43 protein-coding genes (1 of these 43 running past the window's edge) are annotated in these 57,671 nt (G+C 61.4%); 19 read left to right on the forward strand and 24 right to left on the reverse strand.

Features of this window, described 5'->3' with window-relative positions; genetic code table 11:
- Positions 1–214: DUF2958 domain-containing protein (locus AC07O3_RS25495; RefSeq protein WP_495340632.1), on the reverse strand; the 214-nt coding region annotated here is incomplete at its 3' end.
- A 442-nt stretch (positions 215–656) separates the two neighbouring features.
- Here AC07O3_RS25495 and AC07O3_RS25500 point away from each other — a divergent pair.
- Positions 657–1,154: a MarR family winged helix-turn-helix transcriptional regulator gene (locus AC07O3_RS25500; RefSeq protein ID WP_495340633.1), complete on the forward strand. Its 498-nt coding sequence runs from the start codon at positions 657–659 to the stop codon at positions 1,152–1,154.
- A 23-nt stretch (positions 1,155–1,177) separates the two neighbouring features.
- On the opposite strand, the gene AC07O3_RS25505 is transcribed toward AC07O3_RS25500, so the two are convergent.
- The 11 genes from AC07O3_RS25505 to AC07O3_RS25555 all read right to left on the reverse strand — a co-directional run bounded on the left by AC07O3_RS25505 (position 1,178) and on the right by AC07O3_RS25555 (position 11,072).
- Positions 1,178–2,020, reverse strand: coding sequence for a dienelactone hydrolase family protein (locus AC07O3_RS25505; protein ID WP_093180174.1), 843 nt, complete (start codon positions 2,018–2,020; stop codon positions 1,178–1,180).
- A gap of 107 nt (positions 2,021–2,127) precedes the next feature.
- Positions 2,128–2,898 carry a transposase gene (locus AC07O3_RS25510; RefSeq protein ID WP_495340634.1) on the reverse strand — a complete coding sequence of 257 codons (771 nt, stop codon included), beginning with the start codon at positions 2,896–2,898 and terminating at the stop codon, positions 2,128–2,130.
- On the reverse strand, positions 2,850–3,437 hold the full coding sequence (locus AC07O3_RS25515) for a PAAR domain-containing protein (RefSeq protein ID WP_495340635.1): 588 nt from the start codon (positions 3,435–3,437) through the stop codon (positions 2,850–2,852). Before AC07O3_RS25515 ends, AC07O3_RS25510 begins: the two co-directional genes overlap by 49 nt.
- A 35-nt stretch (positions 3,438–3,472) precedes the next feature.
- Positions 3,473–4,189, reverse strand: a complete 717-nt coding sequence (locus AC07O3_RS25520) for a hypothetical protein (RefSeq protein ID WP_495340636.1) — start codon at positions 4,187–4,189, stop codon at positions 3,473–3,475.
- Position 4,190: 1 nt separating this feature from the next.
- Positions 4,191–4,892: a hypothetical protein gene (locus tag AC07O3_RS25525; RefSeq protein ID WP_495340637.1), complete on the reverse strand. Its 702-nt coding sequence runs from the start codon at positions 4,890–4,892 to the stop codon at positions 4,191–4,193.
- Positions 4,889–5,410 (reverse strand): hypothetical protein, encoded by a 522-nt coding sequence (locus AC07O3_RS25530; RefSeq protein ID WP_093180183.1) that lies wholly within the window; start codon positions 5,408–5,410, stop codon positions 4,889–4,891. Before AC07O3_RS25530 ends, AC07O3_RS25525 begins: the two co-directional genes overlap by 4 nt.
- A 6-nt stretch (positions 5,411–5,416) precedes the next feature.
- The gene (locus AC07O3_RS25535) at positions 5,417–5,923 is read right to left on the reverse strand and encodes a DUF4123 domain-containing protein (protein ID WP_093180185.1); all 507 of its coding nucleotides are present in this window, start codon (positions 5,921–5,923) and stop codon (positions 5,417–5,419) included.
- Positions 5,920–7,989 (reverse strand): type VI secretion system Vgr family protein, encoded by a 2,070-nt coding sequence (locus tag AC07O3_RS25540; RefSeq protein WP_495340638.1) that lies wholly within the window; start codon positions 7,987–7,989, stop codon positions 5,920–5,922. The genes AC07O3_RS25535 and AC07O3_RS25540 overlap by 4 nt, the downstream gene beginning before the upstream one ends.
- A 164-nt stretch (positions 7,990–8,153) precedes the next feature.
- Positions 8,154–8,636: an Hcp family type VI secretion system effector gene (locus AC07O3_RS25545; RefSeq protein WP_093180188.1), complete on the reverse strand. Its 483-nt coding sequence runs from the start codon at positions 8,634–8,636 to the stop codon at positions 8,154–8,156.
- Between the two features lie 395 nt (positions 8,637–9,031).
- Positions 9,032–9,982: an ArdC family protein gene (locus AC07O3_RS25550; protein WP_495340639.1), complete on the reverse strand. Its 951-nt coding sequence runs from the start codon at positions 9,980–9,982 to the stop codon at positions 9,032–9,034.
- Between the two features lie 508 nt (positions 9,983–10,490).
- On the reverse strand, positions 10,491–11,072 hold the full coding sequence (locus tag AC07O3_RS25555; protein ID WP_495340640.1) for a helix-turn-helix domain-containing protein: 582 nt from the start codon (positions 11,070–11,072) through the stop codon (positions 10,491–10,493).
- A 153-nt stretch (positions 11,073–11,225) separates the two neighbouring features.
- On the opposite strand from AC07O3_RS25555, the gene AC07O3_RS25560 reads away from it, so the two are divergent.
- From AC07O3_RS25560 to AC07O3_RS25595, 8 genes are all read left to right on the forward strand, one after another.
- Positions 11,226–11,594 carry a helix-turn-helix transcriptional regulator gene (locus AC07O3_RS25560; RefSeq protein ID WP_495340641.1) on the forward strand — a complete coding sequence of 123 codons (369 nt, stop codon included), beginning with the start codon at positions 11,226–11,228 and terminating at the stop codon, positions 11,592–11,594.
- Positions 11,595–12,268: 674 nt separating this feature from the next.
- Entirely contained in the window at positions 12,269–12,433 is a 165-nt protein-coding gene (locus AC07O3_RS25565; protein ID WP_495340642.1) for a hypothetical protein, read from the forward strand.
- Between the two features lie 298 nt (positions 12,434–12,731).
- The gene (locus tag AC07O3_RS25570; RefSeq protein WP_495340643.1) at positions 12,732–13,583 is read left to right on the forward strand and encodes a DUF4007 family protein; all 852 of its coding nucleotides are present in this window, start codon (positions 12,732–12,734) and stop codon (positions 13,581–13,583) included.
- Complete coding sequence (locus AC07O3_RS25575) at positions 13,576–16,920, forward strand: ATP-binding protein (RefSeq protein WP_495340644.1); 3,345 nt, start codon at positions 13,576–13,578, stop codon at positions 16,918–16,920. Before AC07O3_RS25570 ends, AC07O3_RS25575 begins: the two co-directional genes overlap by 8 nt.
- Complete coding sequence (locus AC07O3_RS25580; protein ID WP_495340645.1) at positions 16,913–17,752, forward strand: phosphoadenosine phosphosulfate reductase domain-containing protein; 840 nt, start codon at positions 16,913–16,915, stop codon at positions 17,750–17,752. The genes AC07O3_RS25575 and AC07O3_RS25580 overlap by 8 nt, the downstream gene beginning before the upstream one ends.
- Before the next feature lie 63 nt (positions 17,753–17,815).
- Complete coding sequence (locus AC07O3_RS25585) at positions 17,816–20,176, forward strand: sensor histidine kinase (protein ID WP_495340646.1); 2,361 nt, start codon at positions 17,816–17,818, stop codon at positions 20,174–20,176.
- Positions 20,176–22,218 (forward strand): hypothetical protein, encoded by a 2,043-nt coding sequence (locus tag AC07O3_RS25590; RefSeq protein WP_495340647.1) that lies wholly within the window; start codon positions 20,176–20,178, stop codon positions 22,216–22,218. Before AC07O3_RS25585 ends, AC07O3_RS25590 begins: the two co-directional genes overlap by 1 nt.
- Positions 22,219–22,301: 83 nt before the next feature.
- Positions 22,302–24,845, forward strand: a complete 2,544-nt coding sequence (locus AC07O3_RS25595) for a type I restriction enzyme HsdR N-terminal domain-containing protein (RefSeq protein WP_495340648.1) — start codon at positions 22,302–22,304, stop codon at positions 24,843–24,845.
- A gap of 64 nt (positions 24,846–24,909) precedes the next feature.
- On the opposite strand, the gene AC07O3_RS25600 is transcribed toward AC07O3_RS25595, so the two are convergent.
- From AC07O3_RS25600 to AC07O3_RS25625, 6 genes are all read right to left on the reverse strand, one after another.
- Entirely contained in the window at positions 24,910–30,351 is a 5,442-nt protein-coding gene (locus AC07O3_RS25600) for an FtsK/SpoIIIE domain-containing protein (protein ID WP_495340649.1), read from the reverse strand.
- Complete coding sequence (locus AC07O3_RS25605; RefSeq protein ID WP_495340650.1) at positions 30,348–31,874, reverse strand: methylation-associated defense system protein MAD7 family protein; 1,527 nt, start codon at positions 31,872–31,874, stop codon at positions 30,348–30,350. The genes AC07O3_RS25600 and AC07O3_RS25605 overlap by 4 nt, the downstream gene beginning before the upstream one ends.
- Positions 31,871–33,769 carry a hypothetical protein gene (locus AC07O3_RS25610; protein WP_495340651.1) on the reverse strand — a complete coding sequence of 633 codons (1,899 nt, stop codon included), beginning with the start codon at positions 33,767–33,769 and terminating at the stop codon, positions 31,871–31,873. The genes AC07O3_RS25605 and AC07O3_RS25610 overlap by 4 nt, the downstream gene beginning before the upstream one ends.
- A gap of 686 nt (positions 33,770–34,455) precedes the next feature.
- Positions 34,456–35,922 carry a phospholipase D-like domain-containing protein gene (locus AC07O3_RS25615; protein ID WP_495340652.1) on the reverse strand — a complete coding sequence of 489 codons (1,467 nt, stop codon included), beginning with the start codon at positions 35,920–35,922 and terminating at the stop codon, positions 34,456–34,458.
- Entirely contained in the window at positions 35,919–39,266 is a 3,348-nt protein-coding gene (locus AC07O3_RS25620; protein ID WP_495340653.1) for an AAA domain-containing protein, read from the reverse strand. The genes AC07O3_RS25615 and AC07O3_RS25620 overlap by 4 nt, the downstream gene beginning before the upstream one ends.
- A gap of 198 nt (positions 39,267–39,464) precedes the next feature.
- Positions 39,465–40,643, reverse strand: a complete 1,179-nt coding sequence (locus AC07O3_RS25625; protein ID WP_495340750.1) for a DUF4236 domain-containing protein — start codon at positions 40,641–40,643, stop codon at positions 39,465–39,467.
- Between AC07O3_RS25625 and AC07O3_RS25630 the strand changes: the two genes are divergently transcribed.
- The 3 genes from AC07O3_RS25630 (at position 40,543) to AC07O3_RS25640 (ending at position 42,653) form a co-directional block, all read left to right on the forward strand.
- A complete protein-coding gene (locus tag AC07O3_RS25630; RefSeq protein ID WP_495340756.1) occupies positions 40,543–41,034 on the forward strand; it encodes a hypothetical protein in 492 nt (163 codons plus the stop codon). The genes AC07O3_RS25625 and AC07O3_RS25630 overlap by 101 nt on opposite strands.
- A 233-nt stretch (positions 41,035–41,267) precedes the next feature.
- Positions 41,268–42,047 carry a DUF8426 domain-containing protein gene (locus AC07O3_RS25635; RefSeq protein ID WP_495340654.1) on the forward strand — a complete coding sequence of 260 codons (780 nt, stop codon included), beginning with the start codon at positions 41,268–41,270 and terminating at the stop codon, positions 42,045–42,047.
- A gap of 213 nt (positions 42,048–42,260) precedes the next feature.
- Positions 42,261–42,653 (forward strand): GNAT family N-acetyltransferase, encoded by a 393-nt coding sequence (locus AC07O3_RS25640; protein WP_495340655.1) that lies wholly within the window; start codon positions 42,261–42,263, stop codon positions 42,651–42,653.
- Positions 42,654–42,882: 229 nt separating this feature from the next.
- On the opposite strand, the gene AC07O3_RS25645 is transcribed toward AC07O3_RS25640, so the two are convergent.
- Positions 42,883–45,054, reverse strand: coding sequence for an FG-GAP repeat domain-containing protein (locus tag AC07O3_RS25645; protein WP_495340656.1), 2,172 nt, complete (start codon positions 45,052–45,054; stop codon positions 42,883–42,885).
- 1,094 nt (positions 45,055–46,148) lie between these two features.
- Here AC07O3_RS25645 and AC07O3_RS25650 point away from each other — a divergent pair.
- Entirely contained in the window at positions 46,149–46,616 is a 468-nt protein-coding gene (locus tag AC07O3_RS25650) for a hypothetical protein (protein ID WP_495340657.1), read from the forward strand.
- A 389-nt stretch (positions 46,617–47,005) separates the two neighbouring features.
- On the opposite strand, the gene AC07O3_RS25655 is transcribed toward AC07O3_RS25650, so the two are convergent.
- On the reverse strand, positions 47,006–47,644 hold the full coding sequence (locus AC07O3_RS25655) for an acyltransferase family protein (protein ID WP_495340658.1): 639 nt from the start codon (positions 47,642–47,644) through the stop codon (positions 47,006–47,008).
- Between the two features lie 70 nt (positions 47,645–47,714).
- On the opposite strand from AC07O3_RS25655, the gene AC07O3_RS25660 reads away from it, so the two are divergent.
- The gene (locus AC07O3_RS25660) at positions 47,715–48,524 is read left to right on the forward strand and encodes a putative bifunctional diguanylate cyclase/phosphodiesterase (protein ID WP_495340659.1); all 810 of its coding nucleotides are present in this window, start codon (positions 47,715–47,717) and stop codon (positions 48,522–48,524) included.
- Between the two features lie 257 nt (positions 48,525–48,781).
- Here the strand turns inward: AC07O3_RS25660 and AC07O3_RS25665 are convergent, their stop codons facing one another.
- Positions 48,782–49,231, reverse strand: coding sequence for a cupin domain-containing protein (locus AC07O3_RS25665; protein WP_495340660.1), 450 nt, complete (start codon positions 49,229–49,231; stop codon positions 48,782–48,784).
- A 316-nt stretch (positions 49,232–49,547) separates the two neighbouring features.
- Between AC07O3_RS25665 and AC07O3_RS25670 the strand changes: the two genes are divergently transcribed.
- The 3 genes from AC07O3_RS25670 (at position 49,548) to AC07O3_RS25680 (ending at position 51,878) form a co-directional block, all read left to right on the forward strand.
- Positions 49,548–49,763, forward strand: a complete 216-nt coding sequence (locus AC07O3_RS25670; RefSeq protein ID WP_495340661.1) for a transposase domain-containing protein — start codon at positions 49,548–49,550, stop codon at positions 49,761–49,763.
- Positions 49,764–50,099: 336 nt separating this feature from the next.
- A complete protein-coding gene (locus tag AC07O3_RS25675) occupies positions 50,100–50,996 on the forward strand; it encodes a LysR family transcriptional regulator (protein WP_495340662.1) in 897 nt (298 codons plus the stop codon).
- A gap of 132 nt (positions 50,997–51,128) precedes the next feature.
- Complete coding sequence (locus tag AC07O3_RS25680; RefSeq protein WP_495340663.1) at positions 51,129–51,878, forward strand: response regulator; 750 nt, start codon at positions 51,129–51,131, stop codon at positions 51,876–51,878.
- 180 nt (positions 51,879–52,058) lie between these two features.
- Here the strand turns inward: AC07O3_RS25680 and AC07O3_RS25685 are convergent, their stop codons facing one another.
- Positions 52,059–52,316 carry an HPF/RaiA family ribosome-associated protein gene (locus tag AC07O3_RS25685; protein WP_495340664.1) on the reverse strand — a complete coding sequence of 86 codons (258 nt, stop codon included), beginning with the start codon at positions 52,314–52,316 and terminating at the stop codon, positions 52,059–52,061.
- Positions 52,317–52,572: 256 nt separating this feature from the next.
- On the opposite strand from AC07O3_RS25685, the gene AC07O3_RS25690 reads away from it, so the two are divergent.
- Positions 52,573–53,106 carry a helix-turn-helix domain-containing protein gene (locus tag AC07O3_RS25690; protein WP_495340751.1) on the forward strand — a complete coding sequence of 178 codons (534 nt, stop codon included), beginning with the start codon at positions 52,573–52,575 and terminating at the stop codon, positions 53,104–53,106.
- Between the two features lie 426 nt (positions 53,107–53,532).
- Here the strand turns inward: AC07O3_RS25690 and AC07O3_RS25695 are convergent, their stop codons facing one another.
- Positions 53,533–53,892, reverse strand: a complete 360-nt coding sequence (locus tag AC07O3_RS25695) for a hypothetical protein (protein ID WP_495340665.1) — start codon at positions 53,890–53,892, stop codon at positions 53,533–53,535.
- A gap of 117 nt (positions 53,893–54,009) precedes the next feature.
- Here AC07O3_RS25695 and AC07O3_RS25700 point away from each other — a divergent pair, with 117 nt between their 5' ends.
- Positions 54,010–57,243, forward strand: coding sequence for an autotransporter outer membrane beta-barrel domain-containing protein (locus AC07O3_RS25700; protein WP_495340666.1), 3,234 nt, complete (start codon positions 54,010–54,012; stop codon positions 57,241–57,243).
- A 263-nt stretch (positions 57,244–57,506) separates the two neighbouring features.
- Here AC07O3_RS25700 and AC07O3_RS25705 read toward each other — a convergent pair whose 3' ends face one another.
- On the reverse strand, positions 57,507–57,671 hold the 3' portion of the coding sequence (locus tag AC07O3_RS25705) for a hypothetical protein (RefSeq protein WP_495340667.1). The gene runs 75 nt beyond the window's last position; only the last 165 of its 240 coding nucleotides appear in the window; its start codon lies off the right edge, out of view; the stop codon is at positions 57,507–57,509.

A 57,671-nucleotide genomic window follows, 5' to 3' on the forward strand; every position in this document is an offset into this window, starting at 1 on the left:
CCGGAAAGCCCATCCCGAGATCGCACAGGCCGAAGGCGGTGTCGTGGTCCTCGGGGTCGATCTCGCTGAGCAGCCAGGTGGCGCCCGCATCGGGCGTGAACAGCTTGACCACAGGCAACGGATCGAAGTCCGCCTGCGCCCGCGAAGACAGGCCGTTGGCCAGCAACTGGTCGGACTGCGCGTCGCTGAGGAAGGTAAAGATGGAAGCAGCCATGGCGTTCTCCTTGAACGGTTGCGGGCGGGATCGCCCGGCACCGTGGCCCGCACGGCGCAGCGCAGCCCTTGACGGCGAGAACGCCGTGCGACGGTGAAGGCAGCAGCAAGACCGCCCTGCCCCAGGTCCTGGAAACTGTCTCCCGAGCAGGCCTGCACGCACAATGCGCATCGCAGGGTCGCCGGGATCGGCAGACGCCCCAAGGGGTGCCGAAGCGCCCCCGCGGCCGCCCTCAGAGGAGGCCGCGCTCGGCCTTGATCGGGGCGTAGCGCTCCGAGGCGTAGAAATCCAACGCCGCCGCCAGGGTGGGGAATTCGAAGAGCCCGCCAGAGGCGGTGGTGCGTCGCCGCCTTCCAGCACCCGAGCGACGGGACCGAAGTGGAGGATACGGCCGCCGGCTTCCTCCAGCGCGGCTTGGAAACGAGGCGCGAGTGCGGCTTGCTTGGCCGAATCGATGACGCGCGGGTTGATATGGAGCAAAAGCGTGTCGCGGTGGAACGTCCGGGCTTTCAAGCCCGCGCCACGGCGCGCGCTCACGCGTTTCTATAACGGTTGTTTCAAGCCGCTCGGGCTGACGGCTGAGCAATTCAGTCTGCTGGTCGGCATCGGCGCTGCGCATGGAGCGAGCGTTGTTGATCTGGCGACGAGCGCTGGTGTTGATGCCGCGACGCTGAGCCGCGGTGTGCAAGCCCTGCAGCGGCGAGGGTTGGTCCAGGGCGAGGGCGGCCGAGGTCGTGCAGGCAAAAGGTTGAGTCTGCCGCTATCGGGGCTTTCGCTGATGACTGACGCCTTGCCGGTGTGGGAGCGCGCCAAGGCGAGCCTGTCGCATCGGTTGAGCGAAGCTACGTTGCTGGCCACGCGGCAGGCCATGAGGGACCTCGCCGACGCGGCGGCCGAGGCCGGTCGTGGCCCGCCACATCCCGGGCACCACGCCCGCTGAGGCTCGTTAGCCGGCTGCTGCGATCAGACCAGTGCCTTGCTGAATGTCGCCAGCAGGCGCGTCCAAGCGCGCTCGGCTTGGGCGGCATCGTAGACCTGTGTATCGGGCGGACACCAGCCGTGGGCCGCCGGGTAAACCTCCACCTCGGCCGACAGCTTCGCGCTGTCGAAAGCGGTGCGCAACGTGACTTTGGCTTCGGGCTCTTTGGTGTCGTCGTTTTCGGCCACTGCGATCAGGTAACGCGCCTGCGTCTGGGCGACTAGGCGATGCGGGCTGTCAGGCGCTGCGGTCACCATGGCAGCGCCGTGGAAGGTACCGACCGCGCCCACCCGGCTGGGCGCCACGGTGGCAGTGCGCACCGCGATCGGGCCGCCCATGCAATAGCCGGTGGTACCCAGCTTGCGCGCCTTGTCCACCTCGCGTTGGGCATCGAGCCAAACCACGAAGGCTTTTCCGTCGCTCAGATGCATGGCCGGCGTCAGGGCCTGCATGAGCGGCATCACTTCGGCGATTGGCGTCTGACCGCCCTGCGCTGCGGTGGGTGCTTTCTTCTGCCTGTAGAACGGGTTCACCACCAGCACGCTGTAGCCCGATTCGGCCAGCCGCCGACCCATTTGCCTGAAGGCTGGGCGAAGACCAAACACGTCGGGCCACACCAGCACGCCGGGTGCCGCGCCCGCTGTGGGTGCGACAAAATACGCGTCGCAGCTGCCATCTGCCGTCGTGATGATCACCTCGCGCTCGGCAACGGCCACGGCGTTGGCCACGCTCGGCAACGCGGTCAGCAGTCCGGCGGATGCGGCCAATGCACCGAAGTCGCGGCGGGTGTACTTCTTGATTTCTTCTTGGTCGTTCAGATCACACACTGTGGTTTACCTCATTAGGATCACGTCAAAACATCAGCTTGTGCCACGAATCGGGACGGCCAGCAAGCAGCACGTGTTTCCGCTGGCGCCCGGCGTCTCAAAGGCATTCAGGATCTCAAACCGCCGGGTCCAAACTGGTACGTCATGGAGTGAACCCCATCGACTGGACCACTGGGGTCGCCAGGACTAAGCCGCCTGCTGAACGAGTTGGGATTCGAATTCGTTGGGCGGACGGTAGCCGAGCGCCGAATGCAGCCGTTTGGCGTTGTAGATCTCTTCGTGAACTGCGGAAGTCGTGTTGCCACGTCAGCGAACGTCTCGTAGCCAGCCAAGTACACCTCCTCGACCTTGAGCGTCTTCATGAAGCTCTCGGCTTGGGCATTGTGATACGGATTGCCTGGCGAACTCATCGATCCTAGGAGCCCAGCCTCTTGCAGTGCGCGTCGGTACGTCTCGCTTGCGTACTGACAACCGCAATCCGTGTGATGGATGCAACCTGACTGCGGCTGTCGACTTCGGACGGCTGAATACAGCGCAGCCAACGCAAGCGGTGTGTCGATGCGCCGCGAGATCGCATAGCCCACGACCTTACGGCTGCAGGCATCAAGGATCGCTGCCAGATAGCAGAACCCGGTCTCGATGCGGATGTACGTGAAGTCCGCCACCCACACGAGATCCGGGCGACTGGGCGATGCGGGTCGGCTGCTCTCTGGGGGGCGGGTCGAGATCGATGCTGCATTCGCGCGGCCCGGCCAGGTGAGCGGGCGAGTTGTGTCAGCAGAAGTCGCGTGGGGGACCAGCCGCGGCAGCCGAGATCGCGCCCAACTTTCTAGGCCACCCCCGCCAGCTTCTGGGATGCGATCAACGCTGCACCGCAACTGGTCACCATGCCGTCTACCGCGACTTCAATCCCGTTGACCTTGGCCCGCACGCCTCGGTTGGAAATCGGGAACACGCCTTTGCATTTGGGGCAGGCAACCATATGGCCCACACCGGAGGGAATTCTTCCATTGATCGAGAACGCGGAAAACCCCTCCAGCACAGTGCCCCCGTGCGTTGTCCTGTCACCCACGCAGACGATGCGATCGTTCATTTCAAGCTCTGAATGAAGGAGAGGATGGCGGTGCTCTTCCCCTCGGGAGATGAATTGCTCGCGATGATCGACATCAGGTAGGACATGTCCTCGGGGGCGAATCGCGAGGGGGTGAGGCGAATAGAGAGCCTGCACGACCTTTTCGAGCCAGTCGATATCGTCGAGCCCGAATTCCTCACAGGCCTTGACGAGCGTTCGAACCTCCGAGAGAAGCAGATGGAACGGATACTCGCGGTTCAGAAAATACTCGCCATAGACAAGCTCGGCCAGGCGAAAAATATGCCGCTCGAAGAAATTGCGGGCTGCAATGTCCTCGGGACTCATGGCGCTTGGTTCGGACGCTGGGGCCACAAAGGACATCAGGGGCGGACGTGGCTGCGATCGGCGACGGCCCGGATGTCGCACACCTCGGCACCAGGCGGCATCCATATCCCATCCTCCGCGATCAGCTTCTGTCCCGCCGCACGCAAAGCATCGAACGGGAAGTCGGCCGTCGAGAAAACGCCTGCCGTACCGACGAGCCGGATGAGGTGCATGCCCGCTCGAACCGCCTTGATCGTCAGAAAGGGGTCGTTGCCGGCAAAGTCGTCGAAATAGTTGAAGTTGTACGTCTCGAAAATCTTCTTGTCCAAGGAGGACATGATCGGCGACTCCTTGATGCGGGAGACATCTCTTGCGTATCCGTCGTCCTGGATCCGCTTGTATGCCCCGAGCATGTCCGCGATCAGGGCTTTCCCCGCCGGATCCGCACCTTCGACTTCAATCCCTCGGAACAGCAGGGCGTGGAGTATCTTCAGCCAGCAGGAGATGTCGATGTCCTCGGCGTGAATGCCGAAGTAGAGCCTCCGACCCCAAGCGTCAAGCGTCTCCCGGTCTTCTTTCGACAGAGGCAGCTGTTCGAACGATGCGCCGATTTTTTCGTAGTCCCGCGAATACCCTGCATCGAGCAGCGCCTCTCTGAAGACCCGGTTGATCGAATCGACGTCGCCGTTCAGGTCCACGTACTTGTAGACCTCCTTCATGTCCTCGATGGACAGAATGGCGATCAATTCGCCCAGGCGTGCTTGTCTGCTCATATCAGTGCGTTTCGATGATTTGATTGAAGATGGACCGGAGTTTGCTGCGCGCGTCCGGCTTCAGCTTGGCGACGAACTTCTTCACAGCCTCGTTTTTCAGTTGGCAGACCCCGAGGTGAATGACCGTTCCCAACGGATCGACCGCCCCCAGTGTGCCTCGATGCTTCTCCAGCAATTCGCGGTCCCAGGTCGACAGGCTTCCCGATTCGATGGCCCGATCGATCTCCATGGCCTGCCGGCCCAGCATCATGGCCCGACGCTCGTCGAATGACTTGTTGGCCGCGTTCGCATCGAAGTCTTCGCCAAGCTCCGATTCCAAGCGATCCCTCAGCGATTGCTTGAAATTCAGGCAGTCGAAGAGCAGCGGATTGAAAAAGCATTCGTTGCGTACATAGCCTCGAAAACCCGAGAACGTCTCTTCCACGAATCCCACATAGGAAAGCGCGCCGCGCTGGATCGGGGCCGCGTGCTTTTGGGCAATCTCCGATATCCGTGACCTTGGCATCCGGGCCGTCGAGCGTGGCTTTTCGAGTCCTTTGCGGCTCTCGAGAATGGCCTGCCTGTTGGCGCGCAGGACGTCTTGGTAGTCCAGGCCGGTGTCCAGGAATTCCCAAAGTCCCGCAGTCAGATCGAGGCTGAGCAAGACGGCCGCCTCGCCCCAGACACGGTCTGCGTGAAGGTCGGAGTGGGTTGCCATACTCATGGGACCGCGAGACTCGCGCCGCCTGCGAGCGGCGTCGCGACAAACGAAACGGCGATGGCGCGGATCACCTTGTACGCAATGTACCCCCCCACCAGCCAGTAGGCGGGTGTCGGGTCGATGCCTTGCATGGGAACATTGTTCGCGTCCCAGTCGGCCTGGGTTGGCAAGGGGCGGGATGCCAGCTGCCGAACGCCGGCCGGCAACTGGCCATTCGGGCAGCCCGATTGATCGTACTCGTCGATGTGGTCCTGCAGGTTCTTCTGCTGGCGCGCGATCTCGTCCTGGTGCGTGGCCCAGGCGCTCGTGCCCGGACCCTGCGCGCCCTTCTGAACCTGTTCCGCAAATCTGGTCGCCAATCCCTTGGGGCTGCCCGGTCCCTTGGCGGAATTGGCTATCTCGTCGATCTTTTCCTTCAGGCAGGTACAGACGTCGCCGTCGCATTCCCTCAGGGTCTTGCGAAGGGAGGTGCTGTCCGGGTGCGTCTTGGGAATGGCATTGGTGAAGGTGCCGCTGGCCATGATTCGTTACTCCGCCTCATAGACAATGAAATCATGCCGTTCCCGAAAGTTTCGGCAGTAGATCTTCGATGCGTGATCGAGCAGTTCGGAAAAGCGCTCCTCGGATTCGAGAAAGAAGCTGAGGCTGATCGCCGTGTAGTACTTGTTGAACTGGGCGTAGTTTCCCTTGGGATGCAGCAACACCTTCAGCCGACGCTTGAGATGATCGGGCGGCATGCCGGAAATGAGGACCACGCCATGTCCGGCGGACAGGTAGGCGACGATTTCCTTTCGGTTGGACGGCCTGATCGCGTCCCAATCCAGCAGGTAGGGCGCAGAGAGGCCCGCGGCTTCCTTTTCGTCGCCGTCGAAAAGACAGCGGCTGTGGGAGCTTCCAACCTCCTTGATGACTTCGTAGCGGGTCGCGTCCGACGGATCCAGGAGGATGTATCTGCCTTCCCGGTGCGCGCCGATGATCGCGGCGAATTGCTCGTGGTCCTCGATATGGATCAGGCTGGTCTTCAGGCGAGTCATTTCGCGCCCTTGATCTTCGGCTTCTTGCTCGACAGGCACTCCTTGTTCGACTGTCTGCCGGTGAAATCGATCCGGTCCGATTTCAGCCAGATGTGCCTGGCATTGATGACGATGCCCTTGTCGTCGATCTGGATGAACCCGCCGGGACCACTCAGCAAGATCTTCTCGGTTCCATAGGTGCTGTTGCTCTTCGAGTAGTGCAGGATGTCGGAGCCCGCGCTGATGTTGTATTCGTCTCCGACCTTGAGGTCGTACTGCTTTCCAACGACGTCGATACGTTCGACGCCGACCAGGGAGTTCTGGGCAACGCCGACCACGGTGTTCTTGATCAGGCCGACTTTCTCACTGGAGCTCAGCAGGACGTTGCGGCTCATGTTTTGCTTGACCGTGAGCGTCTTGTTCTCGCCGATCTCTTCGTCGTGGTTGGCACCGACCACGATGGACTTGTTGTTTCCGATGCGCTCGGACTGGTCATGGTCGACGGTCTTGCTGCGGTCGTGGCCCACCCAATGGGTTTCGTCGTGCTCGACCTCGATGTCCTGGTTGCGCTCGGCGTGCAGCCATACCTGCTCCTGGCCCTTCTTGTCCTCGAAGCGCAGGGCGTTGGCGTTGCTGTCGTTGCCACCTTCCGAACTGCGTGTGAGCAGGCCGCTTTGCGTTGCGTTGGCGGGCAGCTCCCACGGCGGCATGTTGTCGGCGTTGTAGACGCGGCCGGTCACGATGGGCCTGTCAGGGTCGCCGTTCTCGAAGTCGACGATCACCTCCTGCCCGATGCGCGGAATCTGGATGCCGCCGAAGTTCGTGCCGGCCCAGGGCGACGACACGCGCACCCAGCACGAGCTGTTCTCGTCTTTCGTGCAATAGCGGTTCCAGTGAAAGCTCAGCTTCACGCGACCATATTCGTCGGTCCAGATCTCGCGCCCGGCCGGGCCGGTGACGATGGCGGTCTGCGGGCCCGTGGTGCGCGGGCGCGGCGCATCGGGTGCAGGTGCGCGAAAGACCTTGCTCGACGGGATCACTTCAAAGTCGACGCGGCATTCGAACTCCTGCTGCGCACTGGCGTCGCCGATGTCCTGCAGCCGCAGGTGCGCATCGGTCACGAGGTACTCGCGGTTGGAGTCGTTCTGCGGATGCCGCTCCAGTGACATCAGGCAGCCCGGCACCACGGCGCGCAGGTTGCCAGAGCCGTTCGCACGCTCGCCCTGGCTGCCGGTTTCTTCCATGCGGGTGCGCACCAGCTGCTCACCCTCGGACTCGACCACGTAGTCGCCGGGCCAGCCGTAGCGCTCCTGGCTGCTTTGCGCGGTCTTGCGCGGCATGGCACTCACCTGCTGCAGCCGCGCCTTCGGCCGCTTGAAGTCGAAATCGTCGGTGACCCAGCGGCCGCTTTGCAGCGTCTCGCAGGCGTTGAACCGGTCGCAGTGTTCTTCGCGCACGGTGTCGTCGGCGCCGTAGAAGGGAATCTTCTGGTAGCCCGCATTGGCGTAGGGCTGGTGCGCGGACATGTCGTCCACGATCACGAGCTTGTGGCTGTCCTCGGCGTGCTCGAAGTAGTAGTACAGCCCCCACTCGTGCATCAGGCGTGCGACGAAGTCGAAGTCGCTCTCACCGTATTGCACCTGGAACTCGCGCGCCGGGTAGCTGTGGCTGGCCTTCACTTCGTGGGCGAAGTCGTAGTCGGACAGCACCTCGCCGAGGATGTCGAGCACGGTCTTGTTCTGGAAGATGCGGTAGTCGCTCGTGCGCGTGGCGAGCGTGAGCCAGGGCTCGATGACACCTTCGTACAGCGCGCGTCGGTTTTCCAGGCGCAGGAAGCGCACGCGTGTGACCAGGCCCGAGATGTGGCGCTTGCCCCCGTCCGCGCCGGGGCGCCCGTCGAGCACGACGTGCACCGTGAGCGTCTCGCCCACCAGTTTCTTGATGTCCACGTTGGCGGCCTGCCGCTCGTTGTAGCCCGCCTGCTCGGGCGTGCTGAACGTGACGGTGTAGCGGAACAGACTGCTCAGGCCTTCGTCGCCTTCGATGGCCACTGGCTCCAGTGCGGGTTGCCCGCCCAACGTGGGCATGGCGGCACAAGAAGCGGTCAGGACGCGGATTGCCCGCGCTGCGCCTGTTGGCATGACACTCTCCCCGGAATTCGGATCAACGCACGAAAAACAAGACAGCGAGCCGGTTCTTGCAGCTCGATGAAACGGAAGCGCTCCGCTTCCGCTTCACACACAAAGAGGCATCAAGCCTCTTTGTTTTCCTTGATGTTCCAGCCCAGCACCGTCTCGGCGCCCTTGCCGCCCTTGTCGGTCTGTTCCCAATACTGCTGCTTCACCTTCGCGGCCTGGAAGGCGTACTGCACGAACACGGCGTCCGAGCCCTGCTCGGCCGTGTACTGCACCGAGGTGACCAGCACTTCCTCGAGCGTGACGCGCGTGTATTCGATCTGCGCGCCGCCGGCCTTGCAGACGGACACTTCGATCTTCGCCAGGTGCTTGCCGCTGGCGCAGTTCTTCAGGACGGACGGTGCGGCCTTGTCGATGCGCGCCACCACCTGCAGGTCATTGAAGCTCGCCTTGCCCACACCGCCGCCACCGCCGCTGACCATGTTGCCGGGTTGCGTCGCGCCCCATGCAAACGACTTGATGTCGGTCCACTCCTTGTGGTTCGAGTCCTTCGATTCGCCGTTTGCGCCTTCGACGCGCATGAACATGTCTACTGCCATGACGATTGACTCACTTTGCTTCCCGAAGAAAAGAAAAAAGTGCGGTGATGACCGCGAGATCGAAGTGAGTAGGTTTGACCTACCGTCTCGACTGTGGAATCGAGTGCGTCGCCGTTTCTTCCTCTTACTTTCTTGTAGTTTGAGAGACTCTAAGGGGTGAGAAGAAAATCAGAAAGCGAGCAAACTTACTAACCATCGCTCAGCTTTTTCTCTCAATAACCCTCTTGTTTTAGAAATGAGAGGGAATCCGGCGGAATTGCCGCTTCCGAATTCCTTTGGCTGCTGTTCCTTCCGCCGTTTCTGCATGACGCAGGTGCGCGATGCAGATCATCCGCGCGTTGACGCCGCGGGCCCACGGCATCGAGCTGCCTGACGATGCCGATCCCGGCCGCCACTCAACGACGCCCCGGTATGTCCAGTGGCTCGAGTCGCGGCATCTCCTTCGCCACGATGAACGCGAAGGCCGCGCCCGCATGGCGCGCGGCCGCGAAGATGGCGCTCGGGTCGTTGCGCAGCATCCGAAGCCATGCATCGAGACAGGAGGAAGCCGCATGGCCCTCCACGGCCGCACCGGCCAGGCCGCAGTGCCCCATGAGGAAGATGCTGCCGAGTTCGGCCACCAGTTCCTCGAACGCCCAGGCCGCACCGCCCACGCGGCGGCCTGGGGCGCGGTCCAGCCGGCTCGCGTGACCGCTCCAGTGCACCAGTTCGCGCAGCACGGCCGCGCAGTGGGCTTCCGCGTTTGCGAAGCTCGCGGGCCACGGCAGCCGGATCTCGTCGGGCGCCGGCAGGTACACAGCGCGCTCGTAGCCGTAGCGGACCGCCGCGTCGCAACCGCACAGCAGGCGCAGCGTGCGCTCGACGGGCGACAAAGACGACAGCGGCAACGCCTGCGCGGTGCAGCGCGCAAGGACCTCGGGCGGCAGCCCGTCGATCTGCGCGACGTTGAAAAGCCAGAACGGCTCGCACCGCAGCAGGCCATGAGACCGCGATGCGTCCCGCGCCCTCCCCGCCTGCGGACCTTCAGCATGTCCGGCGCGATCGCCGGCTTCGACGCCACCGTCGCGCGCCCCGCGCTCGAACTGCGCGCACAGCACCGCCCGCTCACCCCGGCGCACCTGGGCGCCAAGGCCCGCGGCCTGCCGGTAAGTCAGCCACACGTTGGAGGCATAGCCCTGCGAGACCAGGGCGTCCAGCAGCAACAACACGTTGACCCCGCGGTACGGCACGCCGCTCCACCCGTTGCGCGGCATCCCGTGCGCCGCCGCACACGTCCATCGGTCGCGGAACACGGACTCGCCCTGCGCGAGCATCGCAGCGATCCGGTCGGTGACGGCCCTCCGCACGTCGATGCGCCCGCCCCCGCGGCGCAGGCTCCCGGTAGATTGGCCTTCGCCTTCACGCCTGCCTGCTGGTGGTGAGTCCTCGGGGGGCACGGGGGGAACGCCCGCGGCCGTCCGGTTGCCCGTCTGGCATGGCAACGGAATCGATGAGGAAAATGACGATGGCGATGAAGGCGTGGCATGCATGGCGGGTCCTTTCTGCGGCGGTGCCGCGGCGCGTGAACATCTCGTCTGCTTTCGGAGCCGCCTCGACGCAGGGTCCGCGCGCGAACGGACCGATGTCCAGGGACCGCCCGGAAGCCGCAGCCGAGCAGCGCGAGGACCGGGTGAGAACGGTGGCGACGCCCTGGCCCTGGACACCGGCCCTGAACGCGCGATGCGTCGGTCGGAAAGAAGGCGGCCCCGACAGCAGATGTCGCGCACGGCCTGCACAACGCAGAACAGCGCAACGCATGCCACCACCTTCCGCCCATCCGGCGCCCCACGGGTAGCGAGGACAGCCAGCGCCCGCCTACTCGCGCAGCGTGAACACCACCGAGAGGTAAGACACCGGCTGCACCTCGATCGCCTCGATCCCGTGCAGCGCGGTCGCATCGAACAGCAGCGAGTCCCCTGCCCTCACCTCGACCACCTTGCCGCCGTAGCGGTAGCGGACCTCCCCGGACAGGAAGTACAGGAACTTCAGGCCCGGGTGCTGGAAGGTCACGTAGGGATCGGCACCGGGCAGCAGCGTGACCAGGTAGGGCTCGACGAACAGGTTGCCCGACAGCAGGTGACCCAGCAACTCGTAGCGGTAGTCCGCCACGGCACCGATGCGGTCGACCAGGACACCACGTCCGCCTCGCACATGGCAGAAGTCCGTGCGGCGCGACTGGTCACTGAAGAAGCGCGACACTGGCACGTGCAAGCCCTGCGCGAGACGCTCCAGGGTCTCCACCGAAGGCGAGACCAGCCCGCGCTCGATGCGCGAGAGCATCGAGGAAGAAATCCCCGAGGCCTGGGCCAGCTCGCCGCCAGATACATCGGCCGCCATGCGCAGCGCCCTCACCTGCGCGCCGATGCGCGCTGCGGACAAACTGCGTGCCACAGGCATTGGGCGCCGTGCCCTTGCAGGCAATGCGGAAGCTGGAACTCGTACTGGTCGCGCGGTTGGCAACGGCGACGCTTGATAGACACCCATGACAGGCTCTCTATGCAGTGTATATGCCGTCGATTCTAGCGCTGCAAAGACAGATCGTCAGCGGGCATGCCGACCGCTCCCGAAAAAAAGCCCAAGCCCCAGCCTTCCCCTCATAAGGAGGCGATCTCGATTGCTCTCGGCAAACGCCTTAAGGAACTACGAATAGAAGCTGACAGATCTCAAGCTGAGCTCGCGTTCGATTGCGAACTCGATCGAACCTACGTTTCGCTCATCGAACGAGGTCTGGCCAATCCATCGTTGTGGACTCTTGGCACTTTGGCATTCGCGTTGAAGACGACAGTTCCGGATTTATTTCTCGGGAATGCTCATGTCGTGGAGCCATCCATGGGAGCACAGGGCAGAAAGCGTCGGATAAATCAGGCGTCGCATGAGGCCAAGAACCCGATTGGCAGCAGACGCTCGCAATTGCGTTGATTACCCTTTTTGCGCGCTCACGAGGCAAAAGTCGGTCGCCACATTTCATCGACTCCAAAGAAGCACCGCAAGCACGGCGTAGAGTTCGCATCACCAACTCCCTCCGCGCCGCAATAGAGTTCTTGTCTCGCCTTCTACAAGACCCGTAGGACACGGCGTCGAAGGCTTCCTGGATAGCCAGACGACCGCTCTCGCGTGCCACTTTCGGCCAGCCGCAACGCGTAGGCAATCTGTTCCTCGGTAAACCTCGACTTCTTCATCGCTTCTCCTTGCCCCGCTCGGAGCTGGGGGAAGCGACCGTACCTCTAGTTTTGATCTGCGTAGGTTTTTCGGAGGCACGTCAGTCTCGCCGCAGGGGCTCCAGAAGGGCGCCAAGAAGGTTGCCGCCCCAGCGGCGGCATCCACGAGATCAACTCGATCCGAGATCGATCACTTCTGCTTACTTTGGAAAGTGGTTGAGCAAGCTGCGCGCCGGCTTCACGGAGGAGGCGGGAATCCAGATTTCGGAGCACTCGTCGATCCACGCCATCGACTAGGACGGCCAGAAGACGGGGCACTACGGTTCCGATAAAAGAACCCTGACACGGCTGGGTTTGCCCTCCCTCATCCAGCAGGAGGATCCCGCAGGTTGAAAATTCTCATGATACTGTATATTTATACAGTATCATGCATCCGTGGACGAAATGACCCCAACCCAATGGATAGCGAAGTGCGCCGAGCGTCTTCACGAGCGTTGGGTGACGGTCGACCAAGCGCAGCTTGAAGAAGCTACGGTGGTGATCTGGAATGACGCGCAACTGCGCGCGCTGCCTCCGGATGAAGCAGCGGCAAGTGGCTGAGCCCGATTACCACTCCCATGCAATGACGCGGTCCCTTCATGGATACGTATCCACAAGCATCTACGACCGCCCATTGCTAGGCGGCTTTGCGGCGAGCCTTACGACCTGCGGTGAAACACCCCATTGAGGGCAGCGTCCGGCTGCTCTACTATTCACCGTGAGTGCAGATGTCTGCACAATCTCCTCACTGGATGGTTTCATCCAGTGAGCAGGGCTAGAATGCCTTATGAGGAGAAAAAAGCCTGTCGACGGAGTCGTTGCCCATTTCGCGGGGCACGAGACGTTTCCGCTGCGGCAAATGTGGCTGAAGAAGGCCGTTGATCAGGCCATTAAAGGCGTGGTGCCTCGCTCCGCTTTCGCCGATGAAGACGCCATCGCGCAGTTTGGAGTCGGCAAGAACATGGTGGCTTCGATCCGCCATTGGGCTCTGGCTTGCGACGTGATCACGGACGACGATGACAGCGGCAACTACCCCGTCACCGCTATGGGTCGCCAAATTTTCGACGATGAAGGGCTCGACCCCTATTCGGAACATCCGAGCACGGCGTGGTATTGCCATTGGTGCTTGGCGGGGCGCGGCAAGCGCGCCACCACCTGGTATTGGCTCTTCAATCACGTCACTGGGTCGTCCTTCACCCGCGAGGAGTTGGAGGCGCCGCTCGCCGACTACGCAAAGAGCATCGACGCGAACCGCAGACTCTCGCCGGCCACGTTCTCCCGCGACATTGAGACCTGCCTGCGAGGCTACGCGCCTCGCGCGTCGGGCGCATCCCCCGAGGAATACGCAGAGCCGATGCTCGCCGAACTCGGGCTGATCTACGAAGAACGGAAAGGACATTTCGCGTTTCGCCGAGGGCCGAAGGCGACGCTTCGCGACGGCCTATTTGTCTTCGCGCTGCTCGATTACTGGGACCGCTCCGCCAAGGACCTCAGTTCCCTGCCGTTCGAGTCCATCGCCTACGGCGAAGGCTCTCCGGGCAGGGTGTTCAAACTCGACGAAGAGTCGGTGGCTGAAAGGTTGTTCGGACTCGAAGAACTCACCCATGGCGTCTTGACGTGGACCGACACCGCCGGCTTGCGCCAAGTGCTGCGCAATAACTCGAAGGCCGTCAATCTCCCGGCGCGCATGATGAAGCAAGCCTATGCGTGAAGTCAAAGACCTCCCGCTGTCCGAGGTGGTCCGCATATCGCGGCTGTATCAACGCTCGATCCGCATCGACACGGACCTCGGGCGTTCCGACGCGCTCGACGGCTATGTCTGCCACGCGACGGCTCGCGGCGTGCTGGAGAGCATGTCCAAGCAACTCACGCATAGCAATCAACGCGCTTTCACCTGGACGGGGCCGTTTGGCGGTGGCAAATCGTCCCTCGCCGTGGCCTTGGCGAGTGCCCTCTCGGATTCCAAGCACGTCAGGCAAAAGGCTCGCGAGCTTCTCGGAGCAAACAAGATCGACTCGTTCGACGCGGCCTTCGCCAGCAAGCGCGGATGGCTGGTGTTGCCCGCTGTTGGTAAGCGCGCGAGCGTGGTCGACGAGCTGGCCAAAGCGCTGCACAGGGCAAAGGGCTCACGTGGCGAGCCCAAGAAGCTGACGGCCACGGCGCTGATCGAACAAATCTGCGACTTGGCAGACTCGCGCCAGTGGGATGGAGTGCTCGTGCTCATCGACGAGATGGGCAAGTTTCTAGAAGCCTCCGCGCTGGGTGTGGGCGACGATTTGAACTTCTATCAAGATCTCGCCGAACTAGGTGGGCGCGCCAAGGGCAAGGTCGTCGTGGTCGGCATCTTGCACCAAGCTTTCGCCCAATACGCAAAGCGCTTGGGCATCGACACGCGCGACGATTGGGCGAAGGTTCAAGGGCGCTACGCGGACATTCCGCTTGTCGCGGCGAGCGATGAGGTCGTCGAGCTGATTGGGCGCGCAATCGAGTCGCAAGGCTTCGCGAAGTGGTCGCCGCCACAGTCGGAGGCTGTCGCGGCGTCCATCAGGTCGAGACGGCCCGCCGTAGGCTCGAACTTCGCGGCGAGCCTCACCAAGTGCTGGCCGCTGCACCCGGCCATGGCCGCTCTCCTCGGCCCCATCTCGAAGAGGCAGTTCGGACAAAACGAGCGCAGCGTCTTCGGATTCCTGGCCTCCGTCGAGTCCTCGGGCTTCCGCTCCTACTTGCAGTCCACGCTGGCGTCGAGCTCGCGCTGGTACCGGCCCGACGACTACTGGGACTACCTGCGAGCAAATTTGGAGCCCGCGATCCTGGCCTCTCCGGACGGGCACCGTTGGGCGCAGGCGGTCGAGGCCGTGGAGCGCGCAGAGGCCAAGAGCGGCGACCCGCTCCAAGTGGCGCTGATCAAGAACGTCGCAGTCATCGACCTGTTCCGAAACGGATCAGGCCTGGCCGCCGAGCTCGACGTGCTGGCCGCCATCTTCAACGAGGTTCCCCGCGCGAAGGTCGAGGAGGCGCTCGCGAGCCTCGCCGCTTTGAAGGTGCTCTTGTTCAAGAAGCACATCGGAGCCTGGTCGGTCTTCGAAGGCAGCGACTTCGACATCGAGGCGGCCATCGCCCAGGCGCGCTCGGCCCAACCCCATCTCGACTTTGCGTTGCTGTCCAGCCTCGCGAATCTGCATCCCGTTGTCGCAAAGCGGCACTACCACCACACCGGCACGATGCGCTGGATGAACATGGCGCTCTGCCGGCTGGCCGACGCTCCGAAACTCGCCGAGAAGTTCGCGCCAGCCCATGGAGAGTTCGGTCTTCTCGTCCTCGCGCTACCCGAGCGCGCGGAGAACGCGAAGGCGTCGTCGCGACAGGCCGCGCAGTTCGCCCGTTCGCGCCCGTGGCCCGTGGTCATCGGCGCCCCGCCCAATCACGCCAAGATCGAAGACCTCGGCGGCGAGCTGGTAGCCCTCCAGCAAGTCCAGGGACGCCACGAGCTCGTAGGCGACCCGGTGGCCCGCCGCGAAGTCCACGCCAGGCTCGCAGAGGTGCGGTCGGGCCTGCAGGAGGCCCTTCGGGCCGGCATCGCCAACGCCCGGTGGCAAATCGGCGCGGAGCCCGCCGTTAGCGGCATGAAGCTGTCGCGCATCGCGTCGGAGCTGGCGGACGATCTCTACAACCACGCGCCCGAAGTTTGGAGCGAATTGGTCAACCGTGAGAACCCTTCGAGCAACAGCGTGAAGGCGCGCCGCGACCTCATCCACCGGATGCTCAGCCACGAGGCCGTGGAGAACCTCGGTATCGACGGCTTTCCGGCCGAGCGCGGGCTGTATGTGGCCCTGCTCTCCCACGTGGGCCTACATGCGGTCGCGTCGGACGGCTCGTGGCGCATCAAGGCTCCCGAGGCAGGCAACGAGCTTTCTAAGAGCTTCGTGCCCCTCTGGGAGGCCACGAAGAAGGCGTTCGTGGACGCGCCGTCGCGCGTGTCGGCCCTCGAGATCCACAAGCTTTGGTCGCAGCCTCCTTTCGGCGTGCGCGCCGGATTGATGCCGGTCTACTTCACGGCCTTCATCCTGTCGAATCGGGGGAACCTGGCGGTCTACAAGGACGGCGTGTTCATTCCGGAGCTCACCGACGCGGACTTCGACGAATATCTGCAAGACGCTGGCCGCTTCTCGCTGCGCTGGATCGTCATCGACGAGCAGAAGACCGAAATTCTCCAAGCCGTCGCCAAGGTGCTCTCGGAGCTGCGCGCGGCGCCGGCATCCATGGACCCGCTTGAAGCGGCCAGGGGGCTCGTCGCCTTGGTCTTCGCCCTGCCGGCGTGGACCCAGCGCTCGTTGCGCCTGAGCGCCAAGGCGCGCGCCGTCAGAGACACCTTGCTCAAAGCGAGCGACCCGCACCGCGTCCTGTTCATCGATCTGCCCGCCGTGTTGGACAGCAAGGCCGGGACACAGTTCGTCGAAGAGTTGCGCGAGCCCGTGTCGGAGCTCGTCAACGCCTACGACCAGCTCCTGCGCGGAATCGAGGACCCGATGCTCGCGGAGCTCGACGCCTCTCGCGACGACTTCGCGAACCTGCGCACTCGGGCGGAAGCCCTTGAAGGCATGAGCGGCGATCTGCGGCAGGAGGCCTTCTGCGCCCGGCTGGCAAAACACGACGGTGGACGCGAGAGCATGGAGGGTCTTTTGAGCCTGGCGGCCAACAAGCCGCCGCGCGATTGGAACGACAGGGACATCGACGCGGCCAAGCTTGAAATCGCGCAGGCCGCGCTACGCTTCCGACGCGACGAGGCTTTCGTCGGCGTGAAGGGGCGCAAGCCCAAGACCGACGCGATGGCCGTGGTGTTTGGAGCGGGTCCGGAAACGCGGACTCTTTCCCGGACCTTCGTCGTCTCGGAAAGGCATGCACCCAGGATTGCGAAGATGGCGGACAAGCTGGTCGCCGATCTTCGGGCCGAAGGCCTCGACGTGGAGATGATGCTGGCGGCGCTCGCCAATGCGGGGATGCGCTTGACCGAAGAAGACAAACCGAACCGGAGTTCAACTCATGGCTGACAAACACGTGCTCGGAATTTCTGGCGGCCGCGACAGCGCCGCCCTCGCGGTCTACGTCAGGCAGCATCATCCGGAGTTGGATGTCGAATACTTCTTCACCGACACCGGCAAAGAGCTGCCGGAGGTCTACGAGTTTCTTGGCCGCCTGGAAGGCTTCCTGGGCAAGCCCATCGCGAGGCTAAATCCTCGTCGCGACTTCGATTTCTGGCTGCGCGAATACAACCACTTCCTTCCGTCGCCCCAGACTCGCTGGTGCACGCGCCAATTGAAGCTGGCGCCTTTCGAGCAGTGGGTGCGCCCAATGCTTGCCGCGGGAGATAAAGTCACGAGCTACGTAGCAATCCGCTCGGACGAGGACTACCGCGAGGGATACAGCGCCAAGCATCCCAACTTGACCGTGCGCCTGCCTTTCCGCGAGGACGGCATCGACAAGAAGGGCGTGCATGACATTCTGGACTCGTCCGGGGTCGGTATGCCCAAGTATTACGACTGGCGCTCGCGGAGCGGCTGCACGTTTTGCTTTTTCCAGCAGAAGATCGAGTGGGTCCGCTTGAAGGAACGCCATCCCGAGGCTTATGAGGAGGCGAAGAGCTACGAGAAGAACGCCCTCGAACATGGATCCCCTTTCACCTGGTCGAAGGGGGAGCCGCTCGACGAGCTCGAAAAGCCGGCGCGCGTCATCCAGATCGTTGCTGATTACGAGCTTCGAAAACAGCGTGAAGCTGCGAGCCGCCCCGTCAACCCGTTGAGGCCTATTGACGCGATCGAAGATATTGACGAAATCTTCGGTGAAGATGAGGGCGGCGGAGCTTGCGTCGTGTGCCACAAGTAAGCGCTTGACTTGGCCTCAAGATGCAAACCATCGACGTCAGCGACATAGAGCGGGACAAATTCTGTGGCGTTTAAGGTCACTGCCCGCACGATCTTGGAGCTCGGATCTGAACTCATCAGTTCAGACATCATCGCTTTTTATGAGCTGATCAAGAACGGATTTGACGCGGGAACCAGGGATGGAGTCGACATCCGGTTCAACATCGTTATCCGCCGCAATGCATACCTTGATCTCCGACGCAAAGCTCTTGCCGCGTCGTCGCCGACCAGTGAGATTGCCGCTTTGGCCCTGGTCGCGTTAAACGCTGACGCATCCACCGAATTGCTGGATCTGGCCAAGGCGTTGCTTGAAGGACCAGCCACCGGACAAGAACTCGCGGATGCGCTCGACCAAATCTACGAGATGAGCCACATCGTTGTCAGCGACACCGGCTGGGGTATGTCCGTTGATGACCTGAACAACAATTTCTTGGTCATTGGCACCGCATCGCGAAAGCGAGAGGTCGACAAAGCTCTTCAGGCTGGCGCATCTAAATCGCCTTTCCTTGGCGAGAAAGGCATCGGGCGTCTTTCGGCCATGCGCCTAGGGGACACCCTCCGTGTCGAGACCGCAAGAGCGTCAGACACCCATCTCCACACTCTCGATATCGACTGGTCAGACTTCGCCCAAATTGACGCGATGCTGGCAGACATCGACATCCACCCCAAGCAAGGGGACGCCGTGGATCCTGCGGGCTGGTCGGGCACCCGAATCATCATCGGAAAGCTAACCGAAGATTGGACTGCCGAACGCGTCAAGCGGATGGCGGACTATGACTTCTCACGCTTGACGGACCCGTTTGTCGATCCGAAGAAGCGCCCCAGAGTCGCGCTCTACTGGAATGAAGATCGTGTCACCATTCCATGGATGCAAAAAGCGCTCGTTCAAGGCGCGCATGTGTCTGTTGAAGGCGCATACACGTTGGTGGACGGGAAGCCGCAACTTGCCTGTGACGTAGAGGTGAAAAATCTTGGCTTTCCCCACCCGGTTGAGACCGAGAGCTATCTTATTGCCGCTGACGACCTTGAATCGGCCGTGATTGGCACTTCGCGGGAGATACCGGAGAGCGCTCTTGCTTCACTTGGACCGTTTAGCTTTCAGGTCCATTGGTACAACCGGCGCCTACTCACCTCCATGGATGGAATCGGGGACTTGCGCGCCGTCCGAGAACAGCAGCAGCGTTGGTCTGGAATACTGTTGTATCGAGATGGTTTCCGTGTGTTTCCTTACGGCGAGGATGAAGATGATTGGCTTGCCTTGGACCGCAAGGCTTTAGCCCGGACCGGATACACACTCAATAAAGCCCAGTTCGTTGGCAAGGTAGATATCTCTCGCGTTGCCAATACCGCCTTGGTTGATCAGACGAACCGCGAAGGCCTTCGCGAAACCCCCGAGCAGCAGGTCTTCTTGGGCGTCATGCAATACGTGATTCAAGACTTGCTATTCAAGTCTATGAAGAACGTCGAAAGGCAATACAAGGCACAAAAGGTCGATCTCAGCGACGCCAAGACCGAAGTTGCGAGTTTGGATGCTCGTGCGAAAAGCGCACTAGCAAGGCTTCGGCAGGTTGCGCCCAAAGGCGATCCTTCCGTTGAGGAGCTCCAACAGACACTGTTTGAGTTTTCCGAGTTTGCCGAGCGCGCCCGCCAGCGCATCGAGGAAGTTGAGCAGGAAAGCCGCCAAATGATTGAAATGGCTGGCGTCGGACTCATGGTCGAAGTGGTGGCGCACGAGCTGGCGCGCGCCTCAGAAAACGCGTTGGAAAACCTTGAGACCTTGCGAGGCAAAAACGTTCCCGCAGAGGTGAGAGCCAAACTTGACTCGCTACGAGCTCAAATGAAGAGCCTCGGGAAACGGATCAGAGTGCTAGATCCGCTCAGCGTTTCGGGGCGCCAGCGGGTCGAGACTTTTGACTTGCGCGAGCTTGTTCTGAATACACTGGAAGCCCATCAAGCGCAGTTCGAGCGCCACAAGATCACGGTGAAGCTTTCGGCTTCGGATGGCGCTGTGAATGTGCGCACGGTTAAGGGTATGGTCGTCCAAATCCTTGAGAACTTGATTTCGAATTCGAAGTATTGGCTGGAGGTGGGCGCCGGAAAGCAATCTGGAAAGAAGTCCACGATCTCCATCACCCTGTTGCCCTCGCCCCCCACCATCGTGTTCGAGGACAACGGTCCTGGCATCGCCCAAGAAAATCGGGAACGTGTCTTCCGATCATTCTTTTCGTTGAAGGAGAAGTCGAAGCGGCGCGGCCTCGGACTATTCATCGCGAGCGAGTGCGCGAACTACATGGGCGGAACCCTGACCCTCGATGCCAATCCGGAGAATCCGAATGGCCGACTCAATCGCTTCACGCTCGAGTTGCCATTGAACACGACAAAGTAATGGCCGAACTCTCAGACATTCTTGCGGCGGCGAAAGTTGCGCGAGCACTGATCGTCGATGATGCTTTCGACGAAGTTCCTCTTGCCGATGACCTCGCCATTGATGGTGAGCAATGGACGCACTTCTTTGATGACTTGGGCTCCGCTGATCACGAGGCATTGAACGCCGTCTTTCCTGGATATTCCGATTTGGGAGCGGAGGATCTCCAAAGGTCCGATGGCTTTGTGAGCTGCCTCTGGGCCAATAAGTCGCAGATTGTCCCTGCGCTCTGCGAGGCGCTTTTCGCGCGGTATGTCGCAGACATGCAGGCTGACATTGCCCACCTCGGTATCTTGAGGAAGCTGCTCGAAGGCTGTGGCTTGGAATGCAAGGAGGTAGGGCGTAACTTTGTGCCAGCGGTCGCTGACGCCGATATCGTCTTCATGGACCTCTACCTCTGCTCCGCGCAACGCCCGGATGACATAAAGGTTTCGATCGAAGGCCTAGCAAGCGCGATCGTTGAACGCAGAACGAGACCTCCCCTTGTGATTCTCATGTCTCGCAGCTCCCGGCTACAAGACAAGCGATTGGAATTTCGCGACAGCACCAAGCTCTTTGAAAGCACATTCCGGATACTTGAAAAAGCGGACATCCAGGTGGATGGTGTTGTCCAGAGGGTCGTCGGACGCCTTGCGACGCACTATCAAAATTCGCTCAGGCTTTCGGAATTCGTCTGCGCGTGGGAGGATGGCCTCGACGCGGCCAAGGACAGGACCACGAAGCTCATTCGAAAACTCGGCCTATCCGATTTCGCGCAAATCCAGCACCTATTGCTCTCGGCCGAGGGTGAGCCAATGGGAAGCTACCTGGTTGATGTTCTCGACAAAGTCCTGCAACACGAGATCGAAGCCAACTCAAACATCATCGACACCGCGCTCGCGTTGAACAAGCTCGATGTCTCGAAGATCCCAGCTCCGCTGGTTCCCGGCGCGAACGATCTTTTAGAGTTCGTCGAGCACTCCCTCTTTCACAATCGCGCCCGGCTGAAGCTTCCAGGGGCTATGGATTCTGCTGTCTCCTTTGGCGACTTGCTGCGCAGGAAGCGCCCTGCTCCCGCAGCCGCTGCGGTTGCAGCCGAAGTCGCCCAGCCCGTCGTCTTGCCCGAAATTCAGAGCGACATGGTCATGGCGGTCTTGAGTCCTGCATGCGACTTGCAGCGCAATCAGTTGAAGCGCGTCTTACTGCTTGTCGGCGAGCTCCTTGTCCTCAAACCGGAAGCATGGAGCGCAAAGATCGACGGCGCGAGGACGCCCGTCTTCGACTTGGGTGATGGCATACGGCGAAGCATCAGGTGGGATGTGAAGCATGTCCTAATGCTCACTCATGCCGAATTGAACGAACTTCTTACCTCCGCTCAGCCTAGTTTTGAAAAGGTCGGACGGCTGCGCGACTTACACGCGCTAGAAATCCAACAGAAGCTATTGTCATCAATGGGCCGGGTTGGCTTGGCGGCGCCCATGCCGGCAACGCACGCGGTCAGGATTCAGGCATTCACGTGCGGCACAGACAAGAAGCTTAAGGAACTGAACGTCGCATCGTTGGCGGACGGTGGAGTTTGCTTCATCGGGAGGAGCTCTGACGGGGAGAAGCCGCAAGAAAGACTTATCCTTACCGAACGCGCCTGCGAGGACATTTGTCGCGCGGTCGATCAGGTCGCCCTTGATGCAGTTCACGAGCGGTCGAGAGACATACTCAAATCCATTCAGAAGTCTAGCGTTTTGTATGAGACGCTGGAGCAAGGCCTTGTCGTCGCCAATCTTGGCAACGAGAACTTCATCGAGTTCAAGTCGAGCGGCGCGGTCACACAGGGCTTGATAGCCCGAAACAAGAAGCAGATTGACTCGCCCCTTGCCAGCAAAGATCTCCCTCATTCGGGTCTAGTGCTCATTGCATACGATGGCCCCGGCGATGCCACGCCTCCGCCCGCTGAGGGAGACGCCACTGCGCAGGATTTGGAAGGCGCTGCCGCAGCCGACAAAAGTAAACCCGCGGCCGCCGCGTAGCCCTGTGAAACCCCATTCCATGCATGCGAGAAACGGAGATGCAACCGCTTAGGTCCGAAGACGACGTTCGGACAAAGGTCGTCGTGCCTTGGTTGCTCGCGCACGGATTCTCCCTTGCAGCGCTTTCTCTCGAATTCTCTTTTCGGATTCGACTTGGCAAATCAATCGTGCATGTCGGAGGAGGCGCAACCTCTCGCGACGAAGCGTATACGACATACTCTCCTCGGGCCGATGTCTTAGTTCGCAACGAGCGTGGCGAGAATTTGCTGATTGTTGAAGTCAAGGCGCCAGGCGAGGCTCTTGACGACCAAGCGCGGGATCAGGGCATCTCGTATGCCAGATGCATCGCGGAAGGCAACATCGCGCCCTACGTGGTATTGACCAACGGATTGAGCAACCGCGTCTTTGATAGCATTTCAAGGTCAGAAGTCGGGCCGGACGTGCGACTGAGCGCCGCTTGCGGTTCCAGAAACCTCTACGTCACCACTGACGATCTGTCGCTGCGCGCAGAAGCCCTCGAGGCGCTCATATCGTTCTCGTCAGAGAACCTCATAGCTTTTTGCGAGGCGCAGGCGCGCTTTCGCATGAAGCCACTATCCGGCGAAAGACTCGATTCCGACAAGAAGTTCATTCCCGACCTCTTTGTGAAGAGGGAAGATGTTGCGTCTCTTCTATCGGATGCTCTCGACGGCAAGGCCCATCGCGTGACGTTGCTGATAGGTCACCCGCAAGTCGGCAAGACGAACGTCGTTTGCCACACAGTCATCGAGCGGCTCGCGCTCGGGCAGCCGTGTCTCTTCTATCCCGCCATTGGCCTCCAGCAGTCCCTTTTAGCCGAGATCGCGAACGACTTCGAGTGGGAGTTTTCCGGCGCATCGGACACTTACAGCCAGTTGGCGCGCAAGATGAACAACGTCTTGCAGCGGACAAACAAGAAGTTGACCATCTTTATTGATGGCTTGAACGAGGCAAGCGTTCAGTTGGCCCGCGCAATCGACGCTGATTGCAGCCGATTGTCCAGCGATCGCATTCAGATCGTCATCTCACTGACGCACAGCTCAGCGACAAGAGTACTGAGAGACGCCGGGGGAAATTCCTCCTTTCTTGCTGAGGAAGCTGGCATCTCCAGTCAAGGCGCGAGCCTCATTGAACTTGACCCTGAGGCCGCAGCCAAGACAAGCGGCTGGAATTGCATCCACGTGAGACGTTACTCGCCCCGCGAGTGCGATCGAGCCTATGAGGTCTACGCGTCCGCGTATCAGGTGACTGTTCCGGGGTCCCATAAGAAGACACTGGATCCTTATGTGCTGGGCATCGCAATGAAGCAGTACCGTGGAGAGCGCCTCCCGGAGTCTTTGGATGAACCGAGCCTTCTCAAGAGCTTCATCGTCAACAAGATTGGACGTGCTGTCGGCCTGGAGAACTACAACGTTCTTCCTTGCCTGCGAGAACTTGGTAGAGAGATCGTTCGCAGCGGCGCGCCGGTTCCTCTTGAAGCCCTCTGCAAGATATGGTCGCATCCAATCGCTCAAAAGATACCTAGCGGTTTTTTTGAATCGGCATTGTTGATGACCGAGATCGACGCGAACGGTCAACCCTCAGTGGACTTTTACTACGGCCGGGAGCGGGACTATGTCATTGCGTGCATGGCGCAAAATTGGCCTCGGAAACTGGCTAGCCAAGAAGACATGGAAATCGAGTTCTCCATCTCGGCTGACACTGGCGCCGGAAAGGACGCCTTGGGTTGGTTTCTGAGACAGCCACCCACGGTGGAGCTACTGAAGGCGCGGCCCGGGGGAATTCCGTCCTATTCAAACCCTCGCGTGAGGCGAATCCTATTGTTGTCACTTTGCGAGTACTCATCGTCGCGTGGCGAGGAGGACGAGGACCTGCTTCGTTTTGCAGTGGGGAGCGCGCTGAACGATCCGGACAATCTTGCTCGCATCGAAGCTGTCAAGCTCGTAGCGCTAAATTCCGGCGACTCGGACCAACTAGCTTCCGTGCTTGGAAGTGGTTCGTCTCTGAGTGACTTCATCGGGGCCATTCTCGGTATCAGCGAAGAATTTCCATTCCAGGCAGAGGCGGCCGGGCGAGTAGTTCTGGATGCGCTGCGATCATTGCACTGGGACTTTGGTGACACAGACGATGACGGCATATCACAGATAAGTGACATCTTGGTCGGCCTGAACGAGCACCCGCTGGCCAACATTCGCAAAGAATCCAATACCTGTCTCGGCTACGTCGCCCCGTTCGCATTTGTGCAAAGTCTTTCCGAGAAGATCGAACGACAGTCGAAACACATACATCAAGGCAACTTTGGGGAATTTGCAGAAGGAATCAGGAATGCCGCAAACGAGTTGAGTGACTCCTATTACGGAAACATGTGTCCGGGAGCTCTTGACGGCATTCTTGAGGACCCCGATTACCAAGCGGCCGAATATCTCAAGATGAGTCGGAGTCTCGGCCCAATCATTCGTGTCTTTGGTGGCATCGGCGGGATCGACACCTTCCAATCAATTTTGGAAGATCTCGGTCGCGGCCTGGAGGAATCAACAGATATAACAGAGAGTGGTCCGTATCTTGATACGCATACTCTTCCGTTACTCTTTGAAGACGAAGGCAAATAGGTTCGCATAGCTCTCAACGGACCCCTACACGGGTTTCTTTGCCTCGCACATGTTGCAGCGTCGCTTACAGATCGCCTGAGTTTGCAGCAATTGCCGCGACCGCAAGGCCGATGTCTTCATCGCTGAGAAATGGTGCCTGGGCGTAGACCAGGCCTTGTTCGCCTGTGAGCTTCGCGGCCATGTGACCTTTACCAAGTAGCAATTCGGCGCCCGACCGATCCAGCGTGATTTTCGATGTCGCCTCGCTCGCCACTTTCAAGATCAGCCGGTTGCCGAGGTTGTCCCGCAGTTGCATCGGCATCACGTCCTTGTCGGGCCGCTGGGCCGCGAAGATCAAGTGGATGCCAGCGGCGCGAGCCTTAACGCCCAACCGCTGCACTGCGGCGCTGACGGCTTTCTTGTAAGCATCGTCCAGCATCCAATCGGCGAACTCGTCGTGGACCAGGAAGATCAATGGGAGACGGCTCTCTGGCGCGGCCTTGGCGTTGAAGCTGGTCAGATTATTCGCGCGAACGTTGTGGAACTGCTGATAACGAGACTCCATCTCTTGGACGAGACCTTCGAGAATGGTTGCCGCGCGAGCTTTCTCAATGACGATGGGCTCGCGCATATGCGGCAGCACTTCGAGTGGCGCATAGTCCACCCCCATCTTGGGATCAATCAACACGATCTGCGCAAGCTCCTTCGGATTGGTCGCGGCAATATCGAGAAGCAATGACTGAACCAACACCGATTTTCCACTACCGGTCGCCCCTGCCACCAGCGAATGCGGGTCGTGCGACGAAAGGCCGCCGAATTCCCCTCCCAAGTTCAGGTAAAGAATCGATCCATTGATCTCCTGCAGCCCCAGGACGAATGATGTGTTGACTCCCGCCGCGTTGCGATTTAGCGAGCGCTTCGCCCAAAGGTCCCAAAGCGATACGGATTGACGCTTCGCGCCAGCGATGGTCACCACGATCTCACCAGGCATCGGCTGAACGGTCACCAAGTTGATGGCATGCGTCGTGAGAAGCTGCATGCGTTTGGCTTCAATGTCCTCAACACGCAGCCGGTCCGAACCCGCCAACTTCACCAAGCAGCCATTGGGCGTGAGGCGCGTTCCCTTGACCGCAGCCTGCAGGCCGTAGCCGTTGAGCGCGATGCGCAACTTTGCGGTGACCTCCTCCGCCCATGCTGCGCGTTCATCTTCGGAGCTACCTGCGACGCGGGACTTCTCCGCCACCAATGCGTCCAGGTGGCCCCCCGGCAGGCTGGATGCGCCGGCATGGGGAACACCTGGCGTTGCGGGCTGCGACTCCGCGACGGGGGTCGCCTCCTCCAGTGACGGGACCGCTGCTTGGCCGGGAGGATTGGATGGCTGGACGGGTGGCGTCGGCGTACGAGCGCCGGAGTCGTGGTCGGTCGGTGGCGGGCCATCAGAAGGTGGAGGCGGCGCAGCTCCCGAAGCGAGAAGGCCCACCATCGATGTCCAAGTCACCCTGGGCGCGGGCAATTTCATCTCCTCAGATCCCCAGGGCGTCTGGGGGCCGAGCGCCTGGCGCACGGTAGCGGGATTCGCCTTTGACGCATAGGCCTCGGCAAGCGCCCGAAGCTCCTGCCTGTCGAAGACCTCCTGCCATGCTGTCAAGCCGTCGCCTCCGTCCATCGAGCTTTGCTCGGACTGCGACACCGAAGAGGCTGGGTCTGCTGAATGAACGAAGACGTGCGAGTAACCGCGCAGAGAGATGGGAGCTTCCCCCGAGCGCAGCCGCGCGCGCGCCTTTTCCAACAAGTTCGTGGCGCCTGGCGGAATATGCGCGTCGAGCAACAAATCGGCCAGACGGGAAAGCCAGACATCGCGGTCGAGTCGTCCAGGATCTCCAAACAACGCACTCCTAAAGACGTTGAGCGTCGACAAAAGCTGGGCCTTTGAATGACGCTTCGCCTCCGAGCACGCATCGCCGGCCACATATTTCGATTCAACGATGGCAATGTGAAGGTGCGGTTCGCCATCGCGCTCCTCCACGCAAAGCGCGAGGATGTCTGCGATCCGGCTTTCCTTCTGCGCGAGCCAACTCGCATAGTCGTCCAACAGAAAGAAGGCGCAAAAGCTTGGGCGAGCACCCGAGCCAGCCAGCGCCTTTAGCTCAGAATCGACCAGATATCGACTCAGCACCAGGCCAAGCATTTCACCGGCCGACACGCCGCGCTTCGCGGCTCGCATGACGATGTCGCCGGAGATCGATAGAGCATCGTTCTTGACGCCCGCGACCACGCTCTCAAGCGTCGCCTCGTCGATTGACAACCCCAATTCTCCGAGGCGCCGTCTTGCCAGCACCCCAAGAAGTCTGAGCTCCGACGTGGAGCTCACGATCATGTTCCGCCCATTGGTAGACGCGCGACGGTAGCGCACGATGGTGATGCCATTTTCACGAAGCTGCCGCTTGTCCAGCAGCTCGTCATACGTGGCGACCCATTCCGCCATCGAATGGGCATCGTCAAGCGTCTCTTTGAGCGCGGCACTCTCCAGCGATATGCGGCGCGCGGGCAGAACGCGCTCGCCATCCACGGGATCGGCGCGGCGCGCGATGGAACCCACGGCCGCGACATACGCCCAGCCGGTGGCGGTCTGCTGCGGGCACGTGAGGAACGTGGTCGATTTGAGCTCATCCTCACCCGACACGCTGCGGTAAGACCACCTCGATGGCGCGTGCTCCAAGCTGGGGCGCTCGTTCGCCCATGGCACCTTGATCCATTCGACGCCCGCCGCGCGGGAAACCACGTCATGCAGAAACGCAATGTCGAAAGGCTTAAATCCAGCGGACGATGGAGGTGTCGACGCGGCCGGAACCGCGGCGATTCGAAGTTTGGAAATGAAGTTCTCTGAAGTCTCGCTGACGACTGGCAAGTCGGGATCGTCGCCCGCCTTGGTCACGAGCTCGGCATAGACCTGTCTGAGCTTGTTCGGATCGCGATGACGCACGGCCACGGCGCACTGAAAATCGTCCTCGCGCTCGGCTTGAACGCGCGAGAGCTCGTGAACGACCGCGAGAGGCAACTCGGCGGCGTCCGCGTTATACAGGAGCACGCTCAGGTTGCTAGCCTCGTGAGGCTGCAAGCTCACATAGCGATCCAACAGCTCCTTGACTTGCTTTGCCGCAGCAGAGGGGTCAACGTCGGTGAGGAACTCCTGGTCGCCACTCACCGGCATCTCCATCAGGCTGTAGCCGTTGACGGTCGCGCTCTCGGATACGAGCTCAGGCGAGCCGGAGCGCTCGGCAATCGCAATCTCAGGATAGAACGGGTGCCGAATTTCGTCGGAAAACTCTTTGATGAAGATCCCTTGATCCCCAAAGCGGACATCCACACCGGCAAGCAGATGCGACGCCAGGCCAGCAACGCGTCGAGTCTTGACCGCAAGCGCCTTCATGCGCTCGGGGTGCCACGGCGGGATGATGACACAGGGCTGCTCGCCAGACACGCGCACCGTCCCGATAGAAAGGATTTCCGCCACCAGCTTCGAGCGGCAAACGTCGCCTCGCGCGTGGATCGCCAAGGCTCGCAACAACTCAGCATAGGATTCCGACTGGCGCTCCACGGCTTCGCCATGCAACCCGAACGCGATGAAATCCTCCATCGCCTTCGCATAGTCCCCCTCGAAACGATCCCACGCCTCGCGGACCGCATCTCGCTGCTCAGGGGTCAATCGCCCTTGCGTCGCCAATTCATCGATGCGGCGCTTAATGTCTTGCCGCATGCTTTTGAGTTTTCCTGCGGGCGGCACCAACGACCCAGCGTCCGCGGAAAATGTGGCTTCCAAGGTCGCCGTGTCGTCAAGCGATACGCTCTGCACCCCGCCCTTTTTGCTGACAAGGCGCCGCGGAACGGACGTGCAATTGATGCCGCCCTTCTCCATAAGCCTTTTCATGTCGTCGACCATCGCAAGGCCGATCGCTTCCGGCTTGAACGACCAGACCAACTGGCTCTTCCGAAGCTGGACCTCTTGGCCATTCACACGCTCGTTGAGAACAGCGTCAAATTTGATCTGGACGGCCGCGCGCGCCACGGACTCAGATGGCTTGGGAGGCTTGTTGAGGCGCTCGTTTTCGAACTGGAAGAATGGCCGATACGCGAAAATGGGATCGAGATGTCCAGCCGTATGCATCTTTGTCGAATGCCACCGCACTCGCTCGCCCATCAACTCCTTGAGCCCTCGATACATCGCCGAAAAATACGAACCCACATCGTAGTTGTATCGCTCGCGCCAGACCTTCCGACCCTTGGTCACTGTCATGTGCAAAACGCGTTCGCCTTTGGGCTCCGGCGCACTCGCCACGAGTCGAGAGACAAGTTCAGAGAAGCCTTCTAGAAAATCCACGCAGTCGATGGGCTTGCCGTAGATGATCTTTTCCCACTTGGCGAGTAACGGCTTGTTGTCCTCGAAGAACGAGCGATGGCCTTGAAAGAACTCCTCGTCAGCGTCGTTCCACTCTGAGCGCTTTTCGCGCGTCTTCAAATCCTCGAGGTGGGCAAGCCACTCCTTGGTGAGCACCGGCTCGTTGAGTTCGTTTTCGAAGAAATACAACGTGTCCTCGGCCAGTCCACGCTGCTGCTCACGCGGCTTTTCGAAGATGAAGTGAACTCCATGCTCTTCCCACTCCAGCTCGGCAACGTCGGAGCGAGCAGCGCTGTCGGAGTCCGAGGCCTTGATGAAGGCGTCCAGCACAGGCCGCGCAGCGGCCGAAATCGAGGCCAGGTTGTCCTCGAACCGCGCGCGCATGTCATCCTGATCGATGACCTGCCCCGTGGGTCTTCGCTTGAAAAGAAGCGGCTGGCGGCTGGTGAAAAGCTTGGCAAACGCCTTTCTCCAAGGCGCAAGCTGCTTGCCGTAAGTTTTGGTGCTCGCGAAGAATGCTGTGTCACGGGGAAGCCCGACGCAAGGAAGAGCCCAACCGACGGCGTTCCGAATGGGCAGGCCGCGCGACGGGTGAAAAGCCTCGCTGATCTTCGAGCAGAACTCGCCAAGTTGCACGAGAGAAAGATCGGTCACATGGACCAGGCCAGAGATCGCGGCGGCAAATATCGCCCGATCTTCGACAGTCGGCGCCAGCGATGCGACATGGCACGTCGCCTCCACCCAAAACTTTTCATGCGAGCGCAGCTCTTTCGCGCCGAGGGCGGCGACGTGCCCCAATGTATCGCCCAAGCCCGGCTCGGTGCCGTTCGCCGTAAGCATCACGCTCTTCGCGGGGTCCTGATTTCGCGCGGCGCCGGCGTTCTCCGACGTCAGCGCATCTTCCGGGAGTCCCTCTCCCTGCACCAACCAACGCGGGATTCTGAGCTCCACGCGATCGGCGAGCATCGCATTGAGGCGAATCTCGCGCACTGCCGCCGCGATCTGGCCGCCGTCGAGTTTGTCGAGGCGAAAATACGACGTGTCCGGCGGAGGCTCGCCCTCGGCAATCGCGGGAAGCCGCGAAAGAAGGACAGACGCCACGACGCGTCCGATGATTTTGTCGGCGCTCACGAGACCACCTCGGCAGCGAAGGGATTCTCGACAAAAGAGCAGGAGTCCGAGAGCCTGCGGACTAAACCCAGACCCACAAGCCTGGCTTCCAGCTTGTCCTTGTTGTCGCTGAGCGCTTCTTGGTCGACTTGCTGCGACTTCACAAGGCGCGCGCCTTCAATGTCGCCGACGATCAGACCGTATCTGGAACGGGCGAGCGCAAGGAAATCGTCGAACTGCATCCGCTTGTCGACGACCGAGACAACGAGAGTCTTCAGTAGTTTGTCGTTGGGGGCGTAGCGCGTGCGGCGCGAGAGACGCCGTGAGGTGAGCCCCAACGCGCGCGACCACGTCCCGTGAATCTTTCCAACGTGATCCTCATGCCTGGACTCGGCTGCTACCGCCAGCTTTGCGACAAGCTCATCGCCCGTGTCAGCGTCCGTCACGCTCTCATCCGAGCCATTCGCTGCAGGCCATTGAAACCAAGACTGCATCAAGGCAGCCGCCGCTCCATTGGGGTCCCGCGACTGCAAAGCTTGCGCCCACTCGTTGGTCATCCGAATTTTCTCGACTGCAGCGCGCACGGCGCGATAAGACAATCCTTGATTGGCCTGGAAAGACTCGCCGGACAATGCCCTCACCTTGGTTCGCTCGCGAGAGACTATCTCGCACACCAATTCCACCGGATCAGAGTCTCCCGCCTCGGCTTTCGCGCATTCAAGGAAATAAAGGAGCGTGTTCAGACCTGCGTTGGCAATCAAGTGCTCCAATGCGTCGTAGACAGGCATGTCGCGAGAGAGGATCGCTAGCCAATCCTCACAAATGATGTCGAACCGAGGATGCCGCTCGTAGGGCAGGTAGCCCAACGGACGATCATTGGCCGCGAACTCGGGTTCGCCTTGCAGAGCGCGCGCCAGCCTGTTCATGGGAGCGCTGGCGTCGAAGAGGCGCTCCTTCAGCAAGGCACCTAGTTCCGGGCCGCGAGTCGCTCGGGAGAGCATCAAGTAAAGTAACTCGCCTCCACGGGCGAAGAATCGACGGTCGTTGCTGGCCGCTCCATTGGAACCCACGCGCACATCCTCATATAGCGCGTCGGGCCCGAATGGGAATACGAATTTGGAGCTCCACCGCTTGTTGCTTCGCGCCTCGAACGCAGACGATCTCAAGAGTTCGACCGCCTTAGCAAAATCGTCAAACTCGGAGAAGCGAACCCGCAGATAGTTCAAGTCCCACTCGCCCAGCGACACGCAATCTTGCGAAAACCGCTCCGTCCACTGGCGCCATTTCTCGTCGTTGGAGATGGAGCGTTGGCGGATGGACTCGACATAGGGATTGTTGAACAGGAGCGCTCGTAGCCGTGTTTGGCGTTGCGGCCTGAATCGCATGGCATCCGCGTTCGTGGGCTGCAGCGGCGCTTTAAGATTCGAGCCGAGAACTCCAAGAAACTCCAGCACGAGCAGATGGGGATGCTGGTCGTCGTGAAGCCTGTGACCCCAGATGTGCTCGTCAACAGCGAAGTCGACGCCTTCAATGCGCGGCCTCATGCCACCGTCCTTATGGTCACCGGCCGTGAGAACCCCATGCCAGATTGCTCCATGTCGATGAAGTTGAGCGTTAACGTTTGATCGTTCGCCGCGTCGTCCTCATCGTCGGCTGCTCGTTGACGCCTTAGCAGCTCGGCCTTTCGCAGAAGTCGAGCCTTGAACGCAAGCAAGTCTTCCAAGCACTCGTTCGAGAAACTTCCGGGGAGAGCTCCGTCGGCAACGCGACAAAGAAACTCAAACCTTACGGGAGTCAGCGCCAAGGAAGCAGGACTCTCCTCGTTCGCGACCAGCGCCACTTCGACCAGAGGCCGGCCAGAAAGGGCTTCCAAACGCGCGCGCATGCCAACGCCGCCAACCCGCCGTGCGGGAGCTTCCGTGTCGCACAGCACGCTTACGCGCGACTGCGTGTACCCCCCTGAACTGGCCACGAAAATCTTGTCGCCATTCTCAATCAGCAGGCCCGTCATGACACGATTTAGGCCCTTGGCAAGGCGGGCGCGCGTGGGTTCCGATATGGGCCGCTGTTTCGCAACGTCCGCCGTCAACGCGAGATATTCACCTGCAAAACAAAAGACAGACAGAGGCCAGTGCGGGTAATCGGGGTCGCCGTCCGGCGTGGTGAAGAACAGTCTTCGGCGCTGCGCCTCGAGGCGAGAAAGGAAGGCAGTCGCGCCTGCTTCCAATCGCGCTTCTTCCTCACCTTCCAGATATTGGCGCAAGTCCGCCAGATAGCCAGCATTCGCTCCATAGACGGAGTCGGATCGTAAAAGACGGTCAAATGCGGGTGCCAAGGTTGGGTCGTCGGCGCCATAAACCATGAGGCCATCCGCCCCGTTTGTGGTCTCCGAACCGATGCCGAACGAAGCCAATGCCTGAAACACCAAGCGTTGCCTCATTTTCTTCTTCAAGTTTGCGCCGAATATGTTTGAGTAGATGCTCGCGCTCTCCACGTCTTGGCGGTCCTGAATACCGGGCACGTCGGCGCATGTCATCAGCCCCTCTTTAGCGTTGGGGTGGCCTAGGATCATGTTGGACGCGAGAGTGAGCATGTCGCGCACCGGGAGATGCCAGCCATTGAGTTTGGCAACATCGGTAACGTCGCCCAATCGACGGGCCAGAAGCCCGCCGTCCCCGGTTCCCAACATCCGATTTCTATTCTCGTAGATTGGGCAGACCCTGCCGTCTCCTTGATGCCCACAACCGTCGCACTTGTCCCATTCCGGATGGCGTGCGACAGCGGTAAATACATTGTCCAGTGTCTCGCGGTTCACCGAATTGCTCAGATCGAAAATTGCGAGCCTTGGCATGGGATGCGCCGCCTGCAAAAATGCGTTCTGAATGACTTCGCGCAACTCGCTTTGGCGTCCCCGTCGATTTCCAAAATCCCTCAATCGCTCGAGGATCTGGCCATGGTTAGCGGCGATAACCAGGAATCGCTGATCCTCTTCGCCAAGCGCCGACTGCTCAAGCAGATTCATGGCGGCATCACTCAAGTCTTGGCCAAGTTCACTAAGGTCTTTGACGAAAACGGCGACCCGCCCATCGGCGAGGGTTAACTCTTTTACGACGCTAGCCGCGGCCCAATCGCGACTGTTCCCGCCCAAATCCAGCCACAGGCTTCTGCAATGGAATGTTTTGCCGTCGCCTGCAGTGCCCGCAATCAAAATTGAGCCTGGCGCGCCGGTGGCGACGCGCTCCTGAATGTCAGCGAGCCGCGGCGTCGGTAGATTTATCGCTTGAACTTTGGCCTTCGCAAGGGCTTTAGTGACATGCTCGTCAAATAAGGCGCCATTCTCAGGAGTCGGCCCGTAGGAGCGCAGAAAGCGAACCCATGCGTTGGCCGGGTGGCTGCCTAAAGCTAGCGCGCCCGGCGGGGCCGGCGTGGCATCTGTCATTTTGCTCTCTCCATTGGCGAACAGAGGGCACTGGCCCTCCCCTCGGATATCTTGGAACGTCTACGCGTCCTCTAAGGCCATTATTGCCCGAAAACTCTAAGGCTTTTTACTTCCAACCTTCTGCCCAGCCGATCGGGACATCGTCATGTTCGGCTACTTATTCGGAGTGCTTCTGCATTGTGGTCAACCGACGTTCAAAGCCATGAATGTATTCGCGAATTCGCTCGACTGCCTTTGCTGCGGTGAAGATGGCAAGCGGATCTTTCGGGAAAAATTGATCCGACTGTGCAAGCACCCGGCGCGCTGCTCTACTCCAATACGCGATTGTTTAAATCGTCCCAGGACGCATCCTTTCGGATCACCGACAAGGAACCTCTACGCTCTTCCAACAGTCCATGCTCAAACCGAACACTTCTCAATTCCACCCGCCTTCTATCGCTCTTGTGCGACGTAGCGCGCATTCCCGCGTTCAGCCGCTCAGCGTTCTTCTCTGGATGACTTGCGCGCCACGGACGCGCTCATTGATGAATCGATGCGAATCTTCCTCATAGCGGTGCACGCTGTTGAGTTGATGGTCACGAACTGCTCGAAGTTTCATGGCCCACAGATATCAGACGCATAGTTGACGAAGTTTTTGCTTCTCGGTGTTCATTTGCTGCATGGTATTGATGACGAGGCGGCCCCTTTCACTCGCTTGCGTCCTTCGTCGGTTTCGATGCACGACTTGCGCCAGCGCTTGGCCCGGCATAGCCCTTCTCTAGAAGTGCGAGACCCAGGTCGTACCGCTTGTCGACGTGCTGCTTCTTGCGGAATACCTCGCCGTACTCGTCACGCGGCCTGTCGCGGGGATCGCCCTTGAAGGACAGCCAGTTGAAGCTGGTTGTTACCGCAAAGCTGTCATCCGATACCAAAGCCTTTCGATGGGTGTTACCCACGTAGACCAACTTGAAGTTCGGATACTTGCTGGCGAGCTGGCCCAGGTCTCGCTCAGCCTGAGGCGTGATTGGCAACTTGTTTTGTGCGGCGTTGCCGCGTCCGCCGGCCTCCCCGTCGTCAATGCCGTAGCCGATATGGACGACGACACCTTTCCGCAACAGCACCTCCAAAGAGGCGATGAATTCCCAGTTGACGACCTGATGCCGGATCCAGGGGGAGATGATGAGCATACGCTTCTGCGATGAAAGCAGCGCTTTCCTCAGAAGCGCGGGATGCTCGTGGCACAAAACCGATTGCACCGTCTCGCCCTCAGGAATTGCCTGAAGGTTCTTGATTGCTGGCGCGCGTGGCGGCGTCGTAACGGCTTCTGGAACTTCGGGCGGACTTTCCAATGAAGCGTCCGGACTCTCAACCAAGGTCTCCGTGGGCTTTGCATCGGGAGCTTGCGTGGCGAGAATCTTGGCTCCAACCAACTCCGGCCCACCCATCCTCCTGAAGCAGGTCTCATGTTCCAGCGCCGGCCCATCCTCCCGCCAAAACGCCACATCAATCTCTGAGCGTTGTGCCTGACTACGATAGAACAGCATCACACAGCCCAGGTAATGGAGTTCACGCCGCTCGACCCGCCGAATGGCCAACAGTTCACCCTTGTCCTCGAGGCCTGCGCGTTGTTGCTGAAGAACTCGATCGAAATCCTGCAGAGAAATATCCTCAACTTCCGGTCGTTTTGCCTGTCCAGCAGGGATCTCGACAAGCCCGAACTCCCGCATGTCTCTAGGCTTGTTCAATTGCTCGGGTGCCACGAGCAGAAGCTTTCTCGTCAGCGCATCGAAGCAAACGCGGACGGTCCGCTCTTGAGGACGCGTGACGGCAAGTTCGGCCAGCGTCAGCCGCCCCTTCGCCGACAGCGTGACCTTCGCAGCATCATCGCCCACAGCGCGCGAATAGTTGATTTGCTCCGTGGTGTTGAGCCCTGCCAGTACCGGCGTCAGCACGTTCGCTGACAAGCCAAGAAAACTCACGATGTCGCTGGGTGTACCAAGACCGGCTTGCACAGCTCGGAGGACACCTTCATCGATAGGGCCAAGTGGTTTGCGCTCAAGCGTGAGGATGCGCAACGTCAACACATAGACAGGCAGCCCAGCTTCCTTGAACGTCGCGAGTTCGTAGCCAGGCCGCGCATTTGCGGCCTGCTCCAGAATTTTTTCGAGGCTCATTGCGACATCTCCTCAAGAGCGCACTCATTCGGATTGCGTCGGATGTAGTCAATTACGTCCTTCAGTGGATTCACCGCCCCTGGAACGGTCTGGCAATAGACATGATCGCCGACGATGGCCAGCAATTCCTTCCCTCGTGAGAGGGCTACGTTGATGCGTTCCATTTCCCTCAAGAAGCCGAGGCCCTGGACCTCCGAACGCGTGACCGAAAAGATCACCATGTCGGCCTCCCGTCCTTGGAATGCATCCACCACGTTGACATAGATTTCGGAGAAACTACTCCAAGCGTGCCGCTTGGTCTGAATGGCTGTCTGCAGCTTCGAGCGCTGTTCGCCGTAGCCGGTCAGCACGGCCACGCTGATTTGCTTGCCCTTTCCTTTCCCCTTCTGCATATAGAAGTCCACACGGCTTAGCAAGGTTGCGATGAATTCCACCTCAACGTCGTTCACATAGGATGTACCGATACGCCGCGAGGCACGACCAGGCTTTCTACTTGTCGAAAACCACATCACTGGCTTCGCCAATGCACCGGCAAGTTTGGGGTCGGGGTCTCGAGGCATGCTCTTCAGGTTCGACGCATAGAAGCACTCGGAAACGAGATCTCCGATAGCAGGCAGCATGCGATGCTGAGTCGTCAACGTCTTGTGCAGTTCTGCTGGCAGCGAATCACGCAAGTGGTTGAACAACGTGGCCTTCTGATCCTCGGGCTTCAATCCATATCGCTCCAACAGCCCTTGGGTCCGCAGTTCAGGGTCTTGAAATGGCGAGAGCTGCCGACTGTCACCCACCAATATGGTTCGCCTAGCCCGTGACATGGGAACCAAGGCCTCGGTTGGAGTGGCAATCGAAGCCTCGTCCACGATACATAGGTCATATACGATGTCATTGCGTCCGGGAATACTCATGACCCCCAAACATGTACCGGCTACAACCTGGGCAGATGCAATGACCGCCGCTTGAAATTCCCGACTTCTGCCAAAGCGAGCCTCCCAGTCAGCATGCGCGAGCATAAGCGCCTTCAACTGAACGCCCGAACTGGTGCTATCTGAATAAGCCTCGGCCCACCCACGAAGATCGGCTGCCGAACACTCGGCAAACTCCTTGAGTTCATCCTTCGAGTCCACATGACTCGCCAGGTCCTTCACGGACTCTTTCAAAGCTTGCTCCAACTCATCGCGTTCGCGCACCATGCCTTGGTACCGGTCGTCCAACTCGGCGCGCGAATCGGAGTCCAATTGCTTTCGGTGCTCGTCGGTCATCTGAGGCTCAAGAGCACGCAAGTCCACGTCCACATGTTCGAGACGGGTCTTCAAGACAGCATGGCGCTCCAATGCCATCGCGCGTCGAATATCCTTCAGGCTTAGTCCTCGCTCCACAGCCCAACGCTCCATGAACGCTCGGCCAGAGCCCAGTGCGGCCTTGCGAAGTTCAGGTAGCTTGGCATCCAACAGCAACTTGCGCGTGCTTTCGGCGATACGGTCATCGCCCTCTTGTCCGATGCGAACCGCGCTGACGGCCCCTCCTGACTGCTTGACGATGCGCTCCAGCGAATTGTCCAAGGCCACATGAGTTTGAGATGTCAGCAGCACCCGAGCGTTGGGCTGCGCCTTCAGCGTCTGAAGCACCAACTCGGTGATGAAAGTAGTTTTTCCCGTCCCGGGCGGCCCTTCCACCAGCAACAAATCAGGGCCCGCCAACGCGGCCAGAATGGCCTCTTTCTTGTCGTCGTCGATGTTCTGCTGAATGAATTCGACCTCGGCCACAGCGGGCACCTCAACCTGTTCGGGATTGACAATTTGGCGCCCCAAATCCGGATTCACCGACCGCCCATACCGAACCGCCTCAACTGCAGACTTCTGCTTGTCCAAGGCGACATCGCTCTTGGTAGTGTCGGTTTCCAGGGTGCCCTGTTCTGGCACCGCATTCATGGCGACTCGGTTGCGCTCGCTAGGGCGGATGAACACAGCCGAGCCGTCGACCGACAACACGCTGCCCCTGAACATGCCCGTCGCACCGGTATCGATGACCACATCCTGTTCAACCAGGGCCACACCTGAGATGCCCGGTTTCAACGTCAAGGTTAGGAACTCGCCTCTTGCGTCACACGCCACATACGGCACGCGTACCTTGCGCATCTTCTCGAGCTCGGTCTTGGCACTCAACAGATCCAACCACGTCTTGTACAAGGCCAGCTCACGCTGCTCAAGCTTGCGCAGCTTCTGATCGCCCGCGAATACCGCCAGGCGCTCGAGCAATCCGTCGATGGCCTGGCTCGACTGCGCCGCTGTTGCCCCTGTCAAGGCGAACCGCGCCGCGGGGTCGCAACAGAACAGGCGTTGCTTCTCAACGTCGGACGGCGGGAGCTCGACCGCATCCACCAACAGCAGCCTGTTGCCGCTCTCATCGCGGATGGCCGTGTAGCGGTATTTGTTGCCATACAGCCGAACGGCCCGGTCTTCGCGTCCGGGCTGCGGGGGAAGGTCCTCGCTCCGGGCTTCACTCAAGTCACGCTCAGTGAACTTGTCGGCCCATTCGCCCTTCAGCGCCATGTCGTACTCGACGATGCCGCGAACGCGCTGTGTCACAGCGAGAAGCACCACGGGCTGCGCGGCCACCGCGGCAGCTGGCGCTGCACGCTCCAGCTCCGCAAGCAGCGCGATGGCATTGGTCGGTCGCGAACCAGGCGTGTCCAGAGCCAAGCAGCGTCGCAGCACCTTGCGCACAGGCTCATCTATGTTCAGACGCTCCAAAGCATGTAGAAGGTCCCCATGCGATCCGAGCGATTGCCTGCTCAACATCGCTGTGGTCAACGCCGCAAAACCGAATACATCACGGCTGTAGCTGTAGCTACCGTCGTCTTGTTCCGGGGGAGCATAGGGCGCGGAGGCGAACTGGGCCAAGGTGACGCCAGGTGCCAGGAAGTTCCTGATTTTCGAGATGCCGAAGTCGCACAGTTTGACCTGCCCATCTTCCGTGACCAACACATTGGACGGCTTGATGTCTCGATGCACAGTCGAACGCGAATGCGCAAAAACGAGAGCGTCGAGAACGCCTTTCCCCACGATGCGGAAGTACTCTCCCCAGTCAGCGAACTCTTTTGTTTCGGCGTATGTACGCAGGTCCTGCTCAACCCATTCCATCGCGATGAAATGGGCATCGTTGACTTCGTCACGCCCTGAATCCAGGATGCGCACGATGTTGGGGTGCCTTAGGTCAGAAAGCGCCTGTACTTCACGCCTGAACGACTCTTCGATGACCGCGTCAGTGCCTTCACCAGTCTGAAACACTTTGAGCGCGATTCGATTTCCGGTTTCGGTGTCAGTGGCGCAGTACACAGAAGCCAATCCACCGCTTCTCGGATTACCACGTGTGATATACCGAGCGTCAGAGAACGACAATCGCTTGGCCTCCTTTCGCCCAGCTATTGCCGAGATTGTCAGCTTTGCTCCATCACCCATTTGGTTTCCCCTCTTCGTTGGATCGGCTATTGACACCTCCAGCACGGTGCCACAAGTTCTCAACTTCTTTGGCGCCCGATGGCCCTACCTAGCACGTGCCCGCCAGGCGTTCATATGCCCGCCCTGACCGCTTGCGCCAGCGCGCCAAGCCTGCGAGAACGATTCGGTGGCGTCCACATTGCTCACCATGTACTCCTCGTTCATGCCGGTGGTCGACTGAAAAATCAGCTTTCCGTAGACTGCCACGGGGATCTGGTAGTTGTCATTGAACCGCTTGTCCGCGGAACCGTCCTTGTTCGCCTTCGCCCACGCGTGGCCGACGACCCTGGCATCCTCGGGCACACCCTCTTCCTCAATGAACCGAGTCGCCGAGAATTCCAGGTCCAGCTCGGCGTATTCCAGTAAGGCGAAGTTTTCGGCGGCCACAAAGTAGATCGCGAATGCGGGGTAGAAGTAGATATCGCCACCATTGGCATTCCCCAGATGCGGAACCGCCCATCCTGCCTCGATCAGGTCGCACTTTCCGAGTTCGAAGCAGGCAGGCTTGCGCACCACGATGCGCGAGGCGGTCGTGCGCTCGGCAACCCGATTGGCGGCGCGTTCGCCGATGGTGTCCCATACCTTACGGGAAGCAGCCATCACCGCGAACTCGTCCGAGAAGCGATGGAATGCCTGTTGAACATCTGGTGGCAAATCGAGTTGCATCTGCAGCTTGGCCAGGCCCTCCTGCTCCTCGCGATGCGCGCTCGCCTCTTCCGCTGCGACACGCAGCTCCTCGAACCGCTTCGTGAAGAGCCTGTGCAGTAGCCACCCATTCGCCCAGCGCTTGTACTTGGCGACGGCAGACTTCTCATGATCGCGCCACAACGCGAGGTCCTGGCGAATCTCCCCGAGTTCCTTGCGGGACTGCAGCAGGAGGCGCTTGATCTCCGCCAAGCCGGATGTCGTCAACACGCCAGCACCGGCGCTCCGGATATCTTGAAGATCAGGCTCATCGACCGGTAGCCCAATCGCTGGGGGAGGTGTGAAGGGCATCGCACCCGGAGCACCCAAGGAACCATCGGTGGTACCAGCACCGGACGACCTCCGCCCGGTCCTCCTTGAGCTTGGGCCGGAAGCCAGTGGATGCCGAAACGAAAGACCCGTTCCGGGGACGCGCGCCGTGATCGAAGCGCCGCGAGAGCCACTGCCGATCCTCAGTGGCCCGACTCCGACCGACGTGGAGATGCCGCCCGGCGACAGCGTGAGCCGAACCCCGGGCAAAGGAGAAAAAGACTTACGGAAACGCCATCCCATGATGAGCGCCAAGGTAACCCTGGGTCACTGGCATGGCATCCCATATTCTGGCGATGAAGAGACGCTGCAAACCCTTACGCTCAGGCAGCATGGACATGCTCGATGGAGCCCTTCGCCCTATATCACCATCCGTACCATGATCGAGACAGAGATACTACCCGACGAGGAACTTGGCGCCCAGGCCACAGAATGGCGCCGGCGGGCGTTGCAAGGCGACCTGCATGCCCGCGGCGTCGCCCATCAACTGGAAACCGAACTGCGCCGGCGCGCTAGCGCGCTCCCCCCTGACTACGACACGCTGGACTTGCGACCGCTCGAGCACCGGCAGGTGAAGCGACGTTGGTGGAGGCCTTGGTGACCACCAGCTGCTTGCATCGAACTTGTCCTGCCCCATCGTGCGCGATCAATGCCGCCCCGCCTGTACGCCCGGGGACTGGGTTGTGGGCATCTTCTATTTCTTTCCCGCGCTGCAGGTTCTGGCGATCGAACCTTGGATCGAGTCGTTCGCTCGGCTTGCGTGAAGCCCTGCCCTGCGAACACCGCCCGCCCGGGCCATCGATCTTTCCACCTCCCTCCCTTCTTTGATCGGCCATGAATATCTGGCGCCTCATTCCTCACCACGCGGACAAGCCGAATGCCTATCGCGAATTCGTCGAATCCGGCCGCATCGCCATCGGCTGGACCGAGGTGGGCGATCTGCAGGATGGCGCCGCCTCATCGGTGGAAGATATCAAGGCGTTGATCAGATCAACGCTGCCTCACCTTCAAAACGCGTCGCTTGGAGGCCCCAGCCTCTGGAATTTCTGGCGCGGCATGCAGATCGGCGACCTGGTCCTGGTCCCCTACGACAAGGGACGCGCCGTCTTCGAAGTAACGGGTGGCTATCAGTTTCTTCCACCCGGCCAGCGGATTGCAGGTTACGGGCACACACGATCAGCACGGCTCACAGCCATCGACGGCGAACAGCTGTGGATCGATATCGGCGGCAGGGTCGGCCCAGGCCAGAATCCTCAGCTGACCACGGCCCTGTGCGAACGGACCGCGGCAGCGGAGCGCAGCGTCTACCTCGAGGGGGCCAGGTACACCCTGTCCAGCACGGCGTCGGAGCGCAATCCGCTCGCGCGCGCCGCCTGTATCGAGCACCACGGATGTAAGTGCAAGGTTTGCAACTTCGATTTCGAGAAACGGTACGGCAAACTCGGCAAGGGCTTCATCCACGTTCACCACATGACGGAACTGGCGACCCGCGAGGGCGAGCATGAAGTCGACCCCATCAATGACCTCGTGCCCTTGTGTCCCAACTGCCACGCGATGGCGCACATGGCCAGCCCACCTCTCTCGGTCGCTGCGCTTCGGGCATTGCTGCGGTGAACGGCGCGCAAATGTTGGCGGCAGCGCAGCCGGCAAGCGAGACTCTCTCCCCAACCGGGTAACGCCAGAAACAGCATCGTGCTGGACCACCGAGAGACGACGAACCGATACGCTGGCTGGGCCTTCATGGAAGGAACAGGTCCATACCCTCAAGAGGTTCGTATCGCAGGCCCCGCCATCGGGAAAATGCGCTGATTTTTGGAGACTTCGACGATGCTTGGCTGGCTGAAGAAGAAAAAGACAACCCCGCTCGCGGCGCCCGTGTTCAGAATTCAACTCGAATGGTTGAGCTTCCCGCCCGATTCGTTCGTGATGTGCGGCTATCTGGGCGAGACGTTGATTGCAAAGGCCAATGGCGAGATGGCAAGACACAAGGTCTTTCGACTGATCAGCATCAATGTCTTCGCTGGATATCGAAGCAAAGGCTACGGCAAGCAAATGATTGCGGACCTTCGGCTCGCCGCGCAAAGCAAGGCGGCCGTGAAGTTCGTTTTTGTCGGTGTCAGCGAATCCAATACGGAAGCTCGAAAGCTCTATACCAAGCTTGGCGCAGTGCCTACGCCACTCGTTGATGGCAAATTCGACTATGAGATAGCGCCGCCGTGAGCGCGGGGGGCCTGAGCCCGGCCCGCATCACTCCTGCCAACTGCAGAGGTGCGCTGTGGGCGACTCTCGCTGCACCGCCAAGGCTTGCCTGCACTGCTCGACCAAGCCCGCCAGGTGCAGGCCCATCCTGCTCCGCAGAACGAGCCGCGATCGCGATGTCGCCCTCGAACTTCCGCACCGCACGATCAATCGGCCCCGGACGAGCACGTGCCGGCGCCGTCCGCGGCCGCTATGCCGCCCGGGTGTCCGACGACGTTGCCCCGGCACCGGCGCCCTGCGCGGTACCGTAGGCGATCATCCCCAAGCTGCCGCCGTTGTCCCAGAACTGCAGCACCTCGGCGACCTTGCGGCCGTTGAAATTGCCCGACAGCCAACCCACCGCCTTGGGGCCCTCGTACAGGTCGTTGTTGGTCGACTGCACCACCAGGGAGTTGCCCGGACCACCGCCATAGACGACCGCAGCGAGCTGGCCGCCGTTGTTACGCAGCTGCACGATCTCGTCGCGTCCGTCGCCATTGAGATCGGCCACCTGCCAGGTGACGGCGTCCACGGCCTGGTCGAGATTGCCTCTCCACAGTCTCGCGAGGCCGTTGTCGCCATTGGTACCGTAGACGATGGCGAACGCCTTGCCGTTGTCGTTCCAGATCTGGATGACCTCGTCGCGCCCGTCGCCGTTGAGGTCGGCCACGCACCAGGCGACGGCGCCGTAGCCCTCGCCGAGATCGTCCTGGTGGCTGAGCTTGACGAACAGCTGGCTGCCGCTGGAGCCGTAGACGACGGCCCCGACATGGTCGTTGCTCTTGTTGTGCCAGAGCTGGACGATCTCCTGCTTGCCGTCGCCGCGCAGGTCGGCGACCAACCAGGCCAGGGCATCCGGCCCCTCGCCGAGATTGCTGCTGCCGGCATTCAGGTTCGCAAACCAATCGTCGCCGCTGGCGCCCCACACGATCGCCCCCACCCTGCCGTTGTCCCAGAACTGGACCACCTGGTCCGTGCCGTCCCCCCGCAGGTCGGCGACCGAAAAGTTCACGAAACCCCATCCCTGGCCCGTATCGGTGTGCTGCTGCAGGACCGTCAGATCCTGGCCACCATCCGAGCCGTAGACGATGACAGCGAGATGGCTGTGATCGCCCTTGTACAGTTGCAGCGCCTGTTCCTTGCCGCCGCTGCGCAGGCCGGCAGCGAGCCAGGCGATGGCGTTGTAGCCTTCCTGGGGCGCGTTGGGCGACATCCCGCCGGTGCGCCTGAAGCCCGACTGGCCGTCGGGGCTGAAGATCGTGGCGGCGACCTTCTTGCTGTTGCTCCAGAGATCGAGCACCACGTCCGAGCCCGAGCCGGAGAGGTCGAGCGCGAGGCGCGCCAGGGCATCGCTTGTGACCCCCATGTTGTCGCCCGCCCAGACTGCGAGCAGTTCGTTGCCAGCCATCGGGCCGCTGGCCGGCTTGATCCAGTACCGCGATCCCGGCCCCGTCGGCCCCTCTCCCACCGTCAGACTGCTCAGAAACGGCGAAGCGAAGAAGTTGATCGACTTGAGGTAGGCCCATTCCGCGCCCGACACGTTACCACCGGCCCAGTAGTTAGCGCTCTCGAGCGAGTTCGTCTGCTTCTGACCGAGATGCCCGGCGTACTTCGCCCAGAGCTGACCGTTCACCGGCTCGCCGTTCCAGTCGAGCCCGATCAGGACCAGGGGCGACTGCTGGGCCGGATTCCAGACCAGCGCGTCCGATGGCGTGGGGTCGGGCGCCAGCACGCTCACCACCTGCAGCGCCGCATAGTTGCCGTCGTCGACGACCGGGCACCCCTTGTGGTTGCCCGTGACCTGCTTCAGGGTGTTGGTCGACGAATGGCCATACATCGCGGGGTGCACGACGATACGGCCATCCTTCATCGGCACCTGTCCCGGCGGGAACCAGGTCTCGTCGCCATGGCGCTCATAGCAGACTTCCAGGAGGCGGTAACCGCCGCTCGCCGCTGGCACCAGCCGCACGGCAATGCGCTCCAGATCGCCCTGGTGCACGCCGTAGTTCCAGGTCACGGGGTCGAAGGGGTACGGCGCCGTCACCCAGAACGTCTGCCCGCCCTGATAGGCGTAGAGGAAGATGTAGTCGATCTCGATGCCGTCGTCGAATTCCTGCACCGCGTAGTACAGCGGCGTCCCGCCGGGATCGGTCTTCAGCGTGCCGGCGTACTGGCTCGGATCGATGATGACGTGGTTGCTGCCCTGCGGGTACTTGTACAGGTCCTGCTGCGTCGGGTTGTAGATGGTGGGGCCGCCATCGACCTGCAGCTTGCAGTTCTTGCCACCCAGCAGATATTCGATGCTGCACGGAAAGTAGGCTTCGTACTGGCTGAAGATAACGATCGGTGCGAATTGCTTAACAACATCAGCTGAAACTGTCATTTCGATCCTCCAAATTCAGATCTTGAAACCGATGGAAATTTCATAGCACTTTCATATCCAACGACGCGCGCATGGCATCCCTGCGAACACCAAGGTATCCCTCGGCGGAACCTCGTCGTTTGAACGTCCGTTGAGGCGCAGTTTTTCTGCCTTCCTTCTTCGGAAAGATGAATCTAGTCGACGCACAAGCCGTTCTGAAAATGATTAAAAATCCCGCAGTTCTTGGAAGCAGGCGAATCCATTACTTGCGGTGATGGCCCGTCTCTTGCGCGATGGGAAGCAGCGCAACTCAGGCTTTGCCGATGAGTTCTTTGGTACGCCCGAGACGTTGTCGCACCGCACGCATCACATTTCGGTTGACGCTTGATCGTGGGTTTTGCGGCGTGCTCCGGCATCGGCGGATTCGATGGTCAGTGCGCGCTTTTGCGCAGCGCCTGGACCGCTCGATGCAAGACGCCTTGCCCGGCTGATCTGCCCCCTCGCCGCGCCATTCGCGACGATGCAGTCCAAGGTTGCAAGTTCAAGGGGTTTCGGTGGCCGTTGAGGTGGAGCGAGTTGTGTCGCCGACGCGCTGGCGACACAACTCCATTCATCTCGGTTGCCGCAGAAATGGACCCATTCGAGGCATCTTGCGACGATAGCCATGGCCGGGAAGCCCATCCTGCCTGCTTTCGATGAACTGGAAATCGCTCAAGGCGACGGCGAACCCGTTGGACTGGCAAAAGAACGTGCTACGCGGCGGCTTGATCACTTGACCCCTCGTCGGATGAGGCGGGATGAGGCCAGCTTCGGAGACCTGATCCAGACGCCCCGGGAGGCTGCTGCGTTCCGCTTCGATGAAGGGCTGACGGTCTACCTGTCTACCTGCAATGGGAGGCCATCGACTGGTACCTTGCGGTCCTGCTCGAGGAGCTGCCGCTCGCGCAATCGGCCGGCGACTGCGAGGCCTTGCCGCCTTGGAACATCGAGTTGCTCGGCACGGACAGTCGGCGGCTTTGAAAAAGCGATGATTGCAACACTTGCGGAGTTGCGCTGCGATGATGCAGCACACCTCTCGTTCTCGCAGGAGCTGCAATCGTTCCGCCACCACCCTGTTGACCATGCTCACCAAGCCTTTGTGCGCCGCAGCGCTGTTCGCCTGTCTTCTGTTCCTGCTGGGTAGCGTCACACAATCCCCGGACCCATGTGCGGCCACGCAGGACTTTGTTTACCCCCTTGCCGCTCCTTTGCTGATCCTGGCGTCGATCGGATGGCTGGGGGTGTCCTGCTGGTGCCTGCCCTTTCACGGGCGCTGGCTAGGCCACCTCGCATGCGCCGTCCTGTATGCAGTCACCTCGATATTGCTGGCAGCCGGCCTCTTGATGGGGGCGTTGCTTGTCGTTCCGAGACATGAACACCTGATGCCGTTTCTGCTGGAACAGGATTGCTATGGTGATGCCACACCCTCAATGCTGGGCATGACCGTGGCGGGCGCGATCGCGATGTTTCTTGGATTGCTGAGCATCGACCGTGCGGTGTCGACTCTGCAAATCCGTCGTCGCAAGTCCGTCAGGGCGGATTGATACCAAGGCAGTCCGGACGTCGGTCGCGCCTGACGCCAGGGCTTGGTTGATTGGCGGTCTGCACTGGTTCTTCGTAAGCGTCCGCCGATGCCGCCTTGACCCAGTCGGGTACCCGGGACATCCTGCCAGGCGGCTGTCCGATGCATTGCCGCCGTTCGAGGACTCGGCGTGGGGCAGTGCTCGATCCATCGGCGAAGTCCGCGACCATGAACTCGCGGGTCCAAAGCGGCCACTCGTATCCGTATCAAGATCCCCGTCCGTGCCCGAACTATTGGGCAGCCGAGCCAGAGCGCATTGCGCGCAGCGCTCGACCGCCTCGCGGGCGCGACCAACGGATGGTCAAGTTACCTGGCCTCCAACAGCTTCGTCTTTTCAGGCCATGCGCGGGTTCAAAGGATTCGGCGGAGCAGGGGCAGCCTGCGCAACAGCAAAGCGCAGATCGCGAATGACGCGAACGCGCTCGCGCAGGTCAGCAACGCGAATTTGGCCAACGGTGGCCAGGCCAGCCCGGACATCAGGCGTGCGATCGCAATGACGATCGGCGGATGGAATACGTACACCCCGAAGGCATTGTCCGAAATAAAGCCGGCCAGCCTACCCTGTGCATCGAAGTACTTGCGGTAAACCACGAGCAGCCCAAACGACATGGCGATGCACGTGAAGGATTCCCAAAGGCAGAATGCCGCGCTCTGCCAATTCCAGACGCCGGAGAGACCGACGCCATGCCGCTGTGCATCGATCATGCGTCCCAACCATCCGACCAGTCCGACCGGCAGTACGATCGAAAGCCAGTGCACGCCACGTTGAAAGTCCAGTTTCTGCAACCAATCCCCCCGCGCTGCCATGAGGCCGCCGATGAAGAGCAGGATGTATTGCGAAAAATCCGCGAGGTGCATATTCAGCAACGAACCGGACTCGAGTGCTCGCACGACATAGGACAGCGCGGCCATGAGCACGGTAAATCGAACGAGATGGCCGGTTGAAGGCGGCGCGCTGCCAGCATCGGCGTCTCCCTGTTCGATGCCCACGGAGCCTCCATCGAGGAAGTGCTCAAGCAGGCCGATATCGCCATGTACCGCGCCAAGACGGACGGCGGCAATGCGCTGCGCTTCTTCGAGTCGGACATGCAGACCCGCATCACCGCGCGCCGCGCTGGAAAACGAGCTGCACTACCAGGGCCAGGTCACCAGCAGGAACCGGGTGGTGGGCGCGGAGGTGCTGGTGCGCTGGCACCATCCGGTGCGCGGGCTCCTGCTGCCTGGCCATTTCATCGATGTGGCGGAGGACACCGGGCTCATCATCCCGCTGGGTCTGTGGGTGCTGGAGACGGCCTGCAGGCAACTCACGGCCTGGCGCGGCGATCCGCTGCGGCGGCACCTCCAGCTGTCGGTCAACGTGAGCGCCCGGCAGTTCCGCGAGGGCGATTTCGTCGACCAGGTGAGCCTGGTGCTGGCGCGCACCGGCGCCGATCCGCGCAAGCTCAAGCTGGAGCTCACCGAGAGCCTTTTGCACGAGAAGGTGGCCGATGCCATCGGCAAGATGGAGGCACTGGCCGCACTAGGCATCCAGTTCTCCATGGAGGACTTCGGCACCGGCTACTCGTCGCTGTCCTACATGACCCAGCTGCCGCTGAGCCAGGTGAAGGTCGACAAGTTCTTCGTGCACCGCATCGGGCTCGATGCGAAGGTGGAGTCGATCATCCAGGCCATCATCGGCATGGCGCGCAACCTGGAACTGGAGATCGTGGCCGAAGGCGTCGAAACGCATGCGCAGCGCGACTTCCTTGTGCGCCACGGCTGCAACCTGTGCCAAGGCTACCTGTTCGGTGTGCCGCAGCCGCTGGAAAGCTACGAGCGCGAACTGGACAGGAAGCTTCAATCTTTGAATCCAGTGTTCCTCCCGCCATGAGCGGACGCCCGGCATGGCGAATGGATGCCTCCAGGGATCACCGGCTCCAATCACCCTTGTGCACCGCCCGGGCTCACCATCCGCGCGCCGCTCCTTCGCGGGTGGCCGCAGGCCTCGGCGTCTCCCCCTGGGAAGAGGTATTTGCCCGAGCTCTTCGCACTCTCACCGGATTCGCGGGACCGACACGATCAAGCCGGTGTTTCTCACCCCCTGCGCTTTTTGCTTGCCCGGCATCGAGAGCCATCGCAGACACGCCCCTACCCGGGGCGGAAGTGATTGCTGCCGTCGTAGGGCACGTACAGGCGGGACCACTCGTTACCGTCCAGGATCTCCCAGCTGTGACCCTCGCCCTGGGTGTCCTCGGCCAGCAGCACGGTGCCCGGTGCCAGGACGAATGTCGTGCCGTCACTGACCTTGAAGCGCAGCGTCCCCTTGAGCGGGATCACATACTGGTTGCGCGGTGCCGGATGGACGCCCTTTTGCCATTCCTCGAACACGCTGCTGAACCAGAAATTGCGGACATCGATCTTCTCGAGCGACGGCACCGTGCCGCGCTCGAAGGTCGAGCGACCGTCCGGCAGGCTGTAGAGGCGCACGGCCGGGATGCGACCGTCTTTCCTGGCTTCGCCGGCGGCATGGGACGGGGCCATTGCGGATGCCACCGACAGCACGGCCGCAGCCAGCGACATGGCGATCTTCATCCTCATGGGATCAGGTTCCTTCCAAAAAAACGAGGGGCACAAACGGAAGCGCGCAGCCCCCGATGAGCGGGCGGATTATCGGCCAGGTCCGCGGCATGCCGGGCGCCAGCGCCCGACTTTGCGCAAGAGCGTGCGCCGACGGAGTCGGCAGTTGGTGGAGTTCCAACGCGGCTCCGCCAAAAACGGTGCCCACGAACAGCCAGATGACTCCAACGGCGGACATGTGGACTCCGCTGAGGGGTCAGCGGCTGGCCGTCCCATCTTGAACGCTCGGACGCGTGCGGCCACGATCCTGTCCACGAAGGAATGAACCGACCCCGCCATGTTGGACATCGTTGAAGTTACGCCGACATTGCGGCGCCACGGCGCCCTTCACGCTCACGCGCAAGCCAATTCGATGCACTGGTTGGTGCTTGGGCTGCCCTGGCAGCGCCATGACCCACATGCTTACCTCAAGGATGTCTTGCAGCACTTGCCGACGCACATGGCTCGCCGCTTCGACGATCTCCTGCCCAACCGCTGGCAACCTGCAAACTGACTTCCACTGTCGGTCGGTTGCTTAAGACAGTGGACTCGATACGACAAGCCGAACAGCTTCGCCATCCCCGCAGAGCCCCTGCCAGCGCGCCACTCTTCGAGGATGTCGAGCGCAAGGTAGAAAGCCTGGTGGTTGAGAGCGTAGAGATGACCTAGGTTGAAGACCTCATCGGACTCCAGTGCCAGCACAAAGCTGGGCAAGAGTCTTCGCGTCCTCGCTGGTGGGGGCGTCGGCGATAAGCTTGCAAGCGGCCTTGACTGCACTCATGGTCGATACCTCTCTGCACCATCAGGCGCTACCCATGCTGATGCAGCAACTAGACCGCTTCCAGGCGAATTGCTATCAGCGACCATCAGCCGGCGCATTCAGCAACTCGAGGCGCACCTCGGTGCCCGGCTGATGCAGCGCTCCACCCGAAAACTGGCGTTGACGGACGCGGGCCGAATTCTTCGTGAGCGATGTGGCCCGGCGGTCCAGGAACTGATGAGTGCCGGCCAACAGCAGAAGACGGACTGCCAGGAACCGCGAGGCCTGGTGCGCGTGGCTGCACCAGCCAATTTTTTCAATTTCTTCCAGATGGAATGGATTGAAGCATTCCTCGTCGAGCATCCGCTGGTGAGGCTCGAGTTCGTGCTCAGCGACCTCCCAGCCGATCTGGTCGCCGAGCGGATCGACATCGCTTTCCGGGGCGGTACTTTGTCGGATTCGAGCTACGTGGTACGGAAGATCTTCACCAGCTATGGAGAGTTGCTTGCCAGTCCGAGCTATCTCGCGGCGCACGGGGCGCCGGCCACCCTGCAGGAACTGGCGAAGCACGAATGCGTGATTTCACCGCCGGACTCCGGCAACCGCGCCACCTGGCGCCTGCAGGGACCCGATGGTGCAGAGGTCGACGTCAAAGTAGGTGGCCGCTTCATCAGCGACTCCAAGGATGTGCTGCGACTGGCTGCCCGCGCCGGGCATGGAATCGCTGCCTTGCCATCGGTCTTGACCACGGCCGACGTGGCGTCAGGCAAGCTCGTCCCTGTTCTGCCGCAATACAGGCGGGCCGGTTGCGGTCTGAATGTTCTCTACACGAGCCGCCAACAGCTCCCGCAGGCGGTGTCGGCGTTCGCCGACATGGCGGTGAGCAAGCTCAGCCTGCTGGCGTGGGGCCCCAGCACCAGGATTTGGGCAGACACGCCGGACCGACCTCTGCAACGACCAGTTCAGACCCAAGAAGAGTTCATGTGAGCCGGCACAGAGTTGCCCTTCGTCTCCGCATGAGAGCAAGACGAGTTCGCAAAGAGCGATAGCGCGCAGGTCGCCGCGTGGAGTCGGCCAGAGAGGCTTGGCCACGCCTCCTATTCACGAAGGTTTGTTTTCATGACCACAGTCCAGAGTCGCGACGCGATCGCGGTCGCGGTCGCCGACAACGATTCGCACGTGCGGGAACTGCTTGGCGGCCATCTTTCGCAAGAAGGCTTCGACGTGTTCGAGGCCTCTGACGGCGCATCGCTTTCCGCGATCCTGCATCGGCGCGCCATTGCCCTCATCGTGCTTGGCCTGCAGTTGCCAGGCGAGGACGGCCTCTCCGTCTGTCGGCAGCTGCGTGCCGAAGGCTTCCGGACACCGATCATCATTCTCAGCGCAAAGGCGCAGGATGCCGATCGGATCGCAGGCTTGACGATGGGCGCCGACGACTATGTCTGCAAACCATTCAATCCACGGGAGCTGCGCGCCCGCATCCAGGCCATCCTGCGCAGAAGCTCTCCGAAGGAAGTGCCGGGCGGGCCTTCCATCGGGAACGAGGTGGTCCGATTCGGGCCGTTCGAGTTCAACATGGGCACGCGCATGCTTTGGAAAGACGGCCGGCTTCTGAGCATCACGACGACTCAGTTCGCGATATTCAAAGTACTGGCCCGCCATGCAGGACGGCCGATCTCGCGGGAAAGACTGGCTCAGGTGGCACGTGGCCGCGAGCATGGCGCTTTCGAGCGGGGTCTGGATGTGCAGGTCTCGCGCATTCGAAAGCTCCTGGAGGACGGACCGTTTTCGTACATACAAACGGTCTGGGGTGTGGGATACATGTTCGAGCCCAGTGGCAGGGGTGATGCAATCCGCTACCGCCAATGAGCGCGATGCACCATCTCCAAGCTTGCGCTGCAGGCACTGCTGCCCTGCGCCCAATACCCTTGCAACGGTCCTGGTCGCCGGTGAAAAGCTCAAGCACCGGGTTCGGGCTGGCTCGCAAGCGGCGACAGCAAACGCAGCCGATGGATCTGCGAATCAGGAGCGGTTACCCCACGGGGATCGTCACGACTCCATTCCAAGCACGTGCCGACGCGGTCTGCGAACCGCGGTTGCGCGGCACCCCGCGCGCAGCACATGCCGGGCCGCGCGTGCGAGGGCCTCGTCGAGCACCGTACGCCAGTCCCTGGCCACCGACGAGACCACCACCGGACCTGCGCCATCCATGCGCAGCTCGATCTGGCAGCGCTTGTCCACCCGGCGCTCGACGGTCTCGTGCATGGCGGCAGCTGCGGGATGACGGCTCTTGAAAAATATCTGCATCAGCGTTCTCCTTTGTTGAAGTACGCACCATAGCCCCCGCATCCGGCCAGACACAGCAGCTTTTTCCTGACCGTCGCATCTGCAAAACCTGTGGCGTGGCTTCTGTTCCCCGACCGAGAGATTGTTCGGTTCTACCGATGCACGCATCACAAAAAACTGCTTCTTGCATCGCTCGCCTGGCCGCACATTCAAGGTCATCCCAGCCACCAGGAAATCCTGCGCACATCGTGCGTCGATTGCCGGACTGCGTCGCCAGGTGCGCGCCCTCGAGAAAGAACTGCGCCGTGTCGCGAAGACAACGACACGCTCTGCCGCATCATCAGATCCGGCCGATGAAGCCTCAGCCGGCACGAAGCGCCGATTCAGCGCGACCAGGTTGGCGGCACATCGCGCAAAGCTCGGGCTGTCCGCAGCGAGCTATGGGCAGCTGGTTGGCGTGTCCGGGCAGACGATCTACCACTGGGAACAGGGCAAGACACGTCCGCGGGCCGCGCAGCTCGAAAGTCTCGCGACGGTGCGAGACCACGTGACATCGCGGAGCGCTTCGCCACGCGATAGCGTTGCCCCGCAGCAGCCGCAACATTACGAGCTGCGCCAGCGCACTACAAGCGTTCCACACGTTCCGGCCATGCTCGATGTCGGCAGCGGGGCCTGGCGGACTGCGCTGCATCACCCTCGACCACGACTGCGATCTGCCGTGGCCGGAGACAGACCCCACACGCAAGCAGGTGCCGCTGTCTTTCTTCGGCTTCGAGGTTGCCCCGCCTCTCGCTCTTGCGTCGCCGTTTGAAGACCCACTCCCGTTGGTTTGCAGCGCCGAGGCTTCGCGAGCCCTCTGTCGATGGCGGTCTCGTGCGCAGGAACTTCGGGTTGATGCCCTGCACTGTGGCCCAGGTCAACAGATCCTTGTCTCCAAAATTGGAGGCGAATAACCAGCAGAGGTCAAAACGCCGCGACCAGCCAGACCAACTCCGGCAGCCGCGCCAGGCCCGTCTTGTTGCGGATGGTCTGAATCTGCGAGCGCATCGAATCCATCAAGACTCCTCGTGCATCTGCACGCACTGGAGACGACAGGCTGTCGATGCAAGGCATGTTTTGCTACCCGGGTGACGCAATAGAGAGCGTTTGGCGCGGACGCTGAAGGCTTTCTGTCGCTCGCAACTCGACTTCGTGCGCGGCGAACTTCCGGCCAATCGCAACGGCCTCGCGTTCCGCATCAGCCTCTGGAAGACGCGAGTTGCGTGGCGCGCAGGATCTCCGCGAGCTGCTTGGCGGCGTGGGAAAAGAAAGAAGCGCGGGGCGCGGGCATTGCCGACGATCCCGTCGGCAGGCCGAGCGTCGCCTCTCCCGCCATCGGCAGCGGCCGCTGGCCATCTCGGTTCGTCGATATGGCGAAGAAGCAGCAGGGCATCCATGAAGCTGCGCTCTTCGAAGCCAGGGAGATTGCACCGAAAAATGGGAGGGTGAATCTCACCCGCCAAACCAATAAATGCGAACAAATGTGAACGATTTCGCGCTTGTTGATGGAATCATCCTGCACCGAACATTGGCGAACTTTTGTTTCGTGAATTTGCAATTGGTTGCATTAGAGTCCGCCCCCGGCCCGAGATGCATACAGCACCGGCCGCATCCGTGCCGCGCACGCAGTTCCTTTCAAGTGCGCCATTCGCTATTGACTATCAGGACTCCTGTCATGAACAAGATATTTCGCGTCGTCTGGAATGACGCACTCGCTCTTTGGACCGTCGCTTCCGAACTCGGGCGCGGGCACGCAAGATCAACCGCAGCCACGCAGGGCGTGACGCTGTTCGTGGCCGCCGTGGTGGCAGCGGCCTCATTGCCTGCTTCCGCTGCATGCACGACCGACACGAACACCAACGCGATCAACTGCACGGGGACTGACCAGGCCGCCACGGTGGGCACCGGACTGGCGACGCCGGCAGGTACGGCTATCGTGGTCACGTCGGGCGCGACAGTCAGCACAGGCAACAGTTCGGGCATCAGCCTCGGCGACACGGCCAGCATCGTCGTCCAGAGCGGGGCCGCGGTCCAGAACAACGCCGTCAACAGCGGCGCATCGCCCTATGCGGGCATTGGCGCGAACACGATCGAGGTCAACAGCAACAGCACGATCACTGTCGAGGCGGCAGGGGCCGTCACCGCCAACGGCGCGGGCACCAATTCCGAGGCCATCAATCCCGTGGGCAGCGGAAACACCATCACCAACCACGGCACCATCAGCTCCGCGCACACGGCGATCTGGTTCCAGGCGAACAGCGGCGCCAACACCGTCGTGAACACCGGCGCGATCATCGCGGGCGCCGGCACGAGTTCGACCACGACGACCGTCATCGGCGCTAGCGGCACGATGGCCGTCGACTTCACCAACAGGGGCAGTCTCACCGGCTCGCTGGCCTTCGCCGGCGGCAACGATGCGTTGCGCTGGTACACGGGCGCAACGATCACCGGCAACATCAGCGGCGGAGCGGGCACAGACCTGCTCACGCTCAACAGCGACAACAATGCGAGCGACACCTTCGCGCCGCTGTCCCTCACCGGCTTCGAAACGCTGGTCAGCAACAGCGGAACCTGGAACTTCAATGTCGCGCTGGCACCAGCGGGCATCACGAGCACCACGGTCCTTGGCGGAACGCTGATCCTGGGCGCCGATGCCAGCACCTACACAGGCAGCATGACCGTCGGTTCGGGCGGCGTGTTGCAGAGCAGCGCGCAATTCGCGCCGGCAGCAATCACCGACAACGGGCTGGTGCGTTTCGCCCAGCCCGACAACGCAACCTACGCCGGCCTCGTGAGCGGTACGGGCGGCATCGAGAAAACCGGCGCGGGCACGCTCACGCTGACGCAGGACCAGGCCTTCACCGGCACCACCACGATCAGCGCCGGTGTGTTGCAACTGGGCAATGGCGGCACCACCGGTTCGGTGAAAGGCAACATCGTCGACAACGCGACGCTGGTCATCAACCGCTCGGACGCGCTCACGCTGTCGGGCACGATCAGCGGCACCGGCTCGCTCGTCAAGGAAGGCGCCGGCACCACGACGCTCACCGCGGCCAACAGCTACGGCGGCGGCACCGCGCTCAAGCAAGGCCGGCTGAACGTCGGCAACAACCTGGCGCTGGGCACCGGCACGCTGGCGATGGACGACGGCACCACGCTCGGCTTCGCTGCCGACGGCCTGAACCTCGCCAACGCCGTGGTGCTGACCGGCAACAACGACCCGGTGATCGACACCGGCAGCTTCAGCGCCACGCTCAGCGGCAACATCACCGGCGGCGGCTTCATCACCAAGATCGGCAGCGGCACCCTCACGCTCTCGGGCTCCAACAGCTATACCGGCGCGACCGACGTGGCCGAAGGCACCCTGAAGGCCGGCGTCGCCGACACCTTCAGCGCAGCCTCGGCGCATACCGTGCGAAGCGGTGCCACGCTCGACCTTGCAGGCTTCAGCCAGACGGTTGCCTCGCTCGCCAACAGCGGCACTGTCACATTGGTAGGCACCACACCAGGCACCACCCTCACCGTCAACGGCGCCTATGTGGGCAACAACGGCGTGCTGCGGCTGGGCACCTTCCTGGGCGACAGCACCAGCGTGAGCGACCGGCTGGTGCTCAACGGTGCAAGCGCCTCGGCCAGCGGCAGGACCAGCGTGCAGATCACCCAGCTCGGTGGCCTGGGCGCACTGACCGTGGGCAACGGCATCGAAGTGGTCTCGGCGCTCAACGGCGCCACCACCACCGCGCAGACCACCAAGGACGCGTTCTCGCTCGCGGGCGGCCACGTGGATGCGGGTGCCTACGAGTACCGCCTGTATGCCGCCGACGCCAGCGGCGCCGGCGAGAACTGGTACCTGCGATCGACCACCACGGCAACCGCAGGCACTGGCGGATCGACAGGCGGCACAACGGGCGGTGCAGGCACGAGCGCCGTGCAAGTGCCGGCCTACCGCGCCGAAGTGCCGTTGCTCTCCGCGCTGCCCAGCCAGGTGCGCCAGGCGGACCTGGCCATGATCGGCAACCTGCATCAACGCATCGGCGACGACGATGTCAAGGCAGGCGCCGCCGCATCGACCGACACCGAGCGCCGCGCCTGGGGCCGCGTGATCGCCACCGACATCGACATCCGCCAGCAAGGCACCGTCGACCCGCACAGCAAGGGCAACGTCAAGGGCTTCCAGGCCGGCACCGATCTGTTCGCCACATCGAACTGGCGCGCCGGCGTGTACGTCGGCCAGCTCGACGGCAGCGTCAGGGTCAGCGGCTTCGCCAGCGGCATCGCCAACCTGGCCGTCGGTTCCAACGACCTGCGCAGCCAGTACCTGGGCGCCTACGGCACCTGGACTGCCGATTCGGGCTTCTACGCCGACGCCGTGCTGCAGGCCGGGCGGCACCGTTACACCGTCGAGCCGCTGTCGACTCAGCGCAGCTCGGGCAAGGGCGACAGCCTGACGGCATCCATCGAGGTGGGCCAGGCCTTCGCAATGGGCGACAGCGGCTGGAAGATCGAGCCGCAACTTCAGCTGATTCGCCAGCACATCAGCCTGGACGACATCGCGATCTCCGGTGCGAACGTGCGGCAGGACAGCGACGACGGCTGGATCGCGCGCGTCGGCGTGCGCGTGAAGGGCGAGATCGCTACGAGCCTTGGCATGCTGCAGCCGTATGGCCGCTTCAACGTCTACAAGGCGAGCGGCGGCGCCGACGTCGCCCGCTTCATCGGACCTGCCGCCACGACTGACATCACGGGCCGCACCGGCTCCACTGTCAGCGAACTGGCCGGGGGTCTCACCCTGGCGCTGAACCAGACCACCAGCATCTACGGCGAAATCGGCAAGCTGTGGGCCTCGGGCGGCGCGACGGATGTGAAGACCTCCCTGCAGGGCTCGATCGGGCTGCGCATGAAGTGGTAAGAGCCCACCGCGTCGTGAATCAGTTCCTGGCGCGGTGCACCTCAAACATCAGGAAACCTTCTTGAGGCTGTTGCATGTCTGCGCGCCATCCCGAAGCGGACGACTTTCATCGAGGATGTGCATCTCCAGCGCGCTGCTGGTGCCACGATGGCAATACAGCGGCAGCACTTCAACCGCACGCCCGGTACGATCACTGAAATGCAGGGCCCCGAACGCTTGCCGAGAGCGGTAGGCCCGTCGGCGCCGTTCGCGCTGCCGCCTCGCTATTTCGGCTGTGTCAGAGGAACGGTTCCGGCGCAGGCCGGCGCCAAGATGCCTTGCCTCAAGCTCCAGATGCACGCCCCCAGGCGAAGCAGCTCCTCCACATTCCTGTCGTAGAACACATTCTCGGGATCCTCCCGGCTGATCAGATCCGAGATGCGATCGAG

Source organism: Variovorax sp. GW821-FHT09D05, assembly GCF_059416325.1.

Coding starts and splice junctions, on each gene's coding strand:
- AC07O3_RS25515 (WP_495340635.1), bottom strand. CDS start 3,437: ATGAGTCCCGAGGACATTGCAGCCCGCAATTTCTTCGAGCGGCATATT.
- AC07O3_RS25520 (WP_495340636.1), bottom strand. CDS start 4,189: ATGAGCAGACAAGCACGCCTGGGCGAATTGATCGCCATTCTGTCCATC.
- AC07O3_RS25525 (WP_495340637.1), bottom strand. CDS start 4,892: ATGAGTATGGCAACCCACTCCGACCTTCACGCAGACCGTGTCTGGGGC.
- AC07O3_RS25530 (WP_093180183.1), bottom strand. CDS start 5,410: ATGGCCAGCGGCACCTTCACCAATGCCATTCCCAAGACGCACCCGGAC.
- AC07O3_RS25535 (WP_093180185.1), bottom strand. CDS start 5,923: ATGACTCGCCTGAAGACCAGCCTGATCCATATCGAGGACCACGAGCAA.
- AC07O3_RS25540 (WP_495340638.1), bottom strand. CDS start 7,989: ATGCCCACGTTGGGCGGGCAACCCGCACTGGAGCCAGTGGCCATCGAA.
- AC07O3_RS25545 (WP_093180188.1), bottom strand. CDS start 8,636: ATGGCAGTAGACATGTTCATGCGCGTCGAAGGCGCAAACGGCGAATCG.
- AC07O3_RS25555 (WP_495340640.1), bottom strand. CDS start 11,072: ATGCCTGTGGCACGCAGTTTGTCCGCAGCGCGCATCGGCGCGCAGGTG.
- AC07O3_RS25560 (WP_495340641.1), top strand. CDS start 11,226: ATGCCGACCGCTCCCGAAAAAAAGCCCAAGCCCCAGCCTTCCCCTCAT.
- AC07O3_RS25570 (WP_495340643.1), top strand. CDS start 12,732: ATGTGGCTGAAGAAGGCCGTTGATCAGGCCATTAAAGGCGTGGTGCCT.
- AC07O3_RS25575 (WP_495340644.1), top strand. CDS start 13,576: ATGCGTGAAGTCAAAGACCTCCCGCTGTCCGAGGTGGTCCGCATATCG.
- AC07O3_RS25580 (WP_495340645.1), top strand. CDS start 16,913: ATGGCTGACAAACACGTGCTCGGAATTTCTGGCGGCCGCGACAGCGCC.
- AC07O3_RS25590 (WP_495340647.1), top strand. CDS start 20,176: ATGGCCGAACTCTCAGACATTCTTGCGGCGGCGAAAGTTGCGCGAGCA.
- AC07O3_RS25605 (WP_495340650.1), bottom strand. CDS start 31,874: ATGAGGCCGCGCATTGAAGGCGTCGACTTCGCTGTTGACGAGCACATC.
- AC07O3_RS25610 (WP_495340651.1), bottom strand. CDS start 33,769: ATGACAGATGCCACGCCGGCCCCGCCGGGCGCGCTAGCTTTAGGCAGC.
- AC07O3_RS25615 (WP_495340652.1), bottom strand. CDS start 35,922: ATGAGCCTCGAAAAAATTCTGGAGCAGGCCGCAAATGCGCGGCCTGGC.
- AC07O3_RS25635 (WP_495340654.1), top strand. CDS start 41,268: ATGAATATCTGGCGCCTCATTCCTCACCACGCGGACAAGCCGAATGCC.
- AC07O3_RS25640 (WP_495340655.1), top strand. CDS start 42,261: ATGCTTGGCTGGCTGAAGAAGAAAAAGACAACCCCGCTCGCGGCGCCC.
- AC07O3_RS25645 (WP_495340656.1), bottom strand. CDS start 45,054: ATGACAGTTTCAGCTGATGTTGTTAAGCAATTCGCACCGATCGTTATC.
- AC07O3_RS25660 (WP_495340659.1), top strand. CDS start 47,715: ATGCGCTGCGCTTCTTCGAGTCGGACATGCAGACCCGCATCACCGCGC.
- AC07O3_RS25665 (WP_495340660.1), bottom strand. CDS start 49,231: ATGAGGATGAAGATCGCCATGTCGCTGGCTGCGGCCGTGCTGTCGGTG.
- AC07O3_RS25670 (WP_495340661.1), top strand. CDS start 49,548: ATGTTGGACATCGTTGAAGTTACGCCGACATTGCGGCGCCACGGCGCC.
- AC07O3_RS25680 (WP_495340663.1), top strand. CDS start 51,129: ATGACCACAGTCCAGAGTCGCGACGCGATCGCGGTCGCGGTCGCCGAC.
- AC07O3_RS25685 (WP_495340664.1), bottom strand. CDS start 52,316: ATGCAGATATTTTTCAAGAGCCGTCATCCCGCAGCTGCCGCCATGCAC.
- AC07O3_RS25700 (WP_495340666.1), top strand. CDS start 54,010: ATGAACAAGATATTTCGCGTCGTCTGGAATGACGCACTCGCTCTTTGG.